Source organism: Methylobacterium sp. Leaf125, assembly GCF_001423085.1.
GTDB lineage: Bacteria > Pseudomonadota > Alphaproteobacteria > Rhizobiales > Beijerinckiaceae > Methylobacterium.
Genome location: NZ_LMNU01000012.1, coordinates 1 through 54940 on the forward strand (window position 1 = coordinate 1; position 54940 = coordinate 54940).

General features: G+C 69.3%; 54 protein-coding genes and 1 tRNA gene (1 of these 55 cut by a window edge). 31 read left to right on the plus strand and 24 right to left on the minus strand.

Annotated elements, in window-relative coordinates; genetic code table 11:
- The coding region (locus ASF58_RS11250; RefSeq protein WP_055953601.1) for a polysaccharide biosynthesis/export family protein at positions 1-1089 on the plus strand (1089 nt) is incomplete at both ends.
- A 244-nt stretch (positions 1090-1333) separates the two neighbouring features.
- Here the strand turns inward: ASF58_RS11250 and ASF58_RS11255 are convergent.
- Positions 1334-2515, minus strand: a complete 1182-nt coding sequence (locus ASF58_RS11255) for a hypothetical protein (protein ID WP_055951763.1) — start codon at positions 2513-2515, stop codon at positions 1334-1336.
- Between the two features lie 209 nt (positions 2516-2724).
- Between ASF58_RS11255 and ASF58_RS11260 the strand changes: the two genes are divergently transcribed.
- From ASF58_RS11260 to hpnK, 5 genes are all read left to right on the plus strand, one after another.
- Complete coding sequence (locus ASF58_RS11260) at positions 2725-3813, plus strand: flippase-like domain-containing protein (protein WP_055951765.1); 1089 nt, start codon at positions 2725-2727, stop codon at positions 3811-3813.
- A 35-nt stretch (positions 3814-3848) separates the two neighbouring features.
- A complete protein-coding gene (locus ASF58_RS11265) occupies positions 3849-4415 on the plus strand; it encodes an ABC transporter substrate-binding protein (RefSeq protein WP_348271595.1) in 567 nt (188 codons plus the stop codon).
- Between the two features lie 97 nt (positions 4416-4512).
- A complete protein-coding gene (hpnI, locus tag ASF58_RS11270; RefSeq protein WP_055951771.1) occupies positions 4513-5700 on the plus strand; it encodes a bacteriohopanetetrol glucosamine biosynthesis glycosyltransferase HpnI in 1188 nt (395 codons plus the stop codon).
- 57 nt (positions 5701-5757) lie between these two features.
- Complete coding sequence (gene hpnJ / locus ASF58_RS11275; RefSeq protein WP_055951775.1) at positions 5758-7188, plus strand: hopanoid biosynthesis associated radical SAM protein HpnJ; 1431 nt, start codon at positions 5758-5760, stop codon at positions 7186-7188.
- Between the two features lie 115 nt (positions 7189-7303).
- Positions 7304-8140: a hopanoid biosynthesis-associated protein HpnK gene (gene hpnK, locus ASF58_RS11280; protein WP_055951777.1), complete on the plus strand. Its 837-nt coding sequence runs from the start codon at positions 7304-7306 to the stop codon at positions 8138-8140.
- A gap of 97 nt (positions 8141-8237) precedes the next feature.
- Here the strand turns inward: hpnK and ASF58_RS11285 are convergent, their stop codons facing one another.
- Positions 8238-10910, minus strand: coding sequence for an MMPL family transporter (locus ASF58_RS11285; RefSeq protein WP_055951780.1), 2673 nt, complete (start codon positions 10908-10910; stop codon positions 8238-8240).
- A gap of 624 nt (positions 10911-11534) precedes the next feature.
- On the opposite strand from ASF58_RS11285, the gene hpnH reads away from it, so the two are divergent.
- A complete protein-coding gene (gene hpnH, locus ASF58_RS11290) occupies positions 11535-12698 on the plus strand; it encodes an adenosyl-hopene transferase HpnH (protein ID WP_055951783.1) in 1164 nt (387 codons plus the stop codon).
- A gap of 116 nt (positions 12699-12814) precedes the next feature.
- Here the strand turns inward: hpnH and ASF58_RS11295 are convergent, their stop codons facing one another.
- Positions 12815-13234, minus strand: a complete 420-nt coding sequence (locus ASF58_RS11295) for a PilZ domain-containing protein (RefSeq protein WP_055951786.1) — start codon at positions 13232-13234, stop codon at positions 12815-12817.
- Positions 13235-13606: 372 nt separating this feature from the next.
- On the opposite strand from ASF58_RS11295, the gene ykgO reads away from it, so the two are divergent.
- From ykgO to ASF58_RS11310, 3 genes are all read left to right on the plus strand, one after another.
- Positions 13607-13732, plus strand: a complete 126-nt coding sequence (ykgO, locus tag ASF58_RS11300) for a type B 50S ribosomal protein L36 (RefSeq protein WP_055886195.1) — start codon at positions 13607-13609, stop codon at positions 13730-13732.
- Between the two features lie 78 nt (positions 13733-13810).
- Complete coding sequence (locus ASF58_RS11305; protein ID WP_055951790.1) at positions 13811-14431, plus strand: tetratricopeptide repeat protein; 621 nt, start codon at positions 13811-13813, stop codon at positions 14429-14431.
- 6 nt (positions 14432-14437) lie between these two features.
- A complete protein-coding gene (locus ASF58_RS11310; RefSeq protein WP_055951792.1) occupies positions 14438-15418 on the plus strand; it encodes an alpha/beta hydrolase in 981 nt (326 codons plus the stop codon).
- Between the two features lie 39 nt (positions 15419-15457).
- Here the strand turns inward: ASF58_RS11310 and pyk are convergent, their stop codons facing one another.
- Together pyk and ASF58_RS11320 are read right to left on the minus strand one after the other, a co-directional pair.
- Positions 15458-16894, minus strand: a complete 1437-nt coding sequence (gene pyk / locus ASF58_RS11315) for a pyruvate kinase (RefSeq protein ID WP_055953604.1) — start codon at positions 16892-16894, stop codon at positions 15458-15460.
- 811 nt (positions 16895-17705) lie between these two features.
- Entirely contained in the window at positions 17706-18611 is a 906-nt protein-coding gene (locus ASF58_RS11320) for a LysR family transcriptional regulator (RefSeq protein WP_055951795.1), read from the minus strand.
- Positions 18612-18707: 96 nt separating this feature from the next.
- Between ASF58_RS11320 and ASF58_RS11325 the strand changes: the two genes are divergently transcribed.
- Positions 18708-19838 carry an aldo/keto reductase gene (locus tag ASF58_RS11325; RefSeq protein WP_055951797.1) on the plus strand — a complete coding sequence of 377 codons (1131 nt, stop codon included), beginning with the start codon at positions 18708-18710 and terminating at the stop codon, positions 19836-19838.
- A 99-nt stretch (positions 19839-19937) separates the two neighbouring features.
- Here the strand turns inward: ASF58_RS11325 and ASF58_RS11330 are convergent, their stop codons facing one another.
- The gene (locus ASF58_RS11330; RefSeq protein ID WP_103708938.1) at positions 19938-20327 is read right to left on the minus strand and encodes a DUF1036 domain-containing protein; all 390 of its coding nucleotides are present in this window, start codon (positions 20325-20327) and stop codon (positions 19938-19940) included.
- Between the two features lie 412 nt (positions 20328-20739).
- Entirely contained in the window at positions 20740-22056 is a 1317-nt protein-coding gene (locus tag ASF58_RS11335; RefSeq protein WP_055951804.1) for a glycerate kinase, read from the minus strand.
- A 196-nt stretch (positions 22057-22252) separates the two neighbouring features.
- On the opposite strand from ASF58_RS11335, the gene ASF58_RS11340 reads away from it, so the two are divergent.
- The 3 genes from ASF58_RS11340 to ASF58_RS11350 all read left to right on the plus strand — a co-directional run bounded on the left by ASF58_RS11340 (position 22253) and on the right by ASF58_RS11350 (position 23740).
- Entirely contained in the window at positions 22253-22999 is a 747-nt protein-coding gene (locus tag ASF58_RS11340; RefSeq protein ID WP_055951807.1) for an N-formylglutamate amidohydrolase, read from the plus strand.
- Between the two features lie 50 nt (positions 23000-23049).
- Positions 23050-23358: a DUF1244 domain-containing protein gene (locus ASF58_RS11345; protein ID WP_055951810.1), complete on the plus strand. Its 309-nt coding sequence runs from the start codon at positions 23050-23052 to the stop codon at positions 23356-23358.
- Between the two features lie 115 nt (positions 23359-23473).
- Positions 23474-23740 (plus strand): DUF2312 domain-containing protein, encoded by a 267-nt coding sequence (locus ASF58_RS11350; protein ID WP_055951813.1) that lies wholly within the window; start codon positions 23474-23476, stop codon positions 23738-23740.
- A 93-nt stretch (positions 23741-23833) separates the two neighbouring features.
- Here ASF58_RS11350 and ASF58_RS27475 read toward each other — a convergent pair whose 3' ends face one another.
- The 3 genes from ASF58_RS27475 to ASF58_RS11360 all read right to left on the minus strand — a co-directional run bounded on the left by ASF58_RS27475 (position 23834) and on the right by ASF58_RS11360 (position 25996).
- A complete protein-coding gene (locus ASF58_RS27475; RefSeq protein WP_280137540.1) occupies positions 23834-23968 on the minus strand; it encodes a hypothetical protein in 135 nt (44 codons plus the stop codon).
- Between the two features lie 183 nt (positions 23969-24151).
- Entirely contained in the window at positions 24152-24460 is a 309-nt protein-coding gene (locus ASF58_RS11355) for a hypothetical protein (protein WP_055951817.1), read from the minus strand.
- Between the two features lie 201 nt (positions 24461-24661).
- Positions 24662-25996 carry an MFS transporter gene (locus ASF58_RS11360; RefSeq protein ID WP_055951820.1) on the minus strand — a complete coding sequence of 445 codons (1335 nt, stop codon included), beginning with the start codon at positions 25994-25996 and terminating at the stop codon, positions 24662-24664.
- A 346-nt stretch (positions 25997-26342) separates the two neighbouring features.
- On the opposite strand from ASF58_RS11360, the gene cyoA reads away from it, so the two are divergent.
- Genes cyoA through ASF58_RS11385 form a run of 5 tightly spaced genes read left to right on the plus strand, consistent with a single transcriptional unit; the run spans position 26343 to position 31444 of the window.
- Positions 26343-27551 (plus strand): ubiquinol oxidase subunit II, encoded by a 1209-nt coding sequence (gene cyoA, locus ASF58_RS11365; RefSeq protein ID WP_055951823.1) that lies wholly within the window; start codon positions 26343-26345, stop codon positions 27549-27551.
- Positions 27552-27611: 60 nt separating this feature from the next.
- Positions 27612-29615 carry a cytochrome o ubiquinol oxidase subunit I gene (gene cyoB, locus ASF58_RS11370; protein ID WP_055951826.1) on the plus strand — a complete coding sequence of 668 codons (2004 nt, stop codon included), beginning with the start codon at positions 27612-27614 and terminating at the stop codon, positions 29613-29615.
- A gap of 1 nt (position 29616) precedes the next feature.
- Positions 29617-30288 (plus strand): cytochrome o ubiquinol oxidase subunit III, encoded by a 672-nt coding sequence (gene cyoC / locus ASF58_RS11375; protein WP_244477328.1) that lies wholly within the window; start codon positions 29617-29619, stop codon positions 30286-30288.
- Positions 30285-30689: a cytochrome o ubiquinol oxidase subunit IV gene (gene cyoD / locus ASF58_RS11380; RefSeq protein ID WP_055951832.1), complete on the plus strand. Its 405-nt coding sequence runs from the start codon at positions 30285-30287 to the stop codon at positions 30687-30689. The genes cyoC and cyoD overlap by 4 nt, the downstream gene beginning before the upstream one ends.
- On the plus strand, positions 30689-31444 hold the full coding sequence (locus ASF58_RS11385) for an SURF1 family protein (protein WP_055951835.1): 756 nt from the start codon (positions 30689-30691) through the stop codon (positions 31442-31444). The genes cyoD and ASF58_RS11385 overlap by 1 nt, the downstream gene beginning before the upstream one ends.
- A gap of 2 nt (positions 31445-31446) precedes the next feature.
- Here ASF58_RS11385 and ASF58_RS11390 read toward each other — a convergent pair whose 3' ends face one another.
- Positions 31447-32073 (minus strand): alpha/beta hydrolase, encoded by a 627-nt coding sequence (locus ASF58_RS11390; RefSeq protein WP_055951838.1) that lies wholly within the window; start codon positions 32071-32073, stop codon positions 31447-31449.
- 74 nt (positions 32074-32147) lie between these two features.
- Entirely contained in the window at positions 32148-33077 is a 930-nt protein-coding gene (locus ASF58_RS11395; protein ID WP_055951842.1) for a ring-cleaving dioxygenase, read from the minus strand.
- 126 nt (positions 33078-33203) lie between these two features.
- Between ASF58_RS11395 and ASF58_RS11400 the strand changes: the two genes are divergently transcribed.
- Entirely contained in the window at positions 33204-34148 is a 945-nt protein-coding gene (locus ASF58_RS11400) for a LysR family transcriptional regulator (protein ID WP_055951844.1), read from the plus strand.
- 9 nt (positions 34149-34157) lie between these two features.
- Here ASF58_RS11400 and ASF58_RS11405 read toward each other — a convergent pair whose 3' ends face one another.
- Entirely contained in the window at positions 34158-34388 is a 231-nt protein-coding gene (locus tag ASF58_RS11405) for a hypothetical protein (protein ID WP_244477285.1), read from the minus strand.
- A 182-nt stretch (positions 34389-34570) separates the two neighbouring features.
- Between ASF58_RS11405 and ASF58_RS11410 the strand changes: the two genes are divergently transcribed.
- Positions 34571-35098, plus strand: coding sequence for a DUF4142 domain-containing protein (locus ASF58_RS11410; protein WP_055951847.1), 528 nt, complete (start codon positions 34571-34573; stop codon positions 35096-35098).
- A gap of 56 nt (positions 35099-35154) precedes the next feature.
- On the opposite strand, the gene ASF58_RS11415 is transcribed toward ASF58_RS11410, so the two are convergent.
- The 5 genes from ASF58_RS11415 to ASF58_RS11435 all read right to left on the minus strand — a co-directional run bounded on the left by ASF58_RS11415 (position 35155) and on the right by ASF58_RS11435 (position 39286).
- Positions 35155-35961 (minus strand): transglutaminase family protein, encoded by an 807-nt coding sequence (locus ASF58_RS11415; RefSeq protein WP_055951850.1) that lies wholly within the window; start codon positions 35959-35961, stop codon positions 35155-35157.
- Positions 35962-36034: 73 nt separating this feature from the next.
- Positions 36035-36955 carry a transglutaminase family protein gene (locus ASF58_RS11420; protein ID WP_055953613.1) on the minus strand — a complete coding sequence of 307 codons (921 nt, stop codon included), beginning with the start codon at positions 36953-36955 and terminating at the stop codon, positions 36035-36037.
- A gap of 135 nt (positions 36956-37090) precedes the next feature.
- A complete protein-coding gene (locus ASF58_RS11425; protein ID WP_055953617.1) occupies positions 37091-37597 on the minus strand; it encodes a response regulator in 507 nt (168 codons plus the stop codon).
- 202 nt (positions 37598-37799) lie between these two features.
- A complete protein-coding gene (locus ASF58_RS11430) occupies positions 37800-38999 on the minus strand; it encodes a transglycosylase SLT domain-containing protein (protein WP_055951853.1) in 1200 nt (399 codons plus the stop codon).
- A gap of 210 nt (positions 39000-39209) precedes the next feature.
- Positions 39210-39286, minus strand: a tRNA-His gene (locus ASF58_RS11435).
- A 210-nt stretch (positions 39287-39496) separates the two neighbouring features.
- Here ASF58_RS11435 and ASF58_RS11440 point away from each other — a divergent pair.
- Positions 39497-41341 (plus strand): chloride channel protein, encoded by a 1845-nt coding sequence (locus ASF58_RS11440; protein WP_055951856.1) that lies wholly within the window; start codon positions 39497-39499, stop codon positions 41339-41341.
- Positions 41342-41367: 26 nt separating this feature from the next.
- On the opposite strand, the gene ASF58_RS11445 is transcribed toward ASF58_RS11440, so the two are convergent.
- From ASF58_RS11445 to ASF58_RS11455, 3 genes are all read right to left on the minus strand, one after another.
- Positions 41368-41568 (minus strand): hypothetical protein, encoded by a 201-nt coding sequence (locus ASF58_RS11445; protein WP_055951859.1) that lies wholly within the window; start codon positions 41566-41568, stop codon positions 41368-41370.
- Positions 41569-41693: 125 nt separating this feature from the next.
- Positions 41694-42494: a YfdX family protein gene (locus ASF58_RS11450; RefSeq protein WP_055951862.1), complete on the minus strand. Its 801-nt coding sequence runs from the start codon at positions 42492-42494 to the stop codon at positions 41694-41696.
- A 264-nt stretch (positions 42495-42758) separates the two neighbouring features.
- The gene (locus tag ASF58_RS11455; protein ID WP_055951865.1) at positions 42759-44117 is read right to left on the minus strand and encodes an MFS family transporter; all 1359 of its coding nucleotides are present in this window, start codon (positions 44115-44117) and stop codon (positions 42759-42761) included.
- A 297-nt stretch (positions 44118-44414) separates the two neighbouring features.
- Between ASF58_RS11455 and ASF58_RS11460 the strand changes: the two genes are divergently transcribed.
- Positions 44415-45326 (plus strand): DUF1236 domain-containing protein, encoded by a 912-nt coding sequence (locus ASF58_RS11460; protein WP_055951868.1) that lies wholly within the window; start codon positions 44415-44417, stop codon positions 45324-45326.
- Between the two features lie 62 nt (positions 45327-45388).
- On the opposite strand, the gene hrcA is transcribed toward ASF58_RS11460, so the two are convergent.
- The gene (gene hrcA / locus ASF58_RS11465) at positions 45389-46444 is read right to left on the minus strand and encodes a heat-inducible transcriptional repressor HrcA (protein ID WP_181017260.1); all 1056 of its coding nucleotides are present in this window, start codon (positions 46442-46444) and stop codon (positions 45389-45391) included.
- A 292-nt stretch (positions 46445-46736) separates the two neighbouring features.
- Here hrcA and rph point away from each other — a divergent pair, with 292 nt between their 5' ends.
- From rph to hemW, 3 genes are read left to right on the plus strand one after another with little or no spacing between them, the layout of a single operon-like run.
- A complete protein-coding gene (gene rph / locus ASF58_RS11470) occupies positions 46737-47465 on the plus strand; it encodes a ribonuclease PH (protein WP_055951874.1) in 729 nt (242 codons plus the stop codon).
- Positions 47462-48094, plus strand: coding sequence for an RdgB/HAM1 family non-canonical purine NTP pyrophosphatase (gene rdgB, locus ASF58_RS11475; protein WP_055951877.1), 633 nt, complete (start codon positions 47462-47464; stop codon positions 48092-48094). Before rph ends, rdgB begins: the two co-directional genes overlap by 4 nt.
- A 49-nt stretch (positions 48095-48143) precedes the next feature.
- Entirely contained in the window at positions 48144-49322 is a 1179-nt protein-coding gene (gene hemW, locus ASF58_RS11480; RefSeq protein WP_055951880.1) for a radical SAM family heme chaperone HemW, read from the plus strand.
- A 15-nt stretch (positions 49323-49337) separates the two neighbouring features.
- Here hemW and ASF58_RS11485 read toward each other — a convergent pair whose 3' ends face one another.
- Complete coding sequence (locus tag ASF58_RS11485; RefSeq protein WP_055951883.1) at positions 49338-50552, minus strand: penicillin-binding protein activator; 1215 nt, start codon at positions 50550-50552, stop codon at positions 49338-49340.
- A gap of 119 nt (positions 50553-50671) precedes the next feature.
- Between ASF58_RS11485 and rsmI the strand changes: the two genes are divergently transcribed.
- Complete coding sequence (rsmI, locus tag ASF58_RS11490; RefSeq protein WP_055951884.1) at positions 50672-51640, plus strand: 16S rRNA (cytidine(1402)-2'-O)-methyltransferase; 969 nt, start codon at positions 50672-50674, stop codon at positions 51638-51640.
- The gene (locus tag ASF58_RS11495; RefSeq protein WP_082513075.1) at positions 51630-52010 is read left to right on the plus strand and encodes a YraN family protein; all 381 of its coding nucleotides are present in this window, start codon (positions 51630-51632) and stop codon (positions 52008-52010) included. The genes rsmI and ASF58_RS11495 overlap by 11 nt, the downstream gene beginning before the upstream one ends.
- A gap of 2 nt (positions 52011-52012) precedes the next feature.
- On the opposite strand, the gene ASF58_RS11500 is transcribed toward ASF58_RS11495, so the two are convergent.
- Positions 52013-52402, minus strand: coding sequence for a response regulator (locus tag ASF58_RS11500; RefSeq protein ID WP_055951890.1), 390 nt, complete (start codon positions 52400-52402; stop codon positions 52013-52015).
- Between the two features lie 303 nt (positions 52403-52705).
- Between ASF58_RS11500 and ASF58_RS11505 the strand changes: the two genes are divergently transcribed.
- The 3 genes in view from ASF58_RS11505 to ASF58_RS11515 are tightly spaced (at most 11 nt apart) and all read left to right on the plus strand, a layout consistent with a single transcriptional unit that may run on beyond the window.
- A complete protein-coding gene (locus tag ASF58_RS11505; protein ID WP_082513004.1) occupies positions 52706-53647 on the plus strand; it encodes a glycine betaine ABC transporter substrate-binding protein in 942 nt (313 codons plus the stop codon).
- Positions 53644-54831, plus strand: a complete 1188-nt coding sequence (locus tag ASF58_RS11510) for an ABC transporter permease subunit (protein ID WP_082513005.1) — start codon at positions 53644-53646, stop codon at positions 54829-54831. The genes ASF58_RS11505 and ASF58_RS11510 overlap by 4 nt, the downstream gene beginning before the upstream one ends.
- Positions 54832-54842: 11 nt before the next feature.
- Positions 54843-54940 carry the start of an ABC transporter permease subunit gene (locus tag ASF58_RS11515; protein WP_156375638.1) on the plus strand. The gene runs 625 nt beyond the window's last position, so only the first 98 of its 723 coding nucleotides appear in the window; its start codon is at positions 54843-54845; the stop codon falls past the right edge of the window.

The window sequence follows — 54940 nt, forward strand, 5'->3', positions numbered from 1 at the left end:
TCGGGCTGCTCGTCGCTCCTCCCTGCGGCCGGACCGACGACGGGTGCGGTGGTGGAGGGGGCCGACATCGCGACGAGCGAGGGGACGTTCGCCCGCTACGAGATCGTGGACCTGTCGGCGGCCACGATCGAGGCCCTGCGCGGGCGTGCGCTGGACAGCCTGCTGGCCTCGTTCGGGGACCGGCGCCCGTCCCTCGAGGCCGTGATCGGGGTCGGCGACTACGTGGCCGTCTCGGTCTGGGAGGCCGGCTCGGGCGGGCTGTTCTCCGGGCCCCTGGTGGCCGACCGCTTCTCCGCCGGCTCCAAGTCCGCCCTGATCCCCGAGCAGGTGGTGCCCCGCGACGGGGCGATCAGCGTGCCCTATGCCGGGCGCATCCAGGTGGCCGGACGCCGGCCCCAGGACGTGCAGGCCCTCATCGAGACCGAGCTCGCCGGCAAGGCGATCCAGCCCCAGGTGCTGGTCTCGGTCACCAAGGCCATTTCCCAGACCGTCACCGTCACCGGCGAGGTGGTGGCCGGGGCCCGGGTGCCGCTCTCGGGCAAGGGCGACCGCCTGCTCGACGTGGTCGCCACCGCCGGGGGCGTGCGCGCACCGGTCAACGAGACCTTCGTGCGGCTCTCGCGCGGCCCGCAGACCGCCACGGTGCCGCTGACCACGGTGGTGTCGAACCCGGCCGAGAACATCTTCCTGCGTCCGGGCGACACCCTGACCCTGGTGCGCGATCCCCAGACCTTCCTGGCGGTGGGCGCCCTGGGCTACTCCACCGAGATCCCGTTCCAGGCCGAGGGCATCACCCTGGCCCAGGCCCTGGCCAAGGCGCGTGGCCTGTCCGACTTCCAGGCCGACCCCTCGGGCACCTTCATCTTCCGCTTCGAGCCGGCGGCGGTGGTGCGGCGCCTGAAGCCGGGCAGCCCGCTGCTCGGCACGCCCCTGGTGCCGGTGGTCTACCGGATCAACATGCGCGACCCCAACAGCCTGTTCCTGACCCAGGCCTTCCGCATGCGCAACCGCGACCTCGTCTACGTCTCCAACGCCCCCTTCACCGAGGTCCAGAAGGTCCTCTCCGTCTTCTCGACCGTCACCGCGCCGNACTGGCGCGGCGACCGGGAGGACATCTACAGCGATCTCCTGACCCAGGCCTTCCGCATGCGCAACCGCGACCTCGTCTACGTCTCCAACGCCCCCTTCACCGAGGTCCAGAAGGTCCTCTCCGTCTTCTCGACCGTCACCGCGCCGGTCTCGGCGGCCGCGTCGGTCTACGGCGTTTCGCGCTGATACGAAAAAAGGGGGCGCCCGCTGCGCCCCCCTGGTTCGCTCGCCGACGTGCTGGATCCTAGAAGTAGGACTTCAGGGTGCCCCGACGCCGGACATCGAGCGTGGCGCAGTGGAACGAGCCGCCGAACGGGCCGTAGGACAGGAACGGCGCCGGGATCGGATCGAAGCCCCAATCCTTGAGGGCCTTGATCAGGGTCGGCTGGCTCGCATCGACGACGATCTTCTTCTCGTCGAGCGCCAGCACGTTGATCGAGGTCCAGGGCGAGCACATCGAGATCTTGCTCATGAAGCCCTCGACGGGGTCGGGGCGGGGCGCGATCAGCACGTCCCACTTCTTCAAGACGGCAGGCAGCTTCTCGACGTCGATGTAGTCCGGGTTCACCAGTACCTTCCCGGGCGCCAGCGGCATGAACGATGAGTCGATGTGCATCGGCTGCGGGCAGCGGCTCTCGATCTCATGGACCCGGAAGCCGGAGCCGAGATGGCGGCGCAGCCACTCGATGCCCATCAGGTTGGTGACGTTGGAGCGGGTCACGAAGATGTCGCGGCCACAGCGCACGAAATCGGCGGCGTCGAAGACCGGCTCGAACTCATTGACCGTGAACTGCATCGGCTCGCCGGCTTTCAGGTTCGGCACCCGGTAGTCGTAGTTGTAGAGTTCGTCCGTGAGCTGCGGCCGCGGTGCCGACGTCCAGCGCGCACCGTTGCGGAAGTATTCCTTGAACAGCGAGCGGTAGGCGTCGCCCTCGAAGTAGCGCGAGCGCCAGCACATCGGGCTCTCGATGATCTCGTCGCCGATCACAAGATACGGATCGCGCGGGCAGGCGACGCAGAAGCCGCGAGAGGACCAGCGCGGAGCCTTGTACTTCCGGGAGAAGTCGAGCGAGTCGGGACGGCGGATCTTCACACCCTCGCCGGCGAGGATCGAGATGAAGTTGTCGAGCTCCTTCTGGGCGAGCTTCTTCATGAACTTCGGGTACCGGAAGCCGGATGCGAAGCGGTAGAACGGCTGGGCGGCGCGCGGCAGGTTGAAGATGACCGTCAGGTGGTGTGTCGGAATGGTCGCACCATCGAGACTTCCGACGATGACCTCCTCCAGCGGGTCCCACTCGTTCCAGGCCATCACCGGGGAGCTCGGAGCGGGATCGCGGGTCGCCCCGTAGGCGCTTCCGGCGTAACGCTCCACCTGCGCGTCGTCGTGCACGACCTCGCCGGCCGTGATGTGTGATTCGCGGTCCATCTAAATCCGTTCCCCTATCCGCCCCGACGGCTGATTCTCGGGCCTTCCGCCCTGTGCCGCTTTGGTTCTGACTGTGTCTCCGGGGTGATAGACAACGGTTCCCAAAGCTGCAACTTCCGGAGACGTTCACTGTTTCCGACGGTTTTTTCCGGTCGGAAACACGGCGGATCTAAGCTGCGATTCGCTGTGCTGCTGGCCGAAAGGGGCCCATGAAACGTCTCACGACATTGGCCCTGATCGCCGGACTCTGCACGGTCGTCGGCCTGTTCCTGTCCTCGGGACTGGAAGACGTCGCGGCTGCTGTGGTCAGCGCCGGCTGGGGTGCCTTGGTCGTGGTCGTCGCGCGCGCTGTCGCGGTGGCCTGGGCCGGCCTCGGCTGGTTCGTGATCTTTCCGACCGCAGCGCGCCCGACCCTGTGGGACTGCATGACCCTGCGGTTCGTGCGCGAAGGCATCAACACGCTCCTCCCCGTAGCCCAGGTGGGCGGCGACTTCGTGGGGGCCCGGCTCCTGACGAAGCGCGGCGTGTCCGGCGGCATCGCGGGCGCCAGCATGTTCGTCGACCTGATGACCCAGGCGGTCACACAGTTTCTGTTCACCGTGGCGGGCGTCCTGCTCCTGGTTTGGGTCGCCGGCGATGGACCGATCGTCCGGACGGTGGCGGGCGGCCTCGCCCTCGCAGCGCCCGCCCTCGGTGCCTTCTACCTGATCCAGCGGCGGAGCGGCCACAAGGTCATCCAGGCCCTGGTCAGCCGCTTCGCCGGCGCGCGCGACTGGCGTGCGCTCGGCGCCATCGACGTGCTCTACGACAGCCTGAAGCGTCTCTACGGCAATCGCGGCCGCGTCGCTGGTGGCCTCGGCATCCATCTGATCGGCTGGTTCATCGGCACGGTCGAGGTTTACGTCGCCCTGCATTTCATGGGCTATCCCATCAGCATCGTCGAGGCTGTGGTGATCGAGAGCCTCGCCCAGGCGGTTCGCGGTGCGGCCTTCGCGGTTCCCGGCGCCCTCGGTGCCCAGGAGGGCGGCCTCATCGCGCTCTGCGCCATCTTCGGCATCCCCGCCGAGGCGGCTCTGGCGCTCTCTCTGGTCAAGCGTCTCGCCGATCTCCTGGTGGGTGTTCCCGGCCTCTTCGCCTGGCATGCGCTGGAGGGAACCCAAGCCGTGGAGCCTGTGGCGACCGAGGTGCGGACTGAGCCGGCCCTCCGGCACGACCTCCTCGTCCCGGTGCTCGCCAATGACTTTGGAAACCGCGCCCGCGCCGAGGCCGATCTGGGAGATCTCAAGAAGTGCGCCTGAATCGCCTCGTTCTCGCGGGCCTCGTCTTCGGCCTCCTGCAGCTGAGCCCGAGCGCCCACGCGGCGGACGATGCCGCGGTGGAGTCGGTCAGCAAGGTCTACGCGACCTTCGAGGCGGCCCTGAAGGCTGCTCCGAAGGACGTCGGCGCCCGTGCGGCCAGTATCGGTCCCACGCTCGGCGAGACCTTCGATTTTCCGGCTATGATCCGTCTGGCCGCCGGACCCAAGTGGAAATCCTTCGCGCCGGAGCAGCAGGGCGCCCTCACCGAGGCCTTCGGCCGATACTTCACGGCAACCTACGCGACCCGGCTCGCGCAGGCGGCCGGCGGCAAGTTCACGGTCAAGCCGCAGAGTGAGGCGCGCGGCCCGAACCGCGTCGTTCAGACCGAGGTCGCCAACAAGGACGGCGACACCTCCCAGGTCGACTTCCTGGTCGGCCCGGGCAACCGGGTGCAGGACGTCTATCTCAACGGCAACGTCAGCGAAGTGGCGAGCCTGCGCGGTAGCTTTGCCGAGCCGCTGAAGACCGGCGGTGCGGATGGCCTCCTCACATTCATGCGCGAACGCACCACGGGGATGCTCGCCGTCAAACCAGCGCCTTAGAGTCGGGCGAAACACCCCGGACTTTGTTCCTCTCCCCGCCTTCGACGATTCGCGCCGCTCGCTACCGCGGCACTCTCACGAGACCCGTGACCGAGCGATGCCCCTCATGGACCTGACCTGGCTCTCGCACTTTCTGCCGCTGATCGCCCTGGTCGGCTGCTTCTACGGCCTGACGGCGGCTGCCTTGGCCAGCCGGTTCGCGCGGAAGCCGGAGCCGCAGCTCGGGACCGAAGTCCCGACGGTCACCATCCTCAAGCCTCTCTGTGGGATCGAGCCCAACCTCTACGAGAATCTCGAGACGTTCTGCCAACAAGCTTATCCAGCACCGGTCCAGATCGTCTTCGGCGTCCAGAATGCGACGGATCCTGCCATCGCGGTTGTCCGCCGTCTCCAGGCAGCCTATCCGGCCGCGCACCTCGACCTCGTGATCGACGCACGCCAACACGGTTCGAACCGCAAGGTCTCGAACCTCATCAACATGTCGGCCCGCATCGCCCATGACGTCGTCGTACTCGCTGACAGCGACATGGTGGTGAAGCCGGATTACCTCGCTCGCGTCGTCGCTGCGCTGAGCCAGCCGGGCGTCAACGGCGTGACCTGCCTCTATCACGGTGTGCCCGCCCATCGGGGCATCTGGGCCCACCTCTCCGCCCTCGCCATCGACGTCCAGTTCCTTCCCAACGTGGTGATGGGGACGTCCCTCGGCCTCGCCAATCCGTGCTTTGGCTCGACCATCGCCTTCAGCGCGAAGGCACTGGCCGAGATCGGCGGTTTCGAGGCGTTCCGGGACGATCTCGCCGACGACTATGCCATCGGCGAGGCCCTGCGTGCGCAGGGCGGCCTCGTGGCGATCCCAAGCTTCACCATCGGCCACACCTGCGTCGACACCGACCTGGCGAGTCTGTGGAGCCACGAGCTGCGCTGGAACCGGACCATCCGGAACGTCGATCCCGCCGGTTACGCTGGCTCGTTCGTCACGCACGCCTTCCCGCTGGCCCTGATCGGCGCGCTGATTCCGGGGGCGGGCACCACCGCGCTCGCGGTCGCAGCCTTCGCGCTCGCCTGTCGCATCGTCCTCTGCATCCGGCTGGAACGCGCCTTCGGCCTCGCCCCGCACCCTTACTGGCTGTTGCCGATACGTGACATCCTCTCCTTCATGAACTTCACCTGGAGCTTCGTCTCAGGTGCGGTGACATGGAAGGGCCATGATTATCGCGTGGTTGCAGACGGTACCTTGATCCCCGAGACGACGCTCGGCCGCGATGCTGGTGCATCGTCACTCTGACCTTCGTCTCGACCCTCGTCTCATCTTTCCCTTGATCTCGCTGAGGCCTTGAACCCCATGCGCACCCTCTTCCTGCAGGCCCCCACTTTCGACGGCTTCGACGGCGGCGCCGGCTCCCGCTACCAGGCCAAGCGCGAGATCAAGTCGTTCTGGTATCCGACCTGGCTCGCACAACCGGCTGCCCTGGTGCCGAACTCGAAGCTGATCGATGCTCCCCCGCACAACATCAAGCTAGACGAGATCGTCGCCCAGGCACACGACTTCGACCTCGTGGTGCTTCATACTTCGGTTCCATCGTTCAAATCGGATGTGAAGACCGTCGAGGCGCTGAAGGCTGCCAATCCGAAGCTCATCGCTGGCCTGATCGGCGCGAAGGTGGCGGTGGATGCCGCCGGCTCCATGGCGCAGGCTCCGTGCATCGATTTCTGCGCCCGCAACGAGTTCGACTTCACCGTCAAGGAAGTCGCCGACGGCACTCCGATGTCCGAGATCAAGGGCCTGTCCTATCGTGATGCCAACGGCGTCGTGGTCCACAACGAGGACCGCGAGATCATGACGGACATGGACCAGCTCCCGTTCGTGACGTCGGTCTACAAGCGCGATCTCGAGATGGAGAAGTACTTCATCGGCTACCTGAAGCACCCCTACATCTCGTTCTACTCGGGCCGGGGCTGCAAGTCGCGCTGCACCTTCTGCCTCTGGCCGCAGACGGTCGGCGGTCACACCTACCGCACGCGCTCGGTCGCGCACGTGATCGAGGAGATCAAGTACTGCCTGAAGGAGTTCCCGCAGACGAAGGAGTTCTTCTTCGACGACGACACCTTCACCGACAACCTGCCGCGCGCCGAGGAGATCGCCCGCGAGCTCGGTAAGCTCGGCGTGACTTGGTCGTGCAACGCCAAGGCGAACGTGCCCCGCGAGACCCTGAAGGTCCTGAAGGATAACGGCCTGCGCCTACTCCTGGTGGGCTACGAGTCCGGCAACCAGAAGATCCTGAACAACATCAAGAAGGGCATGCGCGTCGAGGTCGCCGAGAAGTTCACGAAGGACTGCCACGAACTCGGTATCGCCATCCACGGCACCTTCATCGTCGGTCTCCCCGGCGAGACGAAGGAGACGATCCAGGAGACGATCGCCTTCGCCAAGCGCATCAACCCGCACACGATCCAGGTCTCGCTGGCTGCGCCCTATCCCGGCACGTTCCTTTACAAGCAGGCCGTCGAGAACGGCTGGCTCGACGTCGAGAATGCCGAACTGGTGGATGAGAACGGGGTCCAGATCGCGCCGCTGCACTACCCGCACCTGTCGCACACGGAGATCTTCGCGGCCGTCGAGGAGTTCTACAAAAAGTTCTACTTTCGCGCACCGAAGATCGCTTCGATCGTCTCCGAGATGGTGCGATCGCCCGACATGATGAAGCGCCGCCTGCGCGAGGGCGTGGAGTTTTACCGCTTCCTCAAGGAGCGTCAGACCAGCGCTGCCGCCTGAGCGCGACGCCGGTTCGATAGGAGACGGCCGGGCTGGAAAGCCCGGCCGTTTCGCGTTTCGGGGTCCAGATCCTCAACCGCGGACGGAGACACCGTCCGCAAACCGGAGCCGCTCAGTGAAGCGATTGGTTGTCACGGCTGATGATTTCGGCCTCAGCCTCGAGGTCAACGAGGCGGTGGAGCAGGCCCACCGTGACGGTATCCTGACGGCCGCGAGCCTGATGGTCTCGGCGCCGGCCGCTGCCGACGCGGTGGCACGGGCCAAGCGCCTGCCGTCCCTCAGGGTCGGTCTGCATCTCGTGATGGTGGAGGCATGGCCGACCTTGCCGCCGGCCGAACTGCCGGATCTTGTCGGACCGGATGGGCTCATCCGCAGCGACATGGGTCGGCTCGGCCTCGATCTCGCCTTGAAGGCATCCGCGCGGCGTCAGCTGGCCGCCGAGATCGAAGCCCAGTTTCAGGCTTACAAAGAAACGGGTCTGCCCCTCGATCATGTCAACGCCCACAAGCACTTCCACGTGCACCCGCTGATCGCGGGGCTCGTCCTCGCCGTCGGCGCCCGGCACGGCATGCGGGCGATTCGCGTCCCTCGTGAGACCCGTGCGGTGCTGCGGGCCGTCGAGCCGGGTACGGTCGCGAAGGCGGCCCTCGATACGGCGCCCTGGGCAGCGCTCCTCGCAGTCCGCGCACGTCAGGCCGGCCTCCTGATCCCTGATCGGACCCTGGGCCTTGCCTGGTCTGGAGCGATGACGCCGGCCCGCGTGGCGGGCCTTCTGAGGCACCTGCCGGACGGTCTCACCGAACTCTATACGCATCCGGCCACCGGGGGCGGGTTCGCGGGTGAGGCCCCGGGTTATGCCTACGCGGCGGAACGCGATGCGCTCATCGCATCGGAGAGCGTGGCGGCCGTTGCCGGGATCCCGCGTGGCGGGTTCTCGGACTTTCTGGTCTGAGCGCTTGGACGACGCTGCGCCGATCGGACCACTGGATCGGAAAACGGGCGCAGATTTGGTCCGCGCCCGTTTTCCGTCTTGCTCTGAAAACCGCGTCCTACTTCGCGGGAACGGCTTCCGCGGCGTGAGCGCGGGCGGCCTGCGGCACGGCCGCGTCACCTTCGGGACGCTTCGGATCCGGGTGCTTGGGCGGCGGCCCGAGGAAGGCCGGAACCACGAAGAACGCGGCGACCAGGGTGAAGAACAGCGACAGGGCGAGGAGCTTGCCCATGCTGGCTGTACCCGGATGGCTGGAGAGCACCAGCGATCCGAACGCGGTGCCGGTGGTCAGGGCCGAGAAGAAGATCGCCCGGGTCAGGCTGGATGCCAGCATGTCGGTGACGCCCGCCCGCCAGGCGATGACGTAGTAGATGTGGAAGGCCACGCCGACAGCGAGCATCAGCGGCATGGCGATGATGTTGGCGAAGTTCAGCGGCATCCCGACGATGTGCAGCGCCATCAACGTCCAAAGGGTCGCCAGCACCAGGGGGCCGAGCGTCATCGCGACGTCCCAAGGCTTCCGCAGCGCCACGGACAGGATGATGAAGATCAGCACCAGGGCGGTGATCGCGGCCTGCAGGAACGCGCCGAGGATGGTGTAGCTCGAAGAGGTCGTGGCGACGGGCGCACCCGTCGCATGCGGTGCAACGCTCTGCACCTCCTTGGCGAAGTTCCGGAGAACACGGTTGTCGTTGGCGTCACCGCTCGGATGAACCTCGATCCGAGAGCGTCCATCGGCAGCCACCCACTCGGCCTTCAGCTTCGGCGGCAGGTTGTCCAGGGTGACCTTTTCGGGGTTCAGAAGCCCGGACAGTCGGGTCAGCAGCGTCTTCAGGTCGGTGGTCAGTGCAACGCTGGCGGTTTCGCGGGTGCCGACCGGGGCCGAAGCGAGCTTGTCGAGGTCGTTTGCAAGGTCGCCTGCCGCCTTCGCGCCGGGGGCATTGGAACTGGATGCGATGCCGCGCAGCGCCGTGACGGCCTCCTTGATCGCCTTGATGTTGTCCGCGTCCGTGGGCGGCGGCGGCTTGCGGCCCGGGTTCAGCACCGGGCCGAGGAGCTGTGCCGTCTCGGCGATGGTCGCGAGCTTCTGATCCTGATCCGGCGGCACGAAGGTGTTGATGTCGATCACCTTGGCCACCGACTTCAGCTTCAGGAGCTTATCGGCCAGGGCCGGCACCGCATCTACGGAGGGCGCCATCACGTCGATGATGTTCGGGCTCGTCGCCGGATCCTTGATCAGATCGAGGTAGGTCGAGATCGACTCCACCTTCGGGCTGCGCAGGTGCATCGGATTCGAGTCGAAGGGCAGCTTGAACAGGAGCGGGACGCCCCCCAGCGTAATCACCCCGACGCCGATCAGGATCGGCTTGCGGTTACGGATGATCCAAGGATCGACCCCGGCAAGCCAGGTCGTCTCGACGGCCTCCCGCTCGCCTTTCGGCTTGAACACCGCGATGAGCGCGGGCAGCAACGTGAGGGAGAACAGGTAGGCCACGATCATTCCGACGCCGGCGATGAGGCCGAGTTCGGAGACGCCGCGGAACGCGGTGGGCAGGAACGCGAAGAAGCCTGCGATCAAGGAGATCGCCGCGAGGGTCAGGGACCAGCCGACCCCGTGGGCTGCGGCTCGCATCGCCGACAGCAGGTCGGGCTGCTCGAAGCGGTCGGCACGATAGCGCACCGCGAACTGGATGCCGAAATCGATGCCAAGGCCGACGAAGAGTGCGGCGAACGCCACCGAGATCGGGTTGAGTTCGCCCACCATCAGCAGGCCGAGGCCCGCGGTGACGATGAGCCCCGCGAAGGTCGTGATCAGCACGGCGCCGATCAGGGGCGCGGAGCGGAGGGCGAGCCAGAGGAATAGGACGATCGCGCCGACCGTGACGCTGTAGTTGAGCAGCGCGTCCTCGGAGAGGGTGGCGAATTCGTCGTCCGCCACGGCGACGGGTCCGGTCAGCCGCATGCGCGGAGCGCCGGCGAATTCAGGTCCACCGAGGGTGTTGATCTTGAGATCGGAGGCGACCTTGCGCACCACCTCGGTGGCGTTCGCGCCCGGCTGCAGGGCGTTGTAATCCAGTACGGGCTGGATCATCACGAACTTGCGCAGGTCTGTGCTCTGCGTCTGCCCGTTCGCCAGGAGCATCTGCCACGACATGCGTGCGGGCTCTCCGGCCAGCACCTTGCGCACGGTCGTGTCGATCTGCGTCATCGGCCGCTCGAGATCCTCGAGCTTGGCATCGCCGCTCTTGATGCCCCGTGCGCCGAGACCGAGGACCCGCATGATACCGCGCAGGGACGGATCGGCTGCCAGCGGACCGAGGAGGCCCTGCTGCTGCACCAGCTGCTCGGTGGTCTTTGTCAGCTCCTCCTGCGACATCAGCAGGAAGCCGTTCTTCTCGTAGAAGGCACCGCCGTCCGGACGGTACACCGACTCGATCATGTCCTTGTGGCTGACGAGGGCTGCCGAGAACTCGGCCGCCGCTTCCTCCGCTTCCTCGGGCGTCTTGCCGTCAATGACGGCGACGAGGGTGCCGGTGCGTTGCGGGAAAGCCTTCTCGTAGTTGATCTCGTCCTGGCGCCAGGGCACATCCTTGTCGATCAACCGCTCGACGTCGGTGTTGATCTTGAAGAGGTGAGCCGCCACACCGGCACTGGCCACGGTGACGAGTGCGACGAGGGCTATGACCAACCAGCGACGCTGGACGGAAAACGCGACGAGCCGTTCGATCACGAGTATCCTACCTGCCTGAGCGATCCGATTGCCGCCCGGCCGCGCCAAACTTCGGCGCCGAGGCCAGTGGAGCCACGGGACGGGAATCGATCTGTCTTGTGACGCCGGTTATCACCTGTTGGTGCAAAATTCGAATCCGGTCCACGAACGGTGTCTCGCGCGGCCGGAGAGCGACGGTAGTGCGGTTCATCAAACGAATCGCATTGCTCACACGAATTTGCTTCACTCAGGCGCTCACGTAGCGACCAAATGCCTGTAATGCAACGCAAACGGATTGATCGATCGTCGGTTCAAGCCAGCGTGCGATTTCGCACTGCACTTCTCCGCGACCCAAGCTTTGGTGAACGCAAGTACGGATTGTCAACTGCTAAGCTGCGGCTCTGGCATGCAGTCAACGATTAGGAATAAGCGCATCCGACGGGGTTATATGCCGCCGGAGCGCTCCGGCTGACCGAAGGGTCCAGGTCACCGTCTGTGGCCGGATTGTTTCAGCGCCGCGAGAATTTGCACGAACGGCATCCATTCGGGGCCTTTCGGATTCGTTCCAGTCTACCTCGCTGGAATTTGGCCTTTTTTCACGCTAAGCAGCCCGATACATCGGGGCCAACAACAAGGAGCCGCGTCTTGGGCATCCCTATCCGGTACGTCGCGAAGATTGGCGGCTACATCCTGAAGCAGCACCTCACCGGTCGCAAGCGCTACCCGCTCGTGATGATGATGGAGCCGCTGTTCCGCTGCAATCTTGCCTGCGCCGGTTGCGGGAAGATCGACTACCCGGACGAGATCCTGAACAAGCGACTGCCCGTCGCCGATGCGCTGGAATCCGTGCGCGAGTGCGGTGCACCCGTTGTGGTGATCGCCGGCGGCGAGCCGCTCCTGCACAAGGATCTGCCTCAGATCGTCGAGGGCATCATCGCGCAGAAGAAGTTCGCGATCGTCTGCACGAACGCGCTCCTGCTCGAGAAGAAGATCAAGGAGTACAAGCCGAGCCCGTACTTCACCTGGTCGATCCATCTCGATGGCGACAAGGAGATGCACGACCAGTCGGTGTGTCAGCGCGGCGTCTACGACAAGGCGGTGGCGGCGATCGCGAAGGCCAAGGAGATGGGCTTCCGCGTCACCATCAACTGCACCTTCTTCAATAACTCGTCCGCCGACAAGATCGCCGACTTCTTCGATAGCGTGACGAAGATGGGCATCGACGGCATCACCGTGTCGCCCGGCTATGCTTACGAGCGGGCGCCGGATCAGAAGCACTTCCTGAACCGGAAGGCGACGAAGGAGCTCTTCCGCGGCGTGTTCCGGCACGGCAAGGAGAAGGGCCGCGAGAAGTGGACCTTCCAGCAGTCGGGCCTGTTCCTCGACTTCCTGGCGGGCAACCAGACCTACCATTGCACCCCCTGGGGCAACCCGACCCGCACCGTGTTCGGCTGGCAGAAGCCCTGCTACCTCCTGGGTGAGGGCTACGCGGCGACCTTCAAGGAGCTGATGGAGGAGACCGATTGGGACTCTTACGGCACCGGCAACTACGAGAAGTGCGCCGACTGCATGGTCCACTCGGGCTATGAGGCCTCTTCGGTCGTCGATTCGGTCAAGAAGCCCTGGAAGCCCCTGGTTCACGCGCTCCGCGGCATCAAGACCGAGGGTGAGATGGCTCCCGAGGTCAGCTTGGAGAACCAGCGTCCGGCCGAGTTCGTGTTCTCGCGCAACGTCGCGCAGAAGCTGTCCGAGATCAAAGCTTCGGGCGTCGACACCAAGCGCGAAGCTCGCAACCGCAGCGCCGCCTGATTTCAGGCCGGCGCGGCCACCCACGAACAGCGAAAACCCCGCCCTGCTCCGGCAGGGCGGGGTTTTTCGTTGGCGCCTGCGTGCCGGCTGCTCGGAGAAATGCTGCGGCAGGTGTCTTAGAAGGCCGAGATGCCGCGCTTCCGCGAGGGGACACCAATCCCGCCCCCCGCGATCTCCTCCGGAGTCGAGACGTCCGCCGACGGCGCCGGCGCGGCAGCGCCCGCGGTCGTGACGGCGGCGGGCGTCGGCAGCTTGCCGACGCGCTCGATCCGCACACCGACATAGTCGCCGCGTCGCCAGGCGATCCGGACGAGGCAGAGGAAATCGCGTCCGATGATTCGGAGCATGAAGACGGGTGGGAGCGCTTGGTTCGCGCCGACACAGATGCGCGCGCCGGATTTCGAGACATCCTTCACGCTGCAGGGGATTTCGGTACCGTCCCGGAAACGGATGGTCGCGATCCAATTTGTCGGACTGCGCTCCTCACGACGCTGGATCGGCGCCGGTGTTTCGGGTTGCTCCATGCCGGTCGCCACGGGTTCTATCTCCGCGCCCCACGCGCGTACTCGACGACATAGCGATGCAAATCTTTACAGACGGATATCGTCTCCATCCAATCCGCGCTCGGCCGGCTGCAGATGCACCAAAATCGCTCAGGGCTGGCCATAGCGGCGCCCGGACTCTTACCGACGCTCGATCCCGGTTCGGCCCCTCCGTGATGCGAAAGACCGTTCCGGCAAAGCTTCGCTTCGGAATAGAGCGTGACGCCTTGCCTTGCCGGCGCGAATCCTGATAAGGCAACCGCCTTTCCGCGATGCATCGACACATCGCCGAGGTCGCCGTCAGGTGCCTCGTTCCCGAGACCCTATGGACAGGCGGCGGGCTCGTTCCCGACCGACGTGAGACCGATGAAGATTCGCAACTCCCTCAAGTCCCTGCGTGGCCGTCACCGCGACAACCAGATCGTGCGTCGTAAGGGCCGCGTCTACATCATCAACAAGACCCAGAAGCGCTTCAAGGCCCGCCAGGGCTGAGGCCGACGGGGTGCTCTGCCGCGAGACGCGGCAAGCGCGCACGTTGACGTCGCGATCCGGGGCGAGGAAGCTCCCGGCATGTCGCGACCCGCACACCATCGATCCTGCCTGCATCGATTCTGCCTGAAAGCCGCGCTCGCCGCGGCTTTCTGCGTTTTCCTCGCACCCCCCGTCGGTGCTCGGCCGGCGCCGGAAGCGCAGCCGCCGAAGAAGACGCAGCCGCTGACGCTCGACGACCTCTACGCGCGCCTGAAGGCGGCGGGCGACGATGCCGAGGCGAAGGGCGTCTCGCGGCTGATCGAGCAGCGTCTCGGCCGTTCCGGCAGCGCCACGGCCGACCTGCTCACCGAGCGGGCCCGGCAGGCGATGTCCGGGCAGGATCTCCCCCTGGCGATCGAGCTGATGGACCGGGCCACCACCCTGGAGCCCGGCTGGTCGGAGGGCTGGAACCGGCGCGCGACGGTGTTCTGGATGCTGTCGGACCCCTCCGCGGCCATCGCCGACCTGCAGCGCACCCTCGTGCTCGAGCCGCGCCACTACGAGGCCTGGGCGGCCCTGGGACGGATCTACCAGACCCTCGACGACAAGCGTCGCGCCCTGGAGGCGTTCCGCCGGGCGGCGGCGCTGTATCCCCGGATGGATCGGCTGCAACAGGCCATCGACCGGCTGGCGCCGGACGTCGACGGCCGCGACCTGTAGCCGATCATGCTCCTGCTCAAGCTGATCGCCGGCCTCCTGGCCGGCGGGATCGTCCTCGGCCTCGTCGCCGCCGGCGTCACCCTGCTGATCTCGGCGCGGATCGAGGCGCGCTATCCGCCGGCCGGGCCGTTCGCGTCGGTGACCGGCGGGCGCATCGCCACGGTCCAGGCCGGTCCGAATCCCTCCCCGCGCGGCACCGTCGTGCTCCTGCACGGCGCTTCGGCCAATGCCGCCGACCCGATGACGGATCTCGGCCGCCGGCTCGCCGGCGAGGGGTTCCGTGTCGTGGCCCTCGACCGGCCGGGCTTCGGCTGGAGCGACCGCCTGACCGGCGCCGCCATGGCGACGCCGAAGGCCCAGGCCGGGGCGGTGGCCGAGGCCCTGAAGGATCTCGGGCTCGGGCCCGCCCTGATCGTCGGTCATTCCTGGGCCGGAGCGCTGGCGACCGCGCTCGCCCTCGATCATCCCGACCGGGTCGCGGGCCTCGTCCTGCTGGCGCCGGCGGTGATGCCGCTGCCCGATCTCGGACCGATCCCCTGGTACTACCGGGTGGCCCTGATGCCGCCGGTGACCTGGCTCCTCAGCCGGACGGTGGCGACGCCGGTGGGACTCTACTACCTGAAGCCGGCGGGCCAGTCGGTGTTCCGACCCCAGGAGGCCCCGGCCGGCTACCTGGAGGCGAGCCGGGCCGCCCTGGTCCTGCGTCCGGCGACGATGCTCGCCAATGTCCAGGACCTGATGGCGCTGCCGGACGCCCTGAAGCGTCAGAGCGCCGCCTACGACCGCATCACCGCGCCCACGGTCATCATCACCGGGGACCGCGACGGGATCGTCCCGGCGGAGCGCCACGCCAGGCCCCTGGCACGCCTGATCCCGGGGGCCCGGCTCGTGGTCCTGCCCGGGATCGGCCACATGGTCCACACCGTCGCCACCCAGGCCGTGGTCGACGAGGTCGTGCGTCTCGCCGATTCGCTGCCCGTGCGCTGAGGCGCGTCGGGCCCGCAGCCCGGACGCGCCCCGGCCGGTTCAGGCCTTCGCCGCGTGCTCGCGGGTGACGAAGGCGATGCGCACGAGGTTGGTCGCGCCGGGCGTCCCGAACGGCACGCCGGCCACCACGATGATGCGCCCGCCGATCTCGGCGAAGTTTTCGCGCACGGCGAACTTCGCGGCCCGGAACGCCATGTCGTCCACGTCGCTGGCGTCCTTGGTGACGATCGGGTGCGTGCCCCAGCACATGGCGAGCCGCCGGGCGGTCTCGCGCTTCGGCGTCAGCGCGATGATCGTCGCGTTGGGCCGCGAGCGGGCGAGGCGCAGGGCGGTCGAACCGGAATGCGTCCAGGCCATGATGGCCGTGAGGTTCAGGGCGTCGACCATCTGGTGCGCCGCCGCCGCGATGGCGTCGGAGGCGGTGGCGTCGGGCTCGGAGCGCTGGGCCGTCAGGATGGTCCAGTAGAGGGCGTCGCGCTCCACCTGCTCGGCGATCCGGCTCATCATCGAGATGGCCTCGATCGGGAAGGTGCCGGAGGCGCTCTCGGCCGAGAGCATCACCGCATCCGCACCCTCGTAGACGGCGGTGGCGACGTCGGAAACCTCGGCCCGGGTCGGCACCGGGGCGGTGATCATCGATTCGAGCATCTGGGTCGCGACGACCACCGGCTTGCCCATGCGGCGGGAGGCGCGGGTGATGCGCTTCTGCACGCCGGGCACCTGCTCCAGGGGCATCTCGACGCCGAGATCGCCGCGGGCCACCATCAGGCCGTCGGAGATCTCGATGATCTCCTCCAGGCGGGTCAGGGCCTGCGGCTTCTCGATCTTGGCCATCACCAGGGCGCGGCCCGCCGCGACCTTCTTCACCTCGGCCACGTCCTCGGGACGCTGCACGAAGGAGACGGCGATCCAGTCGGCGCCGGCCGCCAGACCGGCCTCGAGGTCGCCCCGGTCCTTCTCGGTCATGGCGGCGACCGGGATCACCGTGTCGGGCAGGGAGACGCCCTTGCGATTCGAGATGCGCCCGCCGATCTCGACGCGGGTCACGGCGCGGCCCTCGGACACCTCGGTCACGGTCAGCCGCAGCTTGCCGTCGTCGATGATGACGACGTGGCCGGGCTCCAGGGCCGAGAGGATCTCCGGATGGGGCAGGTAGACCCGCGAGACGTCGCCGGGGGTCGGGTCGCTGTCGAGCACGAAGGTGGCGCCGTTCTGCAGGATCGCGGCGCCCTCGGCGAAGGCGGCCACGCGCAGCTTCGGGCCCTGGAGGTCGACGAGGATCGCGATCGGGTGCTTCAGCTCGCGCTCGATCGTGCGGATGACCTCGATCTTCTCCGGCAGCTTCTCGCGCGGCAGGTGGCTCATGTTGAGACGGAAGACGTCCGCGCCGGCGCGAAACAGCTTCTCGATCATCTCCGGCGTGTCTGAGGCCGGGCCCAGGGTCGCGATGATCTTCGTACGGCGTGAACGTTTCAAGGCAGTCTCCATCCCCAGAGTGGGCTCCGCCGGCTTCGAAACGACCGGATCTTGAGCGAAGGGCCACAAGCACCGAAGCGGCCGGGAGGTCAAGAACGCCGCGCCGGCCAGGGCCGGCGGGGATCGCCGCGATGCAGCCGACACATGGGCCGGCGCAGCCATGCCCCGCGGACATGCGGGCGCGGCCCGCCGCCGTTTCCGGCGCGGGGGATCGACGGCGGGAGACGCGGGACGCCGCGAAACCACGTGGGGAGAATGAAAGCCGGTTCCCCGGCGTCCCTGGATCCGGCCCCGGAGGCCCGAACCCCTCACGTCACGGCGTCTGTCTACGGCGCCGGCGACTCGGCTTGTGGCAGCCCCCCTCCGGTGCCCCGATCCCTCGCGGGATCGGCGGCCCCGGCGGCCGGCTTATCATGGCCCACGGCCCCGGACCCGCCTCGTAGTGGGCGGGCCGTCCGTTGTCTGGGGGTGCCCCAGATGCCGGGCCGACGGATCGGCCCGCTCCGGAACACCTTGCGTCGCGCGGTGCCGCCCGGGGCGATGGCGAAACCGGGCCATCAACGCGGGCGCCGTCTCCTCCTCCCAAACCCACCGACCCGGTCCGCCGGCGGGCCTCCCATCGGGGGAGGCGAGTGACGGGACAAGAGCACATGATAGGAATATTGTCAAGGTTTTTCGGGCCTCGCCGCGGGCTGGGCAGCGGGTCGGGACGGTGTAGGCCCCGATGCAGCGACGCGCCGGCGCCGCACCGACGCATGGATTGGCCCGGGCCGTGCTCCCGCGTCGCGCCGCGGACGTCCCGGAGCGCCGGTCAGGCGTTGCGTCGCTCGCGGTCCCGCCAGCGAAGCGCGTCGGTCAGGGCGCGCAGGGCAGGGGGAACCTGCCGGCTCGGATAGTACAGGTGGCAGCCCGGGAAGGGCGGGCACCACGCGTCCAGCACCTGGACCAATCGTCCGCTCGCGAGATCGGCCGCGACGTCCGATTCCAGCATGTAGCCGAGGCCCGCCCCGGCGCGGATCGCGGCCGCCGCGAGCGCGCCATCGTTGACCACGAACTGTCCGCCCGTCCGCAGACGGATCTCACGGTCGGCCTGCATGAACTCCCACGGTAAGAGACCGCCGCCGCTGAGCCGGTACGAGACGCAGTTATGGGCCTCCAGCTCACCCGGGGTGGTGGGGATGGGATGGCGGGCGAAATACTCCGGCGTGCCGACCACCACCGTGCGCAGGTCGGGACCGACCCGCAGCGCCACCATGTCCCCCTCGATCGTTTCGCCGAAGCGGATGCCCGCATCGAAGCCGGCCGCGACCAGATCGGTCAGGCGGTCGTCGATCACGACTTCGACCGAGACGGCGGGATGATCGAGCAGGAAGCGCGGCAGCGACGGCTCGAGGATCGTACGCGCGGCGTAGGCGAAGGTGGTCAGCCGGATGGTCCCGGACGGCTCGCTCCGCCAGTCGGCCAAAGCCGCCAGCCCGCGGTTCACCTCGTCCAGGGCCGGATTCAGCGACCGGAGCAGGCGTTCACCGGCCGGGGTCGGGGCGACGCTCCGGGTCGTGCGAGCGAGGAGGCGCACGCCGAGACGGGTCTCCAGCCCGCGCATCGCGTGGCTCAGGGCCGAGGGCGACAGGCCGAGTTCTGCGGCCGCGCGGGTGAAGCTCAGGCTCCGCGCCACGGCCGCGAACGCCGCGAGATCATCGAGGTCTCCACGCCTCATTGCTGTGCCTCGCTCACAAACCCATCCCGCGCCGGGACGCTAATGCACCCTTGGCTTCCGGGCTACGCTGCGATCAGTGATTAGCGAGGCACAACAATGGATCTGACGCAGTATCGGACCCTTGGCCGTTCGGGTCTGGCGGTGAGCCCGCTCGCCCTGGGCACCATGACCTTCGGAACCGCGCGCTGGGGGCTCGACGCGGCGGGCAGCCGCGCGGTGTTCGACGCCTATGTCGAGCGCGGCGGCAACTTCATCGACACGGCGGACGTGTATGCGGGGGGCGCCAGCGAGGCCATGGTCGGCCGCTTCGTGACCGAGCGTGGCCTGCGCGACCGCCTCGTCCTGGCCACCAAGGCGGGTTTTGCCGCCGGAGCCGGGCCGCATGCGGGGGGATGCGGGGCCAAGCATATCCACGCGGCGATCGAGGGCTCGCTGCGCCGCCTCGGGACGGACTACGTCGACCTGTACTGGCTGCACGTCTGGGACGGCGTCACGCCAGCGGAGGAGTTGCTCGACACCATGGCGGGTCTCGTCCGGGCGGGAAAGGCCCGCTATTGGGGCCTGTCGAACGTGCCCGCCTGGTATGCGGCCAAGCTCGCGACTCTGGCCTCCGTGCGCGGGCTGCCGGGCCCGATCGGGCTGCAATACTTCTACTCCCTCGTGAGCCGGGAGGTGGAGGACGAGCACGTCCCGCTGGCGGCGGAGTTCGGCCTCGGCCTGGTGCCCTGGTCGCCGCTCGCCTACGGCCTGCTCACGGGCAAATATGACCGCGCCACCGTCGAGGCGGCCCCCGCCCGCGGGTCCGGCCTGCCGAGCGAGGCGCGGAACGGGGAGGCCGAGCCCGCCGCTGCGGACCGGCGCCTCGACGGGGCGAACCCGTTCGGCGACAGCCTGTTCACACCGCGCAACTGGGGGATCGTCGACGCGGTACGACGGGTGGCGGACGCGATCGGGCAACCGGCGGCGCGCGTCGCCCTGGCGTGGGTGATCGGCCGGCCGGGCGTCGCCGCCACCCTGATAGGCGTCAGTCGGGCGGGGCAGGTCGGCGACAACGTGGCCGCCCTCGACCTCGCCCTCGCGCCGGAGCACCGCGCCGCCCTCGACGCGGCGAGCGCGCCCGACACGCCGCGCCTCCTCTACGACCTCGCCCGGCCGCCCCTGCGCACGCAGGTGATCTTCGGCGGGAGCCAGGTCCGGGCCGCGGCCGAGCTGGGGCCGCCGGCCTGACGGATTCGAGGCGACGGCGCCGTTGCCCGGGGCGTGCGTGGACTGCGGACGATCCGGCGGCGTGGCTCGACCGTGGCGCGGTCTCGGAGGCGCGCCGGCTCAGGGCGTCGGCGCCACCGGCTGGTTCGGGTCGTTGAGCTGGATCGTCCAGCTCTTCTGCTCGCCGGTATCGACCTCGTAGAAGCCGTTGCGGTCGAGCCCGCGGGCGAGGCAATCTTCGACGCCGCGGATCGTGAATTCGCGGTCCTTGGTGCACATCAGCGAGCGGCCGCTCCACTCGCCGCCGCGCGTGTAGTCCACCGCGTAGACGTAGTAGAATCGCGCCGCGAGGGAGCCCTTCAGGAGCGTCTCGCAGACCTTCGGGGCCACGTCCCACCAGCCCTCCGTGACCCAGCCCTGCGGGTCGCGGTAGCCCAGGGCGATGCCGACCTTGCTGGCGGTCTGGTTGCACATGCGCAGGTCGGCGCGGGCGGGTGCCGGGAGGAGCATGACGGCCAGGAGAGCCGCGCCCGCGAGGACCAGGGACCTGCCACGACCGACCCGCACCAGCGTCCCCCAGGGCGCCACCCCGTCGTTCCGGGGCGCCGCAGGTGCGCCCGGACCCGAAGGGGCGCGCCGGAGGCGTACACGCCAGAGCCGCCGAGACATCGACCTCGAACGCCACCCGCTTGTCCGCATCCCGGGCTCCGCTGCGCGGCCCCGGGACGACGGCGGGACAAGGGGGCCGCGCGAGGCTGACGGTTCCGCGGTCCCGTTCTCACGGCCGAGCGGCGCTCTCCGGAGCGCGGTCAGGGCCGCGTCCGGGGAATCCGGACATGCGCCTCCGTCTCTCTCCTCCCGGGAGGAGAGACCCGCGGCGACCATGGAACCCCCGAAGACCTGGACCCGCCCGGCGGCGTCCCTAGCCGACGAGGATGATGCGGCAATCGTTGACATTGGTGCGTGTCGGGCCCGGCTGAACGAGATCGCCGATGGTGGCGAAGAACTTCGTCGAATCGTTGTCGGCCAGCATCGCGGCGGGATCGAGCCCGGCTTCGCGGGCGCGGGCCAGCGTCGTCGGGTCGACGAGGCCGCCGGCCGGGTCGGTGGCCTCGCCCCGGCCGCCATCGGTGCCGTCGGTGTCGGCCGCGATGCCGAGGATGTCGTCGGCGCCGTCGAGCGCGATGGCGAGCGCCAGGGCGTATTCCTGGTTCGGGCCGCCATGGCCCTCGCCGCGGATCGTCACGGTCAGCTCGCCGCCCGAGATGATCGCGACCTTGCGGCCGGCCGCGGCCATCTCCCGAGCCATGCGGGCATGCTCGGCGGCGACCTCGCGGGCCTCGCCCTCGACGTCGGGGCCGAGCATTACCGGCTCGTAGCCGGCCGCGGACGCGGCGGCGGCCGCCGCTTCCAGGGCGTCGATGGGCCGGGCGATGATGCGGTACTCGGCCCGGGCGAAGGCGGGGTCGCCGGCCTTGGGGGTCTCGTTGGCGGGATCGTTGAGGAGGGCCTTGGCGGTCTCGGGTAGGGGGATGCCGCGGCGCTCGCAGATCGCGCGGGCGTCGGCCAGGGTCGTCGGATCCGGCACGGTGGGTCCGGAGGCGATCACGGCCGGGTCGTCGTGGGGCACGTCGGAGACGGCCAGTGTCAGGATCGAGCGGGCGTTGCGCGCCATCATGGCGAGGCGGCCGCCCTTGATCCGCGACAGGTGCTTGCGCACGGCGTTGATCTCGTTGATCGGCGCGCCGGAGCGCAGCAGGGCCTTGGTGATGGCCTGCTTCTCCGTGAGGGTGAGCTCCCCGGCCGGGGCGATCCAGTTGGCCGAGCCGCCGCCGGAGAGCAGCACCAGCACGTCGTCCTCCGGCCCGGCATCGGCGGCGATCTTCAGGGCGTCGATGGTGGCGTCGATGCCGGCCTGGTCCGGCACCGGATGCCCGGCCTCGACCATGCGGATCATCGGCGCTTCCTCGCCGTAGCCGTGACGGGCGACCGCCAGGCCGACGATGCGGCTCGGATCGACGCCATGCTCCTCCCGGTAGAACCGGCTGGCCACCGCCGCCATGCTGCCGCCGGCCTTGCCGGCCCCCAGGATGATGAGGCGGCCCCGGCCCGGGGCGGGCAGGTGCGGCACGAGGCAGCGCGCCGGGTGGGCGGCGGCGATGGCCTCGTCGAGGCAGTGGAGCAGGAGGGCGCGGCGGTTATCGGTCGAGGCGGGTGCGGTCATGGCGGGTGCGGTCATGGCGTTTCCGTATTCCGGTGGTCGATCGCAAAGGCGGCCCGGCGGTTCTCCTCCGGATTGTTGTGCCCCCGGCATGGTGCCGGATTGTTGCCGTCGCGGCGCGATCCGCGATACGTGCTGTGCCCGACGCTCGCCGCCTCGGCAAGCCGCGCGTTCGCGGGATCAGCGCCCGCGCCAAACCGGACCGTGTCTCCCCATGCAGCCACCGCATCCCGTCGAGACCATCCCGGGCGATCCCGCCGGGGGCCTGCTCCTGATCTGCGACCACGCCTCGAACCATGTTCCGGAGGACCTCGCCCAGCTCGGGGTGCCGGAGCATGAATTCGCCCGCCACATCGCCTATGACATCGGCGCCGCCGCGGTGACGCGCCGGCTCGCCGAGGCCCTGAACGCCCCCGCGATCCTGACCCGGTTCTCGCGCCTGATCATCGACCCGAACCGGGGCCGCGCCGACCCGACCCTGGTGATGCGCCTCTCCGACGGGGCGGTGGTCCCGGGCAATGCCCGCATCGACGCGGCGGGCAAGGCCGAGCGCATCCGGCGCTTCTACGAACCCTTCGACGAAGCGATCGAGGCCGGGATCGCGCGGGCCGAGGCCAGCGGCACCCGCCCGGCCATCGTCACCATCCACAGCTTCACGCCGTATTGGCGCGGCGTGCCGCGCCCCTGGGAGGTCGGCATCCTGTGGGACCGGGACGACCGGATGAGCGCGCCGCTGATCGCGGGGCTGCGGGCCGACCCGGCCGGACTGACGGTCGGTGACAACGAGCCCTATGGCGGTGGGCTGCCCGGCGACACGATCGACCGCCACGCCATGGCGCGGGGCCTGCCGAACGCGCTGGTGGAGATCCGCCAGGACCTGATCGCCGCGGAGGCGGGACAGCTCGCCTGGGCGGAGCGATTCGCGCGCCTCCTGCGGCCGATGCTGCCGATCCGCGCTTGACGGGACGCCCCGGCGCGCCGACCTCAGGCGGAGATTGGGAGAGACGCATCATGACCGAGATCGACGACGCCACCCGCACCGAGCTCGAGGCCGCCGTGTTCCGGCGCCTCGTCGCTCACCTGCAGACCCGCACGGACGTGCAGAACATCGACCTGATGAACATGGCCGGCTTCTGCCGCAACTGCCTGTCGAACTGGCTCAAGGACGCCGCCGATGAGCGCGGCCTGCCCATGGACAAGGACGAGAGCCGCGAGCGCGTCTACGGCATGCCCTTCGCCGAGTGGAAGCGCCTGCACCAGTCCGAGGCGACCCCCGAGCAGCAGGCGGCGTTCGCCAAGGCGGCCGCGGAGCCACACTGAGGCCGGGGCCGGGGGAATGGCCGGGCCGTACTAAGGTCCCGGTAAGCTTGACGGCTTAGTGAGGCGGTTCCGGCGCAGCCTCCCGCGCCTCGCAGATCAGGGACTTGAGACGACCATGGCCGCATCCGCCGCACCCGCCGTCGACGCTTCCTCCGTCGCCGCCGACCAGCTGAAGAGCTTCATCGAGCGCATCGAGCGCCTCGAGGAGGAGAAGGCCGGCCTCGCCTCCGACATCAAGGATGTCTACGCCGAGGCCAAGGGCACCGGCTTCGACACCAAGGCCCTGCGCAGGATCATCTCCCTGCGCAAGAAGGACCATGCCGAGCGCCAGGAGGAGGAAGCCATCCTCGAGCTCTACATGCAGGCCCTCGGGATGGTCTGAGCGCCCGCCCTCGTCCCCGGGGCCGCCCGCAGGTCGGACGCCCCGGGGCGCGGTTTCGGCGCTGGGACCGGGCGCCATCGGCGTCAGCCCGCCTCACCGACTTCGAAACTCGGCGCCGACCTCGCCCATGCGTAGATCGGCGGCGGTACCGATGCGGGCTACGCCTTCCAGCCCGACAGCCCCGTCGAGCCCGCTCGTCTCGGGTCCCTGGGCATCGTCGGCGGCCATGATCGCAGCGCCGACGAGTGTGCGGGGCTCGCCAGCATCACGCCGCGGCTCGACCTCGCGGCCCGCCTGGTGATGGAGGTGTCGCGGGACCCGGCCCGCTGAGCGGACCCATGCCAGGATTTCCAGGTCGGCGTTGACGGCTCTTCCGGGCCGTAGGGAAGGGTAGGACGCGCCCTGTCCGCCTCAGCGCAGCACCCGGGGCGGCGCTCCGCCCGATGCGTCGGGTCCGTCCGCATCGCACAGGCCGGCCCAGAGCTTCCACTCGGTCCAGGCCTGCTCCAGGGCCGCCACGGCCTCGTCCCGGGTGGATACGGTCGCTCCCCGCCGGAACGGGGCCGCCCCGATGTCGAGGTGCAAGCCCCAGGTCCATTGCGCGTCGGGCGCGGGATCGTCGCGAATGCAATCCACCCGCCCGACGATCAGCGCGCCGCTCGTGATGACGTAGGTCTCGCGCGGGTGGTCCTCGAGGCGGGTGTAGATCAGCTTCGCCACGATGCCCTGTGCCCCTGTCCCTCTGAGCCGACGTACCGCGTCCGGTCCGCCCCGGCATCCTACCCTAGGGATCGCCCGCGCGAACCCGGCGATCCTGCGTCCGAATGGGCGATGCGGGGACGTCGCGGCCGGGCCGCAACGAAAAAGCCCCGGCGGCACGGGGCCGTCCGGGGCTCGATCATCGCGCCGTGAGCGTGGCCTTCAGAGGCGGGCGGTCTCGCGGCGGTTGAAGGCGAGGGCGCAGAGCGTCGCGACCGCGCCGGAGAGGAGGTAGACGCCGACCCAGGAGAGGCCGAAGCGGCTGGAAACGCTGAGCGCCACCAGGGGCGCGAAGCCCGCGCCGATCAGCCAAGCGAGATCGGAGGTGAGGGCGGCACCGGTATAGCGGAAGCGCGTGCCCAGATTGGCGGTCACCGAGCCCGAGGTCTGGCCGTAGGAGAGCCCCAGCAGGCCGAACCCGATCAGGACGTAGATGGTCTGGCCGAGCTCGCTGTCGCCGAAGACGATCGGTGCGGCGATGCTGGCCAGGGCGAACAGACCGATCAGGCCGGCCGCCACGCCCACCAGGGTGCGTCGGCCGATGCGGTCGGCGAGCACGCCGGACAGCACGATGGTGCCGGCGGCCAGGAAGGCGCCCGAGCACTGGACCAGCAGGAACTCGCCCGCCGAGCGCCCGGTGAACAGGTGGATCCAGCTGATCGGGAAGACGGTCACGAGGTGGAACAGGGCGAAGCTCGCCAGCGGCACCACGGCGCCGATGAGGACGAAGCGGCCATGCGTGCGCAGGAGCTCCAGCACCGGGGTCGGCTCCAGCTCCTGCATCTGCAGCATCCGCGAGAATTCCTCGGTGGCCACCAACCGCAGGCGGGCGAACAGCGCCACGACGTTGATCGCGAAGGCCACGAAGAACGGGTAGCGCCAGCCCCAATCGAGGAAGTCGGCATTGGAGACGTTGCCGAGGAAGAACGCGAACAGGGCGCTCGCCAGCATGAAGCCCACCGGGGCGCCGAGCTGCGGGATCATCGCGTACCAGCCGCGCTGCTTCTCGGGGGCGTTGAGCGCCAGCAGCGAGGCGAGTCCGTCCCAGGCGCCCCCCAGGGCCAGACCCTGGCCGAAGCGCAGGGCCGCCAGGATCCAGATCGAGAGCGCGCCGATCTGGTGATAGTTCGGCAGGAAGCCGATCGCCATGGTCGAGCCGCCGAGCAGGAACAGCGCGATGGTCAGCTTCGCGGCCCGGCCGTGCCGGCGATCGATCTCCATGAAGATCACCGAGCCGATCGGGCGGGCGATGAACGCCAGGGCGAACAGCGCGAAGGCGTAGAGCGTGCCGGTCAGCGGGTCGGCGAAGGGGAAGAACACGCCGGGGAAGATCAGCACCGAGGCGATGCCGTAGACGAAGAAGTCGAAATACTCCGCGGCGCGCCCGATCACCACGCCGATGGCGATTTCGCCCGGCGCGACCGTGTGATCGCTCGACGCCTCGTGCGCGTCGCGCTCCAGCGACGTGGTGGAGGGCACTGCATAGTCTGCGCTCATCGAGGAAACCGTGCTCGCTTCATGCGTTCGTGGCCGAATCGGGTGCAGCGCGGTGCGCGACGCCCGGAGGATGGGACACCTGTACGCCTCGCCCTTTGTCTGCGTCAAAGCGCAGCGTGACGCGGCCTCCGGCAAACAGCGCGGTATCTTGGCGCAATGCATCTCGGTGTGGAGAAGGTCCATAGCGCGGTTTGTCTGATCAGCGCTATGAGCCTAGCGCTGATCAGACGCGCTGGCTGCGACTTGCTAGATTGATGCAATGCAGCGAAGTGACGTCCGACGATTCCTCCGTGGGCCAATCGCGGCCGACGGACGTCGCTCTTCCGAGATGGTGCCAAACGAGTCCATGCCGGTCAAAACGCTCCGTACGCTCGCGCTCCTCCCGCTGTTCGGCCTGCTCTCGGGCTGCAACATGGTCCTGATGCAGCCCTCCGGCGACATCGCGGCCCGCCAGCGCGACCTGATCCTGGCCTCCACCGGCCTGATGCTCCTCATCATCATCCCGGTGATCGCCTTCACCCTCCTGTTCGCGTGGCGCTACCGGGTTTCGAACACCAAGGCCGAGTACGATCCCGACTGGCACCACTCGACGCAGCTCGAGGTGCTGATCTGGTCGGCGCCGCTGGTCATCGTGATCGCCCTCGGGGCGCTGACCTGGATCAGCACCCACACCCTCGATCCCTACCGGCCCCTGAGCCGTCTCGACGCGGACCGGCCGCTGCCGGCGGGGGTGAAGCCGCTGTCGGTCGAGGTCGTCGCACTCGATTGGAAATGGCTGTTCTTCTACCCAGATCAGGGTATCGCCACCGTCAACGAACTGGTGGCGCCGGTCGATGTGCCGATCTCCTTCAAGATCACCTCCGCCACCGTCATGAACTCATTCTTCATCCCCGCGCTCGCCGGGCAGATCTACGCCATGGCCGGCATGGAGACGAAGCTCCACGCGGTGATCAACAAGGCCGGCACCTATGAGGGCCTGTCGGCCAATTACAGCGGCTCCGGCTTCTCGCGGATGAACTTCAAGTTCCACGGGCTCGACCAGGCCGGGTTCGACCAGTGGGTCGCCAAGGTGAAGGCCGAGGGCAAGCCCCTCGACCGCCAGAGCTACCTCGCCCTGGAGAAGCCGAGCGAGCGCGAGCCGGTGCGCTACTTCTCCACCGTGGAGAACGGCCTCTACAGCGCAGTGCTCAACATGTGCGCCGTGCCCGGCAAGATGTGCATGAACGAGATGATGCACATCGACGCCATGGGCGGGGCGGGCAAGGAGAGCCACGGCAACCGCGAGCGGCTGGAATACGACAACCGCTACGCCGAGCAGGGCGTCGAGGCCCCGGCCGCCACGGTCGGGGGTTCGGGCCGCGAATCCCACAGCCGCGAGCAGCCCGAGGGCATGAAGCCGAAGTCGATCGCCCCCGACGTCAAGCCCGACTCGGCGCCCGAACATTCGGGCCACGACCATGCGGGCCACGACCATGCGGGCCATGGCGGCCCGGCCGGCGACGGCAAGGACTCGAAGGGGTCCGACCCGATTGCACCCGGCCAACTCAATCGATAGCGCGGACGCCTCGGACGCCCGCGACCCCCATTCGGCACGCTTCTCTCACGAGCAGGTTCCATGTTCTCCAATCCGGATCTCCAGAAGCTCCTGTTCGGGCGCCTGACGCTCGATGCCGTGCCGCTTCATGAGCCGATCCTCCTCATCACCTTCGCGATGGTCGGCCTCGGCGGTGTCGCGGTCCTCGGCGCACTCACCTATTTCCGCCTCTGGGGTCCCCTCTGGCGCGACTGGTTCACCTCCGTCGATCACAAGAAGATCGGCATCATGTACATCGTGCTCGCGCTGGTCATGCTGCTGCGCGGCTTCGCCGATGCGCTGATGATGCGCGCTCAGCAGGCGATGGCCTTCGGGCCGAACGAGGGCTACCTGCCGCCGCACCACTACGACCAGATCTTCACCGCCCACGGCGTGATCATGATCTTCTTCGTGGCGATGCCGCTGGTCACGGGCCTGATGAACTTCGTCGTGCCGCTGCAGATCGGCGCCCGCGACGTGGCCTTTCCGTTCCTCAACAACTTCAGCTTCTGGATGACGGTGAGCGGCGCCGTGACCGTGATGGCCTCGCTGTTCGTCGGCGAGTTCGCCCGCACCGGCTGGCTCGCCTATCCGCCGCTCTCGGGGCCCGCCATGAGCCCGGGGGTCGGCGTCGACTACTACATCTGGGCGCTGCAGATCGCCGGCATCGGGACGCTGCTCTCGGGCATCAACCTGATCGCCACCATCGTGAAGATGCGCGCCCCCGGCATGACCATGATGAAGATGCCGGTCTTCACCTGGACCGCGCTCTGCACCAACATCCTCATCGTCGCCGCCTTCCCCATCCTCACGGCCGTTCTCGCGCTGCTGTCGCTCGACCGCTACGTCGGCACGCACTTCTTCTCGAACGACCTCGGCGGCAACCCGATGATGTACGTGAACCTGGTTTGGATCTGGGGTCACCCGGAGGTGTACATCCTCATCCTGCCGGCCTTCGGCGTGTTCTCCGAGATCGTCTCGACCTTCTCGAGCAAGCGCCTCTTCGGCTACGCCTCGATGGTCTACGCCACCGTCGTGATCACGATCCTGTCCTATCTGGTGTGGCTGCACCACTTCTTCACGATGGGCTCCGGCTCCAGCGTGAACTCGTTCTTCGGCATCACGACGATGATCATCTCGATCCCGACGGGTGCGAAGATCTTCAACTGGCTGTTCACCATGTACAAGGGCCGCATCCGGTTCGAGGTGCCGATGCTCTGGACGGTCGGCTTCATGGTGACCTTCGTCATCGGCGGCATGACCGGCGTGCTGCTCGCCGTGCCCCCGGCCGACTTCGTGCTGCACAACTCGCTGTTCCTGATCGCCCACTTCCACAACGTCATCATCGGCGGCGTGCTGTTCGGCATGCTGGCCGGCATCACCTACTGGTTCCCGAAGGCCTTCGGCTTCAAGCTCGACGACTTCTGGGGCAAGGTGTCGTTCTGGTTCTGGCTGACCGGGTTCTGGGTCGCCTTCATGCCGCTCTACGTCCTCGGCCTGATGGGCGTCACCCGCCGCGTGCAGCACTTCGACGATCCGTCCCTGCAGATCTGGTTCATCATCGCCGCCTTCGGCGCCGTGCTGATCCTCTGCGGCATCGCCTCCTTCGCGATCACCCTGGTCGTCAGCGTCCTGCGCCGCGAGCAGCTGCGCGACACGACCGGCGACCCGTGGGGCGGCCGGACCCTGGAATGGGCGACCTCGTCGCCGCCGCCGGACTACAACTTCGCCTTCACGCCCGTGATCCACGATCACGACGCGTGGTGGGACATGAAGAAGCGCGGCTACGCCCGCCCGATGCAGGGGTTCCAGGCGATCCACATGCCGAAGAGCACCGCGGCCGGCATCATCCTCGGCGTCCTCAGCATCGTCTTCGCCTTCGCGATGATCTGGTACATCTGGTGGCTCGCGGCTTTCAGCTTCGCCGCGATCGCGGTCGTCGCGATCGGCCACACCTTCAACTACAACCGCGACTTCTACATCCCGGCCGACGAGGTCGTCCGGACGGAAGGCCAGCGGACGGCCCTTCTGGCGGAGCGCGTCTGAGATCATGGCAACCCACGCGACCCCGGCCATGAACTTCGAACCCGGGCGGAACCCCGGGGTCACCATTCCCCAGGTCGATCCGACGACCTTTTACGACGCCAAGGGCGAGCATCACCCGGAAGGGAGCACGATGCTCGGCTTCTGGCTCTACCTGATGAGCGACTGCCTCATCTTCGCGGCGCTGTTCGCGACCTACGCGGTGGTGGGCCGGAACTACGCCGCGGGCCCGTCGCCGAAGGATCTGTTCGACCTGCCGCTGGTGGCGTTGAACACCTCGATGCTGCTGTTCTCCTCCATCACCTACGGCTTCGCCATGCTGGAGATGGAGAAGGGCGACCTCAGCCGGGTGCAGATCTGGCTGGCGGTGACCGGCCTGTTCGGTCTCGCCTTCGTGGGTCTCGAACTCTACGAGTTCCACCACCTGATCCACGAGGGCGCGACGCCCCAGCGCAGCGCCTTCCTGTCGGCCTTCTTCACCCTGGTCGGCACCCACGGCCTGCATGTCAGCCTCGGCATCGTCTGGCTGGTGACCCTGATGGCGCAGGTGCACAAGCGCGGGCTGGTGCCCGAGAACAAGCGCCGGCTGCTCTGCCTCAGCATGTTCTGGCACTTCCTCGACGTGATCTGGATCGGCGTCTTCACCTTCGTGTACCTGATGGGAGTCCTGCAATGAGCGCCGCGTCGAAGGCAGGACACGTCGAGCGCGGGCACGTCGATCACGGGCATGGACACGGGCACGGGCATGCCGACGCCGGCAGCCACGGGAGCTTCAAGGACTACATGACCGGCTTCGTGCTGTCGGTCATCCTGACGGCGATTCCGTTCATCCTGGTGATGGGCAACATCCTCGGCAACGACCGCATCACCGGCATCGTCATCATGGGCTTCGCGGTGGCGCAGATCGTGGTGCACATGATCTACTTCCTGCACATGAACACGAAGTCCGAGGGCGGTTGGACCATCCTGGCGCTGATCTTCACCCTGACGCTGGTGATCATCACGCTCGCGGGCTCCCTCTGGGTGATGTACCACCTCAACACCAACATGATGCCGCAGCACATGCATATGGGCTGATGGTCAGCCCTCGGCCGGCGGCGCGGCGCTCCCGATTCGCCCTCGCTGCCATCACCGTCACGGGGCTGATCCTCGTGGCGGTCCTCGCGACCCTGGGGACCTGGCAAGTCCATCGCCGGACCTGGAAGCACGATCTGATCGCCAGGGTCGAGGCCCGTGTCCAGGCCGCGCCGGTCGAGCCGCCCGGCCCCGGCGCCTGGGATGGGCTGACGGCGGACGCAGACGCCTATCGCCGGGTGCGGACGCGCGGGCATTTCCGCAACGATCGCGAGACCCTCGTCCAGGCCGTCACCGACCTCGGCGCCGGGTTCTGGGTGCTGACGCCCCTGGAGCGCGCCGACGGCACCACGATCCTGGTCAATCGCGGCTTCGTCCCCGGGGACCGGCGCGACCCGTCCACGCGGGCGGACGGGCAGGTCGATGGGGAAGCCGGCGTCACCGGTCTCCTGCGCCTGACCGAACCGGGCGGCGCCTTCCTGCGCAGCAACGCGCCCGAGGCCGGGCGCTGGTACTCGCGCGACGTCGCCGGAATCGCGGCGGCGCGGGGGCTCGGCCCCGTCGCCCCGTACTTCATCGACGCCGACGCCACACCGAATCCCGGCGGCTGGCCGGTGGGCGGGCTGACCATCGTGCATTTCCCGGACAACCACCTGGTCTACGCCATCACCTGGTACGTCCTCGCCCTGATGGTCCTGGGGGCGGTCGGCTACACCCTGGTCGATGCCCGCCGCGGCCCGCGGCGGACATCGGCCTGAGGTCAGGCCGCGGCGAGACGCGTCAGCCAGGCGCCGGCCTGCGCGACGTCGGCCTGCGAGAGCCCGTGCCCGACCGGCAGGGTCTCGTGGCTGACGGTGGCGCCGGCAGCCCGCAGGCGCTCGGCGAGCGACCCCACATTGGCCGCAGGCACGATCGGGTCGGCCGCGCCCGAGAGCATCAACACCGGTCGGCCGGCGAGATCCACCGGCGGCGTCTCGCGCAGCGGCACCATCGGGCGCAGCAGGACCGCGCCGGCCAGGACCCCGGGGTGCAGCAGGAGCAGCGCCGCCGCGATGTTGGCTCCGTTCGAGAACCCGACCGCCACCGGTGCGGCGAGCCCGTAGGCCGTCCGCGCCTCGGCGATGAAGCCGGCGAGGTCCGCGGCGCGGCGGCGGAGATCGGCCTCGTCGAACACGCCCTCCGCGAGACGGCGGAAGAAGCGGGGCATGCCGTTCTCCAGCACTGCGCCGCGGGGGGAGAGCAGCGCGGCGCCGGGCAGCAGGGTCCGGCCGAGCGGCAGGAGGTCGGTCTCGTCGCCGCCGGTGCCGTGCAGGAGGAGGAGCGGCGTCAGGCCCGGCGCGGTGGCGGGCACGAAGCGATGGGTGAGCCCCAGGGAGAGTTCGGTCATGGCAACCTCGTGGCGGTGAGGGTGAGGGCGCCCGCTCCGTCCGGAGCGGGCTTTCGTCTTCGGGCGACTCGCGTTCAGGCGATGGCGGGCAGGTGCCCCTCGATCTGGGCCCGGTGGGGCTCGAGGAAGGCCGGCAGCTTGAGGTCGCGGCCCAGGGTCTCGACCGGCTCGTCGACGGCGAAGCCCGGGACGTCGGTGGCGATCTCGAACAGCACCCCGCCCGGCTCGCGGAAGTAGACGGACCGGAAGTACTGCCGGTCCCGCTGCTCGGTGACGCCGAGCCCGTAGGTGCGGGTCAGCGTCTCCACCATCCGCGCCTGTTCCCCGTCATCCGCTGCCCGGAAGGCGATGTGGTGGACGGAGCCCGCGCCCTGGCGGCCGCGGAGGAACTCGCCCACCGCCCGCAGGGTGACGAAGCCCCCCTCTGGCGCGCCGCTGGCGTAGCGGATCGCTGCGCCCTCGCGTCCAGCCTCCTGGAAGCCGAACACTTCGGTCAGGATCGCCGCGGTGGCCTCGGCCTCCTTGAGCAGCAGGGTGACGCCGTGGAACCCGCGGATCGCGTGCTCCGCCGGAATCTCGGCGCCGGTCCAAGCCACATCCGTTTCCGTCGTGTCGGTGCCGACCAGGGCCAGCATCAGACCATCGGGGTCGCGGAAGCGCAGGGTCGGTTCGCCCAAAACCTGCACCAGGGCCTCGTGCGTGACGCCCTTCTCGATGAAGCGGTGGGTCCACCAGCCGATCGCGGCGCGCGGGACCCGGAACGCGGTCTCCTGGGTCTCGCCGATCCCGACCCGGCCGGGGGCCGCGTGCGCGATCGGGAAGAAGGTCAGGATCGTGCCGGGGCGGCCCGTCTCGTCGCCGTAATACAGGTGGTAGGTGCCCGGATCGTCGAAGTTGACGGTCTTCTTCACCAGCCGAAGGCCGAGGACCCGGGTGTAGAACTCGACGTTGCGCTCGGCGGCGCCGGAAAACGCGGTGACGTGGTGAATGCCGTTCTGGGCCATGGGACGAACTCCTTCGGGGCCGCACCGCGCCGGGGACCGGCCGTGCTGCGATGACCGGAAGATGCGCCTTGCCTCTGCGTTCGAAAATGGAAACGATGGAAACGCATCGTTTCTCAAAGGTCACCAATGAAGCTCCCCGATTTCGAGGCCTGGGCCATCTTCGCCAAGGTGGTCGAGACCGGATCCTTCGGCCGCACGGCGACGGAGCTGGGCATCACCAAGGGCACGGTCTCCAAGGCCGTGACCCGCCTCGAAGCCCGCATCGGCGCCCGCCTGTTCCACCGCACCTCACGCAAGCTCGCCCTGACGGAGGCCGGCGCCTCGGCCCGGGAAGCCGCCGCGCGCATCCTGGCCGAGGGCGAAGCGGCCGAGGCCCTGGCACGGGACGCGGCGGCGCAGCCGCGCGGCAAGGTCCGGCTCGCCGCGCCCATGTCGTTCGGGGTGCTGCACGTGGCGCCCCTTCTGCCGGATTTCCTCGCGGCCCATCCGGGCCTGAGCATCGACCTGCATCTCGGCGACGACCTGATCGACCTCGTGGGCGGGGGCTTCGACCTCGGCCTGCGCATCGCCGCGCTGACGGATTCCTCGCTCCGGGCCCGGCGCCTCTGCGCGGTTCACCGCTCGCTCGTCGCCACGCCCGATTATCTCGCCCGGCACGGCTGGCCGGACCATCCGCACGACCTCGCGCGCCATGCCTGCCTCGGCTACGCCTACCTGCCGAGCCCGGATCGCTGGCGGTTCCTCGGCGCCAACGGCGAGGAGGCCACGATGGTGCCGGATGGCCCCCTGAGGGCGAACAACGCCGATGCCCTGGCGCCGGCCCTGCGTGCCGGCCTCGGCCTCGCGGTTCAGCCGGACTTCATGGTGTGGGAGGACCTGCGCGACGGGCGCCTGGTCCGGGCCCTGCCGGGCTGGACGCCGCCGCGGATCGATCTCCACCTCGTCACCCCACCTGGCGATCCGCGCCCCGCCCGGGTGACCGCCCTGATCGCGTATCTGGCCCGCACCCTCTCGGCCGCGCCCTGGGCCGAGGGGCATGGCACAGTGGGGCACGCCGCAGTCCCGGCGTGAGCCGGCGACTCAGGCCTCGGCGATCTCCAGGGTGAGGCCGCGTCCGCGCAGCACCTTGTCGAGGCGCTGATGCATTTCCGGGCAGAGGTGGTTCACGCGCAGGTGCAGGGTGTCGCCCTGCGGCGTGCCGGTGACCCACAGGCGGTAGCGCAGGCCCTCGTCCCGGAGCTGCTCCAGCAGGCGCTCGGAGGCAATCCGGTTGGCCTCGTTGTTCATCGCGATGAGGCGTGCATCCATCATGGTCTCTCCTGCTTCCAGAGGTGCAACGCGCAGCGCGGCCCTTTTCGTCCCTGCAATCGGGATTCGTGGTGAAGCGCCCTGTGCCGGCTCACCGGAGGGGAGGGCGGTCCGCGCCGGCCTGCATCCGGAACACGGGGGCGGCGCCGAGGTTCACGCGAATGCAATCGCCTGAGGAGGGTTCGATGACACGTAGGGCCATGATCGCCGTCGCGGTGCTGCTGGCGGGACCGGCCGCCGCGCAATCGGTGGGCGAGAAGACGGGGGTGAACGCGCTGATCGGCGTGAGCCCCTCCACCGCCGACTTCGTCACCCAGGCCGGCATCAGCGACCTCTTCGAGATCCAGACCAGCCGGCTCGCGGCCGAGCGCAGCGACGCTCCGACCAAGACCTACGCCCAGCAGATGATCGCCGATCACGAGAAGACCACCGGCGAGATGAAGTCGATGGTCCAGGGTGGAAAGCTGCAGGCCACCCTGCCGACGGCCCTCGACAGCACGCATCAGGGCAAGCTCGACACCCTGAAGGGTCTGCAGGGCGACGCCTTCACGAAACAGTACCACAGCGATCAGGTGAAGGCGCACAAGGACGCCGTCGACCTGTTCCAGCGCTACGCCAAGGGCGGCGACAACCCGGAGCTGAAGGCCTGGGCCGCCAAGACCCAGCCGGCCCTCGAGCACCACCTCAAGATGGCGCAGGATCTCGACAAGTAGGTCCGGTAGTCCGGAGGGGCGGCGTCGTTGAGAACCCGCCCCGACCTGCCGCGGGCTCAGAAGACCTCGTCCGTGTGGACGTCGAAGCGGGCAAGGTGCGCGTAGCCGAAGTTGGTGGTGATCGCCACGTCGGTCGCGTCGCGCCCACGGGCCATGACGATCCGGCCGATGCGCGGCGTGTTGTGGCGCGCATCGAAGGTGTACCAGGTCCCGTCGAGATAGGCCTCGAACCAGGCCGAGAAATCCATCGGGTCGGGCACCGGCGGAATGCCGATATCGCCCAGGTAGCCGGTGCAGTAGCGCGCCGGGATATTCATGCAGCGGCAGAACGCGACGGCGAGATGCGCGAAATCGCGGCAGACGCCCTGTCGCTGCATGAAGCCGTCCCAGGCCGTCCGGGTGGCATCGGCGCACATGTAGTCGAAGCGGATGCGGTCGTGGACGTAATCGCAGATCGCCTGCACGCGGCCCCAGCCCGTGGGCGTGCCGCCGAACAGGGACCAGGCCGTCTCGGACAGCTTGTCGGTGTCGCAGTAGCGGCTGCCCAGGAGATAGACCAGCACGTCGTTGGGCAGGTTCTGGACCTCGATCTGCTGCGCGTTGGGCGCGTAGACGTCGGGAAAACCGGAATCCTGGACCACGAAATCGGCCGAGATCGTCAGGCGGCCGGGGGGCGTGACGATGCGTGTGCAGATGTTGTCGAACACGTCGCGATAGTCCTGCGACGGGATCGGCGGATCGAAACTGATGACGTGGGGGGTCAGAACGTCCGGCATGCGCGAGGGATGCACGCTCAACGCGAGGATCATCGGCGTTGGCTGAACCGATTCGAAGGCGATGTCGAACCCAGTCCTGATCTTCATGTCCACCACCTGATCCTGTCGAGAAACACACGCTCGTTGCTTGCGGCCGGGCAGCGGACGCCGCACCGGTGCGTCAACGCGCCAGATCCGGATCGGTCACCCGAGGCCCCCCGGCCCCCGGCTCGACTTCCTCGACATCGACGCTCACCGTCATGCCCAGATCGTCCGCCGGAAATCCGAAGAACGAGCCGTGCAGCGGGACTGCCTGGCGCGGGTCGCGCGCCACCGCGACCCGGATGAGGTCCCGATTGCCGACGATGCCGTTCGTCGGATCGAACTCGATCCAGCCCGCGCCGGGCAGGTAGACCTGCACCCAAGCATGAGTCGAGCCACCGCCCACGTGCCGGTCGCGATCCCCGCGTGGGTTGTAGAGGTAGCCCGAGACGAAGCGGGCCGCCATGCCGAGGGCACGGACGGCCTCGATCATCAACACCGCGAAATCGCGGCAGCTTCCGCGCTTGAGGCGCAGCGTCGTCACCGGATCCTGCACGCCCTTCTCCGAGCGGGCGAGGTAGGCGAAGTTGCGCCGGACGCTGCGGGTCATCTCGGCGAGGAGATCCTGGGTCCCGATCCGTCCGGCGGGGGGCACGAAGCTGCGGGCCCAGGCATCGACCTCGTTGCGCGGATCGGCGTATTGCCGCTCCATCGAGCGGCTGAGATCCGGGATGTCGTCGGCCCCGTAGCCGAACGGGTAGAACGCCGCGTGGGCGGCGATCGGGAAGACCGGGGCCGATTCCGGCGTGTGGTCGAGGGTGATCGCGCATTCGAAGGTGAGCTGCGCGGCCCGTCCCGTGAAGGTCGCCACGGCCACGCAGTTGCCGAAGACGTCGTGGAGCCAGCGCAGGCCGCTCGGCTCCGGCGTGATCTTGAGGGTCGCCGAAATCAGGCGCTGGTCGTAGCTGTCGCGCGGCCGGAACAGGATGCGGTGCTCACCGAAGCCCACCGGCTGCCGGTAACGGTAGGTGGTGAGGTGGCGGACGGACAGGATCGGCACGGCGGGGGGCTCCACCACGCCGGATCGGCGTGGTCTGGTCGGCGCGGACGCGATGTTTGGGAATGCAAGTCACGCGCCGGGGGTAACCCCTTACGGGATCGGCGGGAAACCGCCCGATGGGTCGATCCGGCCGCGTCAGGGCACGATCGGCTGGGGCGCGGTGGTGGCGATCTCGGCCTCGCTCAGGAGATCGAACGGCCGCCACGGCTTCGGGATGAAGACCGCCTGCTCCGGAAGGGTCCCGGGTCGCTCGGCCCGCCTGCCCGAGGTGACCACCATGCGGGCCGCCGGCCAGAGCAGGGCGATCGCCGAGGCGAGCTGGACCCCGTCCATCGCGCCGGCCAGGCTGACATCGGCGAAGACCAGGGCGACGTCGCCGCCGCGCTCGCGCATGATGTTGAGGGCGGCTTCCGCGCTGTCGCAGCCGATCGCCGTGAGTTCCGTGTCGCTGAGCAGGGCCTCGGCCAGGGCGCGGGTGGCGGCGTCGTCCTCGACCACGAGGGCGAGCTTGCCCGGGCGGGGCTTGGGCACCGGTTCGGACTCGACCTTGCGGACGAGGATCGCGAGATGTTCCGGCACGCCCTCGGCGATCAGGTCGTCGTAGAAGGCGGCGAGGGCCTGGCCGATCCGGTCCAGCGACATGCCCGGACTCAGCGTGTCCGCGAGCAAGGGCCGGCTGACGGCGGTCGGCAGATCCGCGTTCGTGCCTTTCGGGTCCGGCAAGCAGGGCCTCCGCGGTGTGTGTCTCGGGGCGAACCGGGAAGAGGCTCGCGGACATTAAAGCCGGGAGGTCACGGTCAGTTGCGGGAAATCATCCCTCGGGCTGTCCGAGCTGTGCGTTTCGTCAGTCGACCGTCGCGTCGGCATAGGCGAGGATGCCGGCCATGGAACGCACGTCGCGGTAGCGCTCGCCGCGGGTGCTCATCATCGCCTCGAACTTCTCGTGGACCTGCGCCACCGACAGGCTGACCGCCTTCCGGCGCCCGCGCTGGGCAGCGAAGAAGATCGTCTTGTTGGCGCGGGCCGGGCCGGGCAGCATCTGGGCCGCGGCGGCCTTCGGCTTGTCGACCACGCTGGCGAGGAAGTCCTCGGCGTCGTCCGGGCCGAGGAAGTGCGCGAGGTAGACCTCGCCGAGGGTGAGTTCGCGGCCGATGCGGAGGGCGATGCGGGCGGCGTCGCGCTTCAGCATCTCGCCGGCCAGGAGCGCGGAGAGGTAGGGGTCGCGGCGCATCTCGAGAATGCGGGTCCGCTCGGCGGGATCGAGGACGGTGGGACGACCGTTGTCGCCCGCGACCACGAGGGCGGCGTCCGCCGCGAGGCCGTATTTCGGCCCGAAGTCGCGCACCACACCGAACCAGGTCCGCTCGATGAACTGGAACAGGCCGGTCGCGGAGGACGTCTGGGCCTGGACCTCGGTCTTGAAGCTCGACTCCTTGTCGGCCACCGCCATCAGCAGGACCGGGTCGGTTTGCACCGCCTGGGCCGCGCGCACGATCTTCTGCACGAGGTGGCGCCGGATCTTCATCGGCCCGAACTCGATGACCTCGTTCGGGTCGCCGACCGAGCTCTCCGTCAGGAGGTAGTCGTAGGAGACGCGATCCACCGCGTTGGACCCGAGCTCGGTATCGAGGTCGTGGACCGGAGCGAAGGCGGAAGCGGCAGTGATCACCGCGCGGGGCGCGGACGCGGTCGCCTGGGCGGAGGTCTGAAGGATGACCGGGGCCGGCTGGATGCGCGGCCGCGGCATGGTGATCTCGGTCATCGCCTGGGCCGACTGCACCACGCCGGCGTCCGGACCGACGCCGTAGACCAGGGCTCCGCCCAGTCCGCCCGCCAGGAGCAGCATGGAGAGCACGGACCGGGTGAGGGCGGGGCGGCTGCCGTGATCGCGGCCGACGCGGCCTCCGAGGGTCAGGGCATCCGAGGAGGACGGAGCGGCGCCGAGGCCGGAGCGCGCTGCGAGCGCGCCTTTCGCAAGCGAGCCCTTAGCGATGGGGCCCTTGGCGAAGACGGTCCGTGACGATCCGACGTTTCGACCCTGCATCTGCGCGACCCAACCCCGTTCCCTGGCGACGGGTTGAGATTAGCTTGACAGATGTGGCGACAACACGGCCCGGTTTGGGGCAATCCCGTGGCAAGTTTGGCACGGTGTCCAGAGCGTTTTGGCACATCGCCGCCCAAGTGCGCGGCCTGCGAAACGCCGAACGCGGCCATGCCGGAGCACGACCGCCAAAGATCGATCATCGAGAAGGAATGGTACCACTGCCCCGGCTCGAACGGGGGACCTCTTGATCCACAATCAAGCGCTCTAACCAACTGAGCTACAGCGGCACTGCGGGCGATCTATCCCGAGCCGCGCCGCATTTCAAGCCGCCTTCGGCCGATCGCCGGCAAAAGTGTGGACCATTCTACGGGCGATCCCTCGGCGCCGCGCGCGCGCACGCTGTGCGGTCGACGCCGGGGCCACCGACAGGCTAAGCAGGACGCGGGTCCGTCTCCCTGCGCGCGTTCTCCCCGGCGCACGCTCGCGTCCATCGGTCGATGCCACCGCCATCCAGTCCCTCCCGTCCGCCGCGCGCCCGGCAGGTGCTCGTGCAAGCCCCCGGGCAACTGCGCGCCCTCGTGCGCGGCAGCGAGATCGGCCTGATCGTGCTGGCCGCGCTGATCGGGTGCTGCGGCGGCGTCGCGGTGGCCGGGATGAACCGCGCGACGCAGGCCATGCGGGAACTGCTCTACGGTCTCCCGCCCGGCCTGCGCCTCAGCGCGGCCACCGATCTCCCACCCCTCGTGGTTCTCCTGGCACCGGCCTTCGGCGGCGTTCTCCTGGCGCTCTTCACCCTGGCCCTGCGCTGGCAACGGCGGCCGCGGCGCCCGGTGATCGATCCGATCGAGGCGAACGCGCTGCATGGCGGCCGGATGTCGGTCCGCGATTCCACCATCGTGGTGATCCAGAACACGATCTCCAACGGCAGCGGCATCTCCGTGGGGATGGAGGCGGCCTACACGCAGTTCTGCGCCGGACTGGCCTCGCGCCTCGGGCTGTCCTTCGAGCTGCGTCGGGCCGATCAGCGGACCCTCGTCGGCTGCGGCGCCGCGGCGGCCATCGCGGCGGCCTTCGGCGCGCCGCTGACGGGGGCGTTCTACGCCTTCGAACTCATCATCGGCACCTATTCCATCGCCACGCTGACCCCGGTCGTGGTCGCTGCCCTCTGCGGCAGCGTCGTCGCCCGCGCCCTGGTGGCGCAGACCTCCCTCGTCACGGTCGAGCGGGCGGATGCGGTCACCACGACGGTGCTGACCACCCTCGACACGGTGCCGAGTCTCGCCCTCGGCCTGATCTGCGCCGGACTCGGCATCCTGATCATGCGCGGCGTCACCCTGGTGGAGGCCGGCTTTCGCGCCACCCGGCTTCCGACCCTCTGCGTGCCGATCCTCGGCGGCCTGTGCGTCGGAGGGCTGGCGCTCCTCGCCTCAACCCAGGTCCTGTCCGGCGGGCACGGGGCGCTGCACCTGCACCTCGACGCCCACGGGACGACCCTCGGCCTCTCGGCCTTGGTCATCCTCTTCGTCGCCAAGGCCACGGCCTCGGCGATCTCCATCGGCTCGGGGTTCCGCGGCGGCCTGTTCTTCGCCTCGCTCTTCCTCGGCGCGATCGCGGGCGAAATCTTCGCCGCCGGCATGCCGATGATCCTGCCCGGCCTCGCCGCCTTCGGGTTGACCCCGCTCGCCTACGCGGTGATCGGCATGAGCGCGCTCGCGGTGGCGGTGATCGGCGGACCGTTGACCATGACGTTCCTCGCCCTCGAGCTCACCGGCAGCTTCCCGATCACCGGCCTGGTGCTGGTGGCGGTGATCGCCTCGTCGCTGACCGTGCGGAAAACCTTCGGGTACTCGTTCGCGACCTGGCGCTTCCACCTGCGCGGCGAGAGCATCCGCAGCGCGCACGATGTCGGTTGGATTCGCACCCTCACGGTCGGCAAGCTGATGCGCCGCGAGGTGCCGACGGCCGCCCTCGACCAGAGCCTCGCCAACTTCCTGCGCAAGCACCCGCTGGGCTCGCCCTCCCGCGTGGTGGTGGTGGACGGGCAGGGACGCTACGCCGGCATCGTCCTGGTACCGGAGGCCCACGCGGCCCTGCAGGAAGCGGAGGTCGAGGCGCCCGGTCTCCCCGGGCTCCTGCGCCACACCGACGACGTCCTCACCGCCGACATGAACGCCAAGATCGCCACGGCGATCTTCGACCGCACGGAGAGCGAGGCCCTGGCGGTGGTGGAGGACCTGAAGAGCCGCAAGGTGATCGGCCTCCTCACCGAGAGCCACACGCTCAAGCGCTACAGCGAGGAACTGGACCGGCAGCGCCGGGCGGTGCTGGGGGAGACGAGTTGAGGGCCGGGTCGGGTCGCTCCGTTCGATCACGGACGACCGGTGGCGCGGCGCCAGCCGACATAGCCGAAGGCGAAGAGGCTTGCCCCGCCCATCATGAGGAGACTCCAGCCCCAGTCACTCGGCAGCTGCCCATCGACCGGATGACCGGCGAGGCCCGCGGCCAGCACGATGCCGAAACCGAAGACGATGGCGGAGAGCAGTAGCCCGAGGTTGATCCCGATACTCATGGATGAACCCCTTTCACGAATGACGTCCGGGCGCCGCGGAGCGGGCGCGCAAGGGCCGACGCCGGGTCCCCGGAGGAACGCGGCGCCGGCAGGGTCGGCTCAGAGGATCACCTCGGCTCAGAGGATCACTTGGGCGCGGCGGTCGAACCGGTCGTCGCTGCGGGTGCCGCGGCCTTCTGCGGTGTTCCGAGCACGTTCACCATATCGAAGCGCACCCCGTCCTCCACCTTCTTGAGGAGGGCGTTGCCCTCGTAGTACTTGCCCTGTCCGATGAGGCTCGCCGCCTGATCGACATCGGTGGTCGTCTGGTTCAGCGGGACGACGGCCAGGACGAAGTTCATGTCCACCCCGGCGAGCTTGAGCTGGTCGATGGCCGACTTGCGGTCGCCCTTCTCCAGGCTCTTGTTCGCGGTCGCCACGGCAGCCGCCTTGGTGGGCGTCGCGACGAAGTCTTCGCCGAGCGTCAGCTGGCCGTCGACGGGCAGCCAGGCCGTGGGCTGCGTGGATGCCTTCGCATCCGCGGTTTTCGTGTCGGCCGTCTTCGCATTCGCGGTTTTTGCGTCGGCCGCCTTCGCGTCGGCCGCCTTCGCCATCGCGGCGTGCTTGTCGGGGCTCCGAAGGTCCGCTTCTGCCTTGGTGTAGACGGCCTCGTCCGTCTTGGCCTTGGCGAGCGCCGCCTGCGCCTTGCCGATCAGGGATTTGGCGAGGGTGGGATCGGCGTCGAAGATGGCGATGCGGGCCAGGTGCAGATCGCGGAACGCCTGGGCGCCGTCCTTCGACAGCTTGCCCACATCCTTGTCCGCCGCCTGTTGCGCGGCCGTCACCGGCGGAGCCGTCGTGGGCTTCACTGCATCGTTGGCCAATGCCACACCGCTGAGGAGCGAGGTTGCGGCAAGGAAAGCGGCAACTGTTCTTGTCTTCTTCATCACACTACCTCCGAAGAAGAGCCGCGCCCGGATCACTGATCTTGTTGATCTACCTGCGCTGGCGATCTCTTCTGAAGCGAATGTGGTCCCGAGCCATCGCGATGTCATCTTAAAGATTGGTATGGTTCGGTTCATCAAATATTCGTTGATATAGCCTCGTCGAAGGGGCGGAGCAAGTCTTCTCCGAGTCGGACCGTGGCGGCACAAAAAAGCACGCGGTGATCGCTCACCGCGTGCCGGTCCTGCCTCCGAGGGTCGAGCGGTTCAGGCGGCCGAGAGGCGTGTCTTGCGGGTCAAGGCTTCCTCGACGGTGCCGTCGCCGTCGAGGTAGCCGTGACGCTTCGGGTTCGGCATGATCAGCGAGCCGATGAAGGCGATGCCGAGCATGATCGTCACGTACCAGAAGAACGTGCTCTCGGAGCCGACCTGCTTCAGGTACAGCGCCACCGCCTCGGCGGTGCCGCCGAACAGCGAGTTGGCGATCGCGTAGGACAGGCCGACGCCGAGGGCGCGCACCTGCGTCGGGAACAGCTCGGCTTTCACGATGCCGCTGATGCCGGTGTAGAAGCTGATCACGATCAGGCCGACCATGATCAGCGCGAAGGACAGGATCGGGTTCTGCGTGGATCCGATGGCGGTCATCAGCGGCACCACCATCAGGGTGCCGAGGCCGCTATAGAGCAGCATGTTGGCCTTGCGCCCGATCCGGTCCGACAGCCAGCCGAAGAAGGGCTGGATGATCATGTAGACGAACAGGGCCGCGGTGGAGATCTGCGAGGCCGTGACCTTGTCGATATGCGCCGTGTTGAAGAGGTATTTCGGCATGTAGGTGGTGAAGGTGTAGAAACTCAGCGAGCCGCCGGCGGTGTAGGCCAGCACCACGCAGAAGGCGCGCCAATGCTTGAACAGGGCCGCGAAGGTGCCGGAATCCTTCTTGGCCATGTCTTCCTTGGTCGCCGTCTCATCGAGGGACGAGCGCAGGTAGAGCGCCACCACCGCCGCGACCGCGCCGATGACGAACGGGATGCGCCAGCCCCAGGCGGTCAGTTCCTGGGCGGTGAGGAAGCTCTGCAGGATGATCAGCACCAGCGAGGCGAGGAGCTGGCCGCCGATCAGGGTGACGTACTGGAACGAGGCGAAGAAGCCGCGACGGCCCTTCACGGCGATCTCGCTCATGTAGGTGGCGCTGGTGCCGTACTCGCCGCCCACCGACAGGCCCTGGATCATCCGGGCCAGCAACAGCAGGGCCGGCGCGAGCTGCCCGACCGTGGCGTAGGTCGGCAGCACCGCGATCATCAGCGACCCGGCGCACATCATCAGCACCGAGATCAGCATCGAGGTCTTGCGGCCCAGGCGGTCGGCGATGCGGCCGAACAGCCAGCCACCGATCGGGCGCATGAAGAAGCCCACCGCGAACACCGCGGCCGATTGCAGGAGCTGACTGGTGCTGTCGCCGGCGGGAAAGAAGACCGGCGCGAAATAGAGCGCGAAGAACGCGTAGCAGTAGAAATCGAACCATTCGACGAGATTACCCGACGAGGAGGCGACGATCGCCTTGATCCGGCGTCGGCTGTCGGCGGCGTCTTCCGCCTTGGTTGGGATGGCCCCGGCCCCACCTGTCATACGTCTCGTCCCTGTGCTCTGGGCAATGCCGTTCCGCGGCTTGCTTTACGGCGACGTTACCGCCTCGAACGAGATTTCCAAAGGGCGATCAGCGGGTTGTCGGAAACAGCCAAGATGTTTCTGAAACCACGCTGTGGAAGACGCGAGTCTGAGCTTAGCTGCAACGTTACAATACGATTGGCGCAACCAGCGGGAAGATCAGCGCAAGAAAAACGGGAACGGTTTCTCGAAGATCCTCGTTGCGGACGACATCGACGTCCTGCGGCGTCAGGCAGCAATGAAAGTGGAATCGAACCCATGAACAAGCTCTTTCGGAGCACGGTGACGGCGGCGGCCCTGGTGATCGGCGCAACGAGCGCGTTCGCGCAGGGCGGGCCGGGTGGCGGTGCTGGCGGCGGCGCTGGTGGCGGGGCAGGGGGTGCCGGGGGCGGAGGCGCCGGCATGGGTGCGGGCGGCGGCGCCGGGGCTGGCGGCGGTGGCGGCGCCGGCGGCGGCGGAATGCGCGGCGGCGGCGCTGGCGGCGGTGCGGGCGGTGGCGCCGGCATGCGTGGTGGTGAAGCGGGCGGCGCCGGCGGGGCAGGAATGCGCGGCGGTGCCGGGGGCGCGGAGACCGGGGCCGGTCCGGCTGGGGGAGCCCAGCGCGGCGAGGCCGGCGGCCGTGGGGCCGAGGGCGGCGCGTCGCGACAGGACGGGCGTCCGGGTCAGGCCGCCGGGGAGCGCGGTGGTCGCGAGGACGGCGGAGCCGCGGCCCGCGACGGCCGGGGTGACCGAGACGGCAAGGCCGATCGGGACGGCAAGACCGATCGGGACGGCAAGGCCGATCGCGGCGGTAAGGCCGATCGCGACGAGCGCGGCGGACGGGCCGAGCGCGATGGGCGCGGAGGTCGTGACGGCGGCGTCGAGCGCGAGGGCCGGGGTGGCCGCGGCGATCGTGGCGCCGTCCGGGGTGCCTATGGCCGCCTCGGCGCGCCGCAGCGCACCGAGTTCCGCCAGAGCGTCTTCCGCCGCGGCATTCCGCGCCTGGCCGCCGGCGCCTTCGCGCTCACCGTCGGCACGGCGATCGCCCGCAGCTACACCCTCTACGACCTGCCGCCGGACATCGTCCGGATCGCGCCGGAATACGAGGATTACCGCTACGTGCTGGTGGACGACGACATCGTCATCGTCGATCCCGACACCTACGAGATCGTCGACGTGATCCGCGGCTGATCCGAGCGGTCGGAATCACGGTTGGGGGCGGGGCTTCAGGCTCCGCCCCTTCGCGTTTGCGCTCAGCGCTTCCGGTCGAGGAGGCCGGAGACCACCCGTGCGGTGTAGTCGACCATCGGCACGATGCGGGCATAGTTCAGGCGCGTCGGCCCGATGACGCCGACCACGCCGACGATCTTCTGGGAGCCGTCGCGGAACGGGGCCGCGATCATCGAGGAGCCCGAGAGCGAGAAGAGCTTGTTCTCGGAGCCGATGAAGATCCGCACGCCCTCGCCGCCCTCGGCCCGGGACAGGAGCTCGATCACGTCCTTCTGGGTCTCGAGATCGTTGAACAGCAGGCGGATGCGGTCGAGATCCTCGGCCGCCCGCAGGTCGTCGAGCAGATTGGCCTGACCGCGCACGATGAGCTGTCGGGCATCGGAGGGGCCGACGCTGACGGCGAGGCCGGCATCCACGAGGCGCTCGGTGATGGCGTCGAGTTCGCGCTTCATCGCCTGCCGGCCCGACTCGATCTCGGCGCGAAGCGTCCCGAGGGTCCGGCCCTGGAGCCGGGCATTCAGGTAGTTCGAGGCTTCCTGCAGGGCGCTCGCCGGCAGGCCCGGCGGCAGGTCGAGGAGGCGATTCTCGACGGAGCCGTCGTCGGAGACGAGCACGACCAGCGCCCGGGTCGGGTCGAGGCGGACGAATTCGATGTGCTTCAGGTGGACGTTGGTCTTGGTGGTCAGGACCACGCCGGCGCCGCGGGAGATTCCCGAGAGCAGCATCGAGGCCTCGGCCAGGGCGGAATCGAAGGTGTGGCCCGAGGCGGCCGCGCGCATCTGCGCCTCGATCCGCTCCTGCTCCTCGCGCCCGACATCGCCGAGCTCCAGCATCGCATCGACGAAGAAGCGCAGGCCCTGCTCCGTGGGTAGACGACCGGCCGAGGCGTGGGGCGCAAAGATCAGCCCGGAATGCTCGAGATCCGCCATGACGTTCCGGATCGAGGCCGGCGACAGGGCCATGGGCAGGATGCGCGCGAGGTTGCGCGAGCCGACCGGCTCGCCGGTCGTGAGATAGCTCTCGACGATCTGCCGAAAGATCTCACGCGAGCGTTCGTTCAACGCGCTGAGCACCTGCATCTGCTGCGATGTCGAAAAGGGGCGAGCGGGCTCTGTCACGGTCCATTCCTGAGGCGGAGAGTGTGACGGTCTCCCGAGTTTTACACAATGCTCCCCACCGTCGCTCCCGGCGGGCAACGCAAGGGAATACGAGAAACAGCTTGGCCGCGGAAGGCGTTCCGCTCGCGCGACCCGCGGCGGATTTCGCCCGCTCCGGGGCACCGGCGAGGCCGACAATCCGCCCGGCCGCGCTTGCCGGGCGAGGGCCGGAACCGTAAAGCCCCACTCCCATTACCACCGAAAGGAAAGCGGCATGCGGCCCTCGAAGCGCGCGAACGACGAACTGCGCATGGTCACCCTGGAGCGCGCCGTCTCCCGCCATGCCGAGGGCTCCTGCCTCGTCAGCTTCGGCGACACCAAGGTGCTGTGCACGGCCACCCTGGAAGAGCGCGGTCCCGGCTGGCTGCGCGGCTCCGGCAAGGGCTGGGTCACCGCGGAATACGCCATGCTGCCGCGCGCCACGCACGAGCGCACCCGCCGCGAGGTGAATTCCGGCAAGCCGTCGGGCCGGACCCAGGAGATCCAGCGCCTGATCGGGCGCTCCCTGCGCGCCGTGACCAACCTGCCGGCCATGGGCGAGCGCCAGATCACCGTCGATTGCGACGTGATCCAGGCCGACGGCGGCACCCGCACCGCGGCGATCACCGGAGCCTGGGTCGCGCTGCACGACTGCTTCACCTGGATGCGCGGCCGCTCGATTATCTCGGTCGACCCCTTGCGCGAGCACGTGGCGGCGGTCTCCTGCGGCATCTACAAGGGTAAGCCCGTCCTCGACCTCGACTATGCCGAGGATTCCGGGGCCGAGACCGACGCGAACTTCGTCATCACGGGCACCGGGGGGCTCGTCGAGGTCCAGGGGACCGCGGAGGGCAAGCCGTTCTCGGAGGAGGAGCTGTTCGCGCTGATGCGCCTCGCCAAGGGCGGCATCCAATCCCTCGTCGCCCTCCAGAAGCAGGCCGTGGCACAGGGCGCCTCCGCATGAGCGCGCACCGCATCCTCACCGGTCGCGTCGTCATCGCGACCCACAATGCGGGCAAGCTCGTGGAGATGCGCGAGCTCCTGGCGCCCTTCGGCGTCGATGCCGTCTCGGCCGGGGAGCTCGGCCTGCCCGAGCCCGACGAGACCGGGACGATGTTTGCCGAGAACGCGGCCATCAAGGCGCTGGCCGCCGCAACCGCGTCCGGCCTGCCCGCCTTCGCCGACGATTCCGGGCTCTGCGTCAATGCGCTGGACGGGGCGCCGGGGCTGTTCTCGGCCCGCTGGGCCGGGCCGTCCAAGGATTTCACCGGCGCCATGGCGCGCATCGCCGCCGAACTCGACAAGCGCGGGGCGACCACCCGGCGGGCGCACTTCGTCTCCGCCCTGGTAATCGCCTGGCCGGACGGCCACACCGAAACCTTCGAGGGCCGGGTCTTCGGCGAACTCGTCCCGCCGCGGGGCGCGAGCGGGTTCGGCTACGATCCGATGTTCCAGCCCGACGGCTACGACCGCACCTTCGGCGAGATCTCATCGGAGGAGAAGCACGGGGTCGACTGGCAGACGGGCAACGCCCTGTCGCATCGCGCGCGGGCCTTCGTGCTCCTGGCCCAGACCTGCCTGCGGCGTCCCTGAGACCGGCCGCGGGATTGCCAAATGGCGGTCCCGCGCGCACATCCGCGTCATGACCGAACCGACAGGCCCGGACCACCCGACCCGCGACGCGGGGTTCGGGGTCTACGTGCACTGGCCCTTCTGTGCCTCGAAGTGCCCCTATTGCGACTTCAACAGCCACGTGCGCCACGCGCCCGTGGACGAGGGCCGCTTCCTGCAGGCCTTCCGCACCGAGATCGCCCACGTGGCCGCGCGTACGCCCGGCCGCATCGTGTCGAGCGTCTTCCTCGGCGGCGGTACGCCCTCCCTGATGCAGCCCGCCACCGTGGCGGGCCTGCTGGACGCGATCGGGCAGGCCTGGAGCATGGCGCCCGGCGTCGAGATCACCCTGGAGGCCAACCCGACGAGCGTGGAGGCCGAGCGCTTCCGCGGCTACCGGGCCGCGGGCGTCAACCGCGTCTCCCTCGGCGTCCAGGCCATGGACGACGCCGCCCTGAAGCAGCTCGGGCGCCTGCACAGCGCGGCCGAGGCCATGGCGGCCGTGCGGGTCGCGGCAGCGCATTTCGAGCGCTACTCCTTCGACCTCATCTACGCGCGCCCGGACCAGAGCCCCGCCGCCTGGCGGGCCGAGCTGGAGGGCGCCATCGCCCGCGCGGCCGAGCACCTGTCGCTCTATCAGCTCACCATCGAGCCGGGCACGCCGTTCTACGGCCTGGCCGCCGCCGGCAAGCTGGTCCCCCCCGACGACGATTCCGCGCGCGCCCTCTACGACGTGACACAGGAGGTCTGCGACCGGGCCGGCCTCCCGGCCTACGAGATCTCCAACCACGCCCGCCCGGGCGCGGAATCCCGGCATAACCTGCTCTACTGGCGCTACGGCGAATATGCCGGCATCGGCCCGGGCGCCCACGGTCGCCTCGTCGGCGAATCCGGTCGGATCGGTACCGTCACCGAGCGAACGCCCGAATCCTGGCTCGCCCGGGTCGAGGCACAGGGCCACGGCATCGTCGAGACCGAGGCGCTGGCCGCCGCCGACCAGGGCGACGAGTTCCTGATGATGGGCCTGCGCCTGCGCGAGGGCATCGACCCCCAACGCTACGCCGCCCTGAAGGGCCGCAGCCTCGAGGCGGTCCGGATCGACGACCTCGTCGCCGCCGGGCTGATCGCCCGCCGTTCGGACGGCCGCATCGCCGCGACGCCCGCCGGCGCGCCGGTGCTCAACGCGGTCGTGGCGGCGCTCGCCGCCTGATCGGGTTTCGGACGATCAGGTCCCGGAGGGACCGAGGGTCCGCGGCGCCGAGCTGACGATGGTGGGCGCGCCCGAGCGGATCTCGTAGACCGCCAGGGCCCGGTCGCTCGGCCCGTCCGGCCGGAACCGGAAGGTCCCGTCGACCCCGGAGAAGCCGGACTGGTTGGTGAGCGTCGTGTCGGCGAAGCGCTGCGAGCCGAACTGGCGCGACAGGGCCGCCATCAGCGAGACCGCGTCGTAGGCGAGGGTCGCGACCCGCGGCGGCACCGCGCCGAAGCGCGCCTGGTAGCGCTGCGAGAAGCCGTTGAAGCCGGCGGCGTCCGGCGCCGCGAACCAGCCGCCCTGGAGGGCGGGCAGGGCGAAGATGCGGGGATCGTTCCAGACGGCGGTGCCGATCGGCCGGACCCGGCCGGGGGCGAACCCCGCCTTGGTCAGGGCCGGCGCGACGGTGGCGAGGCCATCCGGCGTGTCCGGCAGGAACAGCGCGTCGGCCTGGGCGGCCGGACCGGTGATCAGGCCGCCGAGGCGCCCGATGGCGGGGGCCGGATTGCCGACGGGATAGCGCTCGATCGCCACGAGGCGCGCGCCCTTGCGGGCCACCGCCTCACGGAACTGGGCCTCGACGGCATTGCCGTAGCTCGAATCCGGGATCATCGCCGCGAAGGACTTGCGGCCGGACGCGACGGATTCGTCGACGACCCGATCGACCTCGGCCTGGGGCAGGAAGCTCAGGAGGTAGGTGCCGCGGGCCGCGACGCCGGCATCGGTCGAGAACGCGATGAGGGGCTTGCCCGCCGCGCGCACCACCCCGGCCGCGGCCTGGACGTTGGCGGCGAAGAGCGGGCCGAGGACGAGTTCGGCCCCGTCCGCCACGGCGGCCTGGGCCGCCTCGCGCGCGCCGTCCGGCGCGCCGCGGTCGTCCTTGACCAGGATCTGCAGGTCGGGCTTCTGAAAGTCCTCGATGGCGAGTTCGGCCGCGTTGCGCATCGCCGCGCCCACCGCCGACCCGGGTCCGGAGAGCGGCACCACCAGGGCGACCTTCACCGACCCGGTGCCGATCCGACCGCCCGCCGCGGGAACCGGCGCGTCGGTTGCCGGCCCTTCGGCCTGGGGCGCGGGGGCCCGGTTCGAGACGCGTCCGCCGCCATCGGGTCCCCCGACGCAGGCTGCGAGCAGGAGCAGGGTCGCCATTCCGACCAGCCCGGATTTCAGCCCGTTCGCGCGCGTCATCGGTGGCCCCCCTGTCGCCGGCTGACGACCCACGCTTGCAGTCTAAGGGCGAAAAGTAAATGTGAGCCGACGCCCCCAAGCATTCCGCCCGAGGCCCCGATCGTGGCAAGGTCCCGGCCATGACCCAGAAGATCGACACGCGGACCCGGCGGCGGCGCGACCCGGCCTCGACGGGGCCCGGCGCCCGCCCGCCCGCCACCTTCACGGCCTTCGGGCTCGCCGCCGAAGCCGAGGCGATCGACCCCGGCCTCCACGTGGTGGCGACTCCGATCGGAAACCTCAAGGACGTCTCGTTCCGCGCCCTGGCGACGCTCGCCGCCGCCGATGCGGTGCTGGCGGAGGACACCCGCGTCACCCGCACGCTGCTGATGCATTACGGGATCACCACGCCCTTGGTGGCCTATCACGAGCACTCCAACGCGGCGGTGCGCGAGCGGATGATCGCCCGGATGCAGGCCGGCGAGGCCCTGGCCCTGGTCTCGGACGCGGGCACGCCCCTCGTCTCGGATCCGGGCTTCAAGCTGGTGCAGGCCGCGATCGAGGCCGGCCTCAGCGTCACGCCGATTCCGGGGCCGTCGGCGGTGATGACCGCCATCGTGGCCGCGGGCCTGCCCACCGACCGGTTCTTCTTCGAGGGCTTCCTGCCGGCCAAGTCCGGCGCCCGCCGCAACCGCCTGGAGGCGCTCGGGCGGATCCCCGGTACCGTGGTGCTGTTTGAGTCCCCCCATCGTCTGCCCGAGATGCTGGTCGACGCCGTGGAGGTTCTCGGGCCGACGCGCCCGGCCGCCGTCGCCCGCGAGCTGACCAAGCTCTACGAGACCATCCGGCGCGGCAGCCTCGGGGATCTCGCCGCGCTCTACGCGGAGGAGGGCGCGCCCAAGGGCGAGGTGGTGGTGATCATCGGCACGCAGGAGGAGGCCCCCGATGCGGCTGAGACCGATGCGGGTCTCGACGCGGCCCTGACGGCGGCGCTCGCCCGGCACTCGATCAAGGACGCCGCGACCCTGGTGGCGGAGGAGACCGGCCAGCCCCGGCGGGTCGTCTATGCCCGCGCGTTGGCCCTGGCGCGGCGCGACGATGAAGCCTGAGGTCCGTGCGGTCGCGCGCCGGCGCGCCACCGAGCTCCGGGGCCGCAGCGCCGAGAGCCTCGCGCTCCTCGCCTTGCTGCTCAAGGGCTACCGTCCCCTCGGAGCGCGCTTCCGCGCGGCGGGGGGCGAGATCGACCTGATCGTCCGGCGCGGGGCGACGATCGCGTTCGTGGAGGTGAAGGCGCGGAGCACGCTGGCGGCCGCTCAGGGCGCCATCGACGGGCACAAGGTCGCGCGCTTCTCGCGGGCGGCCCGGGCCTGGATCAGCCGGCACCCGAACACGGACGCGGCGACCTTCCGGGCGGACGCGGTGTTCGTCGCACCCTGGACTTGGCCCCGGCACGTGGCCGACGCCTTTCCGATCCGGTGAGATCAGGCGCGCGCGGCGGCCACCGCGGCGATCAGCGTGCGTTTGAGATCGGCCTGGCTGAACGGCTTCTGCACGACCGGACGCTCGCGGAAGGGCTCGCGAATCCCGGCCCCGCCATAGCCCGTCGAGAACACGATGGGCAGGTTGCGCTTCACGATGGCCTCGGCCACCGGATAGATCGGTTCGCCCGCGACGTTGACGTCGAGGATGGCGACCTCGAAACTCTCGTTCTGCGCCATCTCGAGGGCGGTCGACAGACGCGCGGCGGGTCCGACGACGGTGCAACCGAAATCGAGCAGCATGTCTTCGAGCAGCATCGAGATCGCAGCCTCGTCCTCGACGACAAGCACGCGAGCCCCGTTGAGAAGGTCTTCGTCCACTTGAGCACTCACGCCGGGGCTTCTTCCCTTCGATCGACTTGGAATTCCAAAACGCCTTCCGCGGAAGGTGTTGAGGGGTTCGCTCCCACCGTGTGCAACCGGCCTCGCGTGATGCGAATGATGCAGGGCCTGAGCGAGACCGCAAGGCCCGCTGAACGGCCCGGCATAGAGCGAGCCGTCGCCCGTTCCGCGGGGCGTGTCAAGCACCTGGCCGTCGTCAAAGGCCGTCGGCAGGCCAGCAATGTTACGGTCTGAAACATTTCTGTGCCACCGAGCTCCACCGGTAGGCAGACGCCCCTGGAACGCCAACAACCTATGTTAACGAAACGGGACGGGCCGCGAGACTGGACACGACGGTCGGCCATCACTGGGCTCGCCCTCTTCAGCGTGCGGGCCGGTGGCGCGGCCGCAGCCGCGACCTCGCTCGTGGTGGCCTCCAAGAGCGACACCGAGGGCGCCCTGACGGGCGCCATGATCGCCCTGGTCCTGGAAAGGCTGAACCTTCCCGTCCTGCGCCGGCTCGGGCTCGGGCCGACCCTGATCGTTCGCAACAGCCTCCTGTCCGGCGAGATCTCGATCTATCCCGAATACACCGGCAACGGCGCCTTCTTCTCCGGCACGGAGAACGATCCGATTTGGAAGTCGCCGCAGGGCGCCTACGACACCATTCGGCGGCTCGACGCCGCCCGCGGCCTGACCTGGCTGACGCGGGCGCCGGCCAACAACACGTGGCTGATCGCCGTCAACGGGGCGCTCGCCCGGCGCGAGCACCTGACCACGATGACTGACTTCGCCGGAGCCGTGCGCCGCGGCCTCATCCGGCTCGCCGCCTCCACCGAGTTCGTGGAGAGTGCCGCGGCCCTGCCGGCCTTCGAGGCGGCCTACGGCTTCTCCCTGCCCCTCGTTCGCATCATCAGCCTGCCCGGCGGCGACACCTCCGTCACGGCGCGGGCGGCCGCGCAGGGGATCAGCGGCGTGAATGCCGGCATGGTCTACGGCACCGACGGCGCGCTCTCGGCCCTCGACCTCAGCGTGATGAGCGATCCCCTGGCTGCGCAGATCGTCTACGAGGTGGCCCCCGTGATCCGCGAGGCCGATCTCGCCCGCCACCCCGAGATCGCACCCGCCCTGGCGCGGGTGTTCACCCACCTCGACGCCGAGACCCTGAGGCGGCTGAACGCGCGCATCACCGTGGACGGCGCGGTCGCCGAAGCCGTGGCGGCCCGATACCTGTCCGAGAACGGGCTGCTGCCATGATTGTGGGGACGACGGACATCACGCCGCAAGGGCTCTCGATCGGGCGTGTCCTGCCGGCACTCGTGGCCACCGCATGGCTCGGTGCGCTGGCCCTCGCGCTGACCCGGCTGCCGGTGCTCACCATCGCCCGGAACCGGCTGGCGCTCGGGGATTCCCTGACCGGGTCAGCGGCACTCGGCGGAACCGCCGTCCTCGTGCTCGGGATGAGCGCTCTCGCGATCGGCCTCCTGGTCTCGCGCAGGAGCACGGCTTCGGTGATCGCCCTATTCCTGCTGCTCCCGGCGATCCTGGCCTTCCTCCACGGCCTCGGTACGGGCGCCGCCCGGTCGCTCGCCGAACTCTCACCGGCCGCGCGGGCCGGTCTCGGTTCGGGATCCTGGCTCACCCTGACCCTCCTCACCGGCGCCCTGGGCCTTGCCGTTCGGCACTCTCGGCGACCAGGGCTCGGCCTCGCCACGGGGCTCGGCCTGATCCTCGCACTCGTCGGCCTCGGGTGGTCCGGCGCCCTCGATGCCCTGTCGCTCGCGGTCGAGTACGCGGCGCGGCGCGCGACGGTGAACGCAGCGATCGGAGAGCACATCGCCCTCGCGGGTACGGCCCTGGTCCTCGCCGGGCTCCTCGCGGTCGGGCTCGCGCTGTTCCGGCGGGGGCAGGGACTGGTGGCCCTGATCCTCGGCGGGCTCCAGGTCGTGCCCGCCGTCGCGCTGCTCGGTGCGATGGTCGCCGTGATGTCGGGCCTCCTCCGCGCCGTCCCGACCCTGCGGGAACTCGGTCTCTCGGCGCTGGGCCCCGTACCGGCCATCATCGCCATCGCCGCCTACCTGGCCCTGCCGCTCTGGCGCGGGCTGAGCTTGGCCCTGCGGGCGCCCGACGACGACACCCTCCAGGCCGCCGAGGCCCTTGGCCTCTCGCCCGGACAGGTCCTGGTGCGGGTCCGCCTGCCGATCGGAGCGCCGATCCTCGTCGGGGCCGTGCGGGTCGCGGCCGTCCAGGGCCTCGGCCTCGCCACCCTCGGCGCGTTGGTGGGGGCCGGCGGCCTCGGCCGCATCGTCTTCGACGGGATGGCTCAGTTCGCGCCCGACCTGATCCTCCTCGGGGCGATTCCCGTCGTGGTACTCTCGCTGCTGACCGAGCGCGGACTGAGCCGGTTGGAGGCTGCCGCGCGGCGGCGGTGGCACGCATGAGACGATCTCGGATGTCCGCGCCCCTCGGCTTCGCGCTCACAGGCCTCGCCCTCGCCGGAGCGAGCCATCCCACGGTCGCCCGCTGGATCACCGAGGCCCTGGGAGAGCC

Excerpts from the sequence above, each read along its gene's own strand:
- ASF58_RS11255 (WP_055951763.1), bottom strand. The coding sequence starts at position 2,515 with ATGGACCGCGAATCACACATCACGGCCGGCGAGGTCGTGCACGACGAC.
- ASF58_RS11260 (WP_055951765.1), top strand. The coding sequence starts at position 2,725 with ATGAAACGTCTCACGACATTGGCCCTGATCGCCGGACTCTGCACGGTC.
- hpnI (WP_055951771.1), top strand. The coding sequence starts at position 4,513 with ATGCCCCTCATGGACCTGACCTGGCTCTCGCACTTTCTGCCGCTGATC.
- hpnJ (WP_055951775.1), top strand. The coding sequence starts at position 5,758 with ATGCGCACCCTCTTCCTGCAGGCCCCCACTTTCGACGGCTTCGACGGC.
- ykgO (WP_055886195.1), top strand. The coding sequence starts at position 13,607 with ATGAAGATTCGCAACTCCCTCAAGTCCCTGCGTGGCCGTCACCGCGAC.
- ASF58_RS11305 (WP_055951790.1), top strand. The coding sequence starts at position 13,811 with ATGTCGCGACCCGCACACCATCGATCCTGCCTGCATCGATTCTGCCTG.
- ASF58_RS11310 (WP_055951792.1), top strand. The coding sequence starts at position 14,438 with ATGCTCCTGCTCAAGCTGATCGCCGGCCTCCTGGCCGGCGGGATCGTC.
- ASF58_RS11320 (WP_055951795.1), bottom strand. The coding sequence starts at position 18,611 with ATGAGGCGTGGAGACCTCGATGATCTCGCGGCGTTCGCGGCCGTGGCG.
- ASF58_RS11325 (WP_055951797.1), top strand. The coding sequence starts at position 18,708 with ATGGATCTGACGCAGTATCGGACCCTTGGCCGTTCGGGTCTGGCGGTG.
- ASF58_RS11330 (WP_103708938.1), bottom strand. The coding sequence starts at position 20,327 with ATGCTCCTCCCGGCACCCGCCCGCGCCGACCTGCGCATGTGCAACCAG.
- ASF58_RS11335 (WP_055951804.1), bottom strand. The coding sequence starts at position 22,056 with ATGACCGCACCCGCCATGACCGCACCCGCCTCGACCGATAACCGCCGC.
- ASF58_RS11340 (WP_055951807.1), top strand. The coding sequence starts at position 22,253 with ATGCAGCCACCGCATCCCGTCGAGACCATCCCGGGCGATCCCGCCGGG.
- ASF58_RS11345 (WP_055951810.1), top strand. The coding sequence starts at position 23,050 with ATGACCGAGATCGACGACGCCACCCGCACCGAGCTCGAGGCCGCCGTG.
- ASF58_RS11350 (WP_055951813.1), top strand. The coding sequence starts at position 23,474 with ATGGCCGCATCCGCCGCACCCGCCGTCGACGCTTCCTCCGTCGCCGCC.
- ASF58_RS27475 (WP_280137540.1), bottom strand. The coding sequence starts at position 23,968 with ATGGCCGCCGACGATGCCCAGGGACCCGAGACGAGCGGGCTCGACGGG.
- ASF58_RS11360 (WP_055951820.1), bottom strand. The coding sequence starts at position 25,996 with ATGAGCGCAGACTATGCAGTGCCCTCCACCACGTCGCTGGAGCGCGAC.
- cyoA (WP_055951823.1), top strand. The coding sequence starts at position 26,343 with ATGCCGGTCAAAACGCTCCGTACGCTCGCGCTCCTCCCGCTGTTCGGC.
- cyoB (WP_055951826.1), top strand. The coding sequence starts at position 27,612 with ATGTTCTCCAATCCGGATCTCCAGAAGCTCCTGTTCGGGCGCCTGACG.
- cyoD (WP_055951832.1), top strand. The coding sequence starts at position 30,285 with ATGAGCGCCGCGTCGAAGGCAGGACACGTCGAGCGCGGGCACGTCGAT.
- ASF58_RS11385 (WP_055951835.1), top strand. The coding sequence starts at position 30,689 with ATGGTCAGCCCTCGGCCGGCGGCGCGGCGCTCCCGATTCGCCCTCGCT.
- ASF58_RS11390 (WP_055951838.1), bottom strand. The coding sequence starts at position 32,073 with ATGACCGAACTCTCCCTGGGGCTCACCCATCGCTTCGTGCCCGCCACC.
- ASF58_RS11395 (WP_055951842.1), bottom strand. The coding sequence starts at position 33,077 with ATGGCCCAGAACGGCATTCACCACGTCACCGCGTTTTCCGGCGCCGCC.
- ASF58_RS11400 (WP_055951844.1), top strand. The coding sequence starts at position 33,204 with ATGAAGCTCCCCGATTTCGAGGCCTGGGCCATCTTCGCCAAGGTGGTC.
- ASF58_RS11405 (WP_244477285.1), bottom strand. The coding sequence starts at position 34,388 with ATGATGGATGCACGCCTCATCGCGATGAACAACGAGGCCAACCGGATT.
- ASF58_RS11410 (WP_055951847.1), top strand. The coding sequence starts at position 34,571 with ATGACACGTAGGGCCATGATCGCCGTCGCGGTGCTGCTGGCGGGACCG.
- ASF58_RS11415 (WP_055951850.1), bottom strand. The coding sequence starts at position 35,961 with ATGAAGATCAGGACTGGGTTCGACATCGCCTTCGAATCGGTTCAGCCA.
- ASF58_RS11425 (WP_055953617.1), bottom strand. The coding sequence starts at position 37,597 with ATGTCGCTGGACCGGATCGGCCAGGCCCTCGCCGCCTTCTACGACGAC.
- ASF58_RS11430 (WP_055951853.1), bottom strand. The coding sequence starts at position 38,999 with ATGCAGGGTCGAAACGTCGGATCGTCACGGACCGTCTTCGCCAAGGGC.
- ASF58_RS11440 (WP_055951856.1), top strand. The coding sequence starts at position 39,497 with ATGCCACCGCCATCCAGTCCCTCCCGTCCGCCGCGCGCCCGGCAGGTG.
- ASF58_RS11445 (WP_055951859.1), bottom strand. The coding sequence starts at position 41,568 with ATGAGTATCGGGATCAACCTCGGGCTACTGCTCTCCGCCATCGTCTTC.
- ASF58_RS11450 (WP_055951862.1), bottom strand. The coding sequence starts at position 42,494 with ATGAAGAAGACAAGAACAGTTGCCGCTTTCCTTGCCGCAACCTCGCTC.
- ASF58_RS11455 (WP_055951865.1), bottom strand. The coding sequence starts at position 44,117 with ATGACAGGTGGGGCCGGGGCCATCCCAACCAAGGCGGAAGACGCCGCC.
- ASF58_RS11460 (WP_055951868.1), top strand. The coding sequence starts at position 44,415 with ATGAACAAGCTCTTTCGGAGCACGGTGACGGCGGCGGCCCTGGTGATC.
- hrcA (WP_181017260.1), bottom strand. The coding sequence starts at position 46,444 with ATGCAGGTGCTCAGCGCGTTGAACGAACGCTCGCGTGAGATCTTTCGG.
- rph (WP_055951874.1), top strand. The coding sequence starts at position 46,737 with ATGCGGCCCTCGAAGCGCGCGAACGACGAACTGCGCATGGTCACCCTG.
- rdgB (WP_055951877.1), top strand. The coding sequence starts at position 47,462 with ATGAGCGCGCACCGCATCCTCACCGGTCGCGTCGTCATCGCGACCCAC.
- hemW (WP_055951880.1), top strand. The coding sequence starts at position 48,144 with ATGACCGAACCGACAGGCCCGGACCACCCGACCCGCGACGCGGGGTTC.
- ASF58_RS11485 (WP_055951883.1), bottom strand. The coding sequence starts at position 50,552 with ATGACGCGCGCGAACGGGCTGAAATCCGGGCTGGTCGGAATGGCGACC.
- rsmI (WP_055951884.1), top strand. The coding sequence starts at position 50,672 with ATGACCCAGAAGATCGACACGCGGACCCGGCGGCGGCGCGACCCGGCC.
- ASF58_RS11495 (WP_082513075.1), top strand. The coding sequence starts at position 51,630 with ATGAAGCCTGAGGTCCGTGCGGTCGCGCGCCGGCGCGCCACCGAGCTC.
- ASF58_RS11505 (WP_082513004.1), top strand. The coding sequence starts at position 52,706 with ATGTTAACGAAACGGGACGGGCCGCGAGACTGGACACGACGGTCGGCC.
- ASF58_RS11510 (WP_082513005.1), top strand. The coding sequence starts at position 53,644 with ATGATTGTGGGGACGACGGACATCACGCCGCAAGGGCTCTCGATCGGG.